Origin of the sequence: Variovorax sp. V116, from assembly GCF_041154435.1 — a bacterium.
In the GTDB taxonomy this organism is placed as follows: Bacteria; Pseudomonadota; Gammaproteobacteria; order Burkholderiales; family Burkholderiaceae_C; genus Variovorax; species Variovorax paradoxus.
The window spans coordinates 5294789-5350369 of sequence record NZ_AP028661.1; the positions used below are offsets into that span (position 1 = coordinate 5294789).

Genomic DNA, 55581 nt, shown 5'->3' on the forward strand with positions numbered 1-55581 from the left:
TTGGCGCCCTGGCCTTCACAGCCGAACTCGATGTAGCGCTGCTTGCAGATCAGCCTGGCGGCTTCGCGCGCGGGCTTGAGCCATTCGCGGGCGTCGAACTTCTCGGGGTTCTCGGCCAGGAACTTGCGCACCGCACCGGTCATGGCCAGGCGGATGTCGGTGTCGATGTTGATCTTGCGCACGCCGTGCTTGATGGCTTCCTGGATTTCCTTCACGGGCACGCCGTAGGTTTCCTTCATGTTGCCGCCGTACTGGCGAATGATGGCCAGCAGCTCCTGCGGCACGCTCGACGAGCCGTGCATCACCAGGTGGGTGTTGGGAATGCGGCGGTGGATTTCCTTGATGCGGTCGATCGCCAGGATGTCGCCGGTGGGCTCGCGCGTGAACTTGTAGGCGCCGTGGCTGGTGCCGATGGCAATGGCCAGCGCGTCGATCTGGGTGCGCTTGACGAAGTCGGCGGCCTGCTCGGGATCGGTGAGCAGCTGCTCGCGCGTCATGGTGTCGTCGGTGCCGTGGCCGTCTTCCTTGTCGCCCTTCATGGTTTCGAGCGAGCCGAGGCAGCCGAGCTCGCCTTCGACGGTCACGCCCAGGCGGTGGGCCATGTCCGACACCTTCTTGGTGACGTCCACGTTGTAGTCGTAGCTGGCGATGGTCTTGCCGTCGGCCTCGAGCGAGCCGTCCATCATCACCGAGCTGAAGCCCAGGTCGATGGCGCCCTTGCAGACGTCCGGGTTCTGGCCGTGGTCCTGGTGCATGACCAGCGGGATGTTCGGGTACTGCTCGATCGCGGCCTGGATCAGGTGCTTGATGAAGGCTTCGCCGGCGTATTTGCGGGCACCGGCGCTGGCCTGCAGGATGACGGGCGCGCCGGTTTCCTTGGCGGCCTCCATCACGGCCTGGACCTGTTCGAGGTTGTTGACGTTGAAGGCCGGAATGCCGTAGCCGTTGGCGGCTGCGTGGTCCAGCAGTTCGCGCATCGAGACGAGTGCCATGGGAAATACCTCGCGGAAATAGGGGAAAAAGAAGGCGGAAAGTCGAGAGAAAACTGCCCCAATTCTATCGAGCCCCCTTGTGGGACGGCACTGACACGCGGCGCGGGCGCTCCTAGATGGGCAGCTGCGTGGTCGACAGCACCTGCTTGAGCACCACGAAGGTCCGGATCTGCCGCACGCCCGGCAGGTACAGCAGCTGCTCGGCATGCAGGCGGTTGAAGCTGTCGTTGTCGCGCGTTCGCACGAGCATGAAGTAGTCGAACTCGCCCGTCACCACGTGGCATTCGAGGCAGCCCGAGACCTTTTGCGCGGCCTTCTCGAAATCGGCGAAGGAATCGGGCGTGGAGCGGTCGAGCACCACGCCGATCATCACCAGCATGCCGAGCTCCAGCGCCTGGGCGTCGAGCAGCGCCACGATGCCCTTGACGAGCCCCGCGGCCTTGAGCCGCTCCACGCGGCGCAGGCAGGCCGGCGCGCTCAGGTTGACCTTGGCGGCCAGCGCCACGTTGGACACCGAGGCATCGCGCTGCAGGGCGCGCAGGATCGCGCGATCGGTGCGGTCGAGCTCCGCCGCCGCTTCGGCCGCCTGCGCCGGCGTGGTACGCAACTTTGTTGTGCTCATTGGGGTATTGGCAAATCAAAAATCTCTGATTTCCCGATCTTGTCTTTTTTTGCGCCGCAATTCCACCAAAGTTTGCAAGCACGTTTCGGCGGCTTCTTCCTACGATCGATGGCATCCCTTTCCTGGAGCAGCACCGATGAACCTGAAGAAATTCCCGCGCCACGCGCTCACCTTCGGCCCCACGCCGATCCATCCGCTCAAGCGCCTGAGCGCCCACCTGGGCGGCGAGGTCGAGCTCTACGCCAAGCGCGAGGACTGCAACAGCGGCCTGGCCTTCGGCGGCAACAAGACGCGCAAGCTCGAATACCTGATTCCCGAGGCGCTCGAGGGCGGCTACGACACGCTGGTGTCGATCGGCGGCATCCAGTCGAACCAGACGCGCCAAGTGGCGGCGGTGGCCGCGCACCTGGGCCTGAAGTGCGTGCTGGTGCAGGAGAACTGGGTCAACTATTCCGATGCGGTGTACGACCGCGTCGGCAACATCGAGATGTCCCGCATCATGGGCGCCGACGTGCGGCTGGACAGCGCGGGCTTCGACATCGGCATCCGCAAGAGCTGGGAAGAAGCCATGGCCGACGTGCGCAAGGCCGGCGGCAAGCCCTTTCCGATTCCGGCCGGCTGCTCGGAGCATCCGCGCGGCGGCCTGGGCTTCGTCGGCTTTGCCGAGGAAGTGCGGCAGCAGGAGGCCGAGCTGGGCTTCAAGTTCGACTACATCGTGACCTGCTCGGTCACGGGCAGCACGCAGGCCGGCATGGTGGTGGGTTTCGCGGCCGACGGCCGGGCCGACCGCGTGATCGGCATCGACGCCTCGGCCAAGCCCGAGCAGACCTTCGCGCAGATCGTGCGCATTGCCAAGGGCACGGCCGAGCTGGTCGAGCTGGGCCGCGACATCACCGACAAGGACGTGGTGCTCGACCGCCGCTTCGGCGGCCCCGAATACGGCCTGCCCAACGAAGGCACGCTGGAATCGATCCGCCTCTGCGCGCGCCTGGAAGGCATGCTGACCGACCCCGTGTACGAGGGCAAGTCGATGCACGGGATGATCGAGAAGGTGCGCCTGGGCGAATTCCCGGCCGGCTCGAAGGTGCTCTATGCGCACCTGGGCGGCGTGCCCGCGCTGAACGCCTACAGCTTTCTGTTCCGCAACGGCTGAGCGAACTCAGCTGGCGCGGCAGATCTTGAGCATGTTGGTGCCGCCGGGGGCGCCCATCGGCTCGCCGCAGGTGATGGCGTAGACGTCGCCGGTCTGCACGATGCCGCGCTTCTTCAGGTGGGCCTCGGCCTGCTCGAGCGCGGTGTCGCGGTCGCTCTCCGAATCCATCAACAGCGGGCGCACGTTGCGGTAGAGCGCCATGCGGCGCTGCGTGGCCAGGCGCGAGGTCAGTGCGTACATCGGGATGTGCGCGCGGTGGCGGCTCATCCACAGCGGCGTGGAGCCCGACTCGGTGAGCGCGACGATGGCCTTGGCGCCCAGGTGGTGGGCCGTGAACAGCGCGCCCATGGCAATCGACTGGTCGATGCGGCTGTAGGTCTTGCCGCTGAAGTCGGCGTCCAGCGTCTTGTCCTCGGCCGCCTCGGCAGCTTCGCAGATGCGGCTCATCTCCTGCACGGTCTCGAGCGGATAGCGGCCCGAGGCGGTTTCGGCCGAGAGCATCACGGCGTCGGTGCCGTCGAGCACGGCGTTGGCCACGTCGCTCACCTCGGCGCGCGTCGGCACCGGGTTGGTGATCATCGACTCCATCATCTGGGTCGCGGTGATCACCACCTTGTCCATGTCGCGCGCCATGCGGATCATTTTTTTCTGCAGCGCCGGCACGGCGGCATTGCCCACCTCCACGGCGAGGTCGCCGCGCGCCACCATGATGCCGTCGCTCGCGCGCAGGATCTCTTCCAGCTTGGGAATGGCCTCGGCGCGCTCGATCTTGGCGATGAGGCCCGGCTTGTGGCCGTACTCGGCCGCGGCCACGTTGCACAGCTGGCGCGCCATTTCCATGTCGGTGGCGTTCTTGGGAAAGCTCACGGCCACGTAGTCGGCCTGGAAGCTCATCGCGGTCTTGATGTCTTCCATGTCCTTGGCCGTCAACGCGGGGGCGGTGAGGCCGCCGCCCTGCTTGTTGATGCCCTTGTTGTTGGAGAGCTCGCCGCCGAGCTTGACGGTGGTGTGCACCGCCTCGCCGCGAACCGCGTCGACCGTGAGCACGATGAGGCCGTCGTTCAGCAGCAGCCGGTCGCCGGGGCGCACGTCGCGCGGCAGGTCCTTGTAGTCGAGGCCCACAGCCTCGGCGTCGCCGGGCTCGGTGCGCGAGGCGTCGAGCACGAACTTGGCGCCCGGCTCGAGCCAGACCTTGCCCTGCGCGAACTTGCCGACGCGGATCTTGGGGCCCTGCAGGTCGGCCATGATCGCCACCTCGCGGCCCGTCTTGCGTGCGGCCTCGCGCACCATGGCGGCGCGGTCGATGTGGTCCTGCGCGGTGCCATGGCTGAAATTGAGCCGCACCACGCTGACCTTGTTCAGGATCATCTGCTCCAGCAGCTCGGGCGTGTTGGACGCCGGGCCGAGCGTGGCGACGATCTTGGTGGCGTGGCGGGGAAGGCGATCCGTGATCATTGAGCTTGTCTCCATTTTGTATCCGCTACTGTATACACTTTGTGCGACAACAGGAAGCGGGCACCGCGGCGCGGGCGCGAAAAATCAGCCCGCGGCACGCTTGGCAAGGATTTCGAAAGCGGGAAGCGTCTTGCCCTCGAGCACTTCGAGGAAGGCGCCGCCGCCGGTCGAGATGTAGCCGACCTGCTTCTCGATGCCGTACTTGGCAATGGCCGCGAGCGTGTCGCCGCCGCCGGCAATCGAGAAGGCGCTGCTCTCGGCAATGGCCTGGGCGATGGCCTTGGTGCCGCCCGCGAAGGCGTCGAACTCGAACACGCCCACCGGGCCGTTCCAGACGATGGTGCCGGCCTTGCGCAATTGCGCGGCCAGGATCGCGGCGGTCTTGGGGCCGATGTCCAGGATCAGGTCGTCGTCGGCCACGGAGTCCGCGTCCTTGACGGTGGCGGGCGCATCGGCCGCGAAGGTCTTGGCCGTGACCACGTCCACCGGGATCGGCACGTCGGCGCCGCGCGCGCGCATGGCTTCGATCACCGCCTTGGCCTGGTTGACCAGGTCGGGCTCGGCCAGCGACTTGCCGATCGAAAGGCCGGCCGCGAGCATGAAGGTGTTGGCGATGCCGCCGCCGACGATCAGCTGGTCGACGTTGGCCGACAGGCTCTTCAAGATGGTGAGCTTGGTGCTGACCTTGGAGCCCGCCACGATGGCCACCAGCGGCCGCTTGGGCTGGGCCAGCGCCTTGGTGATGGCGTCGATCTCGGCCGCGAGCAGCGGACCGGCCGCCGCCACCTTGGCGAACTGCGCAATGCCGTAGGTGGTGGCTTCGGCGCGGTGGGCGGTGCCGAAGGCGTCGTTCACGTAGATGTCGGTGAGCGCGGCAAGCTTGCGGGCCAGGCCTTCGTCGTTCTTCTTCTCGCCCTTGTTGACGCGGCAGTTCTCGAGCAGCACGACCTGGCCGGGCTTCACGTCGACGCCGTCGACCCAGTTGGCGACCAGCGGCACTTCGCGGCCGAGCAGCTCGCCCAGGCGCTTGGCGACGGGGGCGAGCGAGTCCTCGGGCTTGAATTCGCCTTCGGTCGGGCGGCCCAGGTGCGAGGTCACCATCACGGCGGCGCCGGCGTCGAGCGCCAGCTGGATGCAGGGCACCGAGGCGCGGATGCGCGTGTCTTCGGTGATGTTGCCGGCATCGTCCTGCGGCACGTTGAGGTCGGCACGAATGAAGACGCGCTGGCCGGCGGCCTTGCCCTGCGCGCAGAGGTCGGTGAATCGAATGACGTTCATGGATCTGGAGAAGGTGGTGGAAGACAGGTCGCCTTCCATTGTAGGTTTGGCCCCGGCGCCGCTCTATGCGCCTCGTGCGGCCCGCCGATGCTTTTCATCCGGCCCTGGGCTGCGTCCGGGCATGGCGCTCGAGGATCTCGACAAAGCTCGCGGCAGCCGGCGAGAGGGTGCGCCGCGCCGCGCTGTAGATGCACACCTCGCGGTGGAAGTCGGGCGATTCGAGCCGCACCATCTGCAGGCCGTGGGCGCGCACCAGCGGCGCCGAATAGGTCGGGCACACCGTGAGCCCGAGCCCCGAGGCCACCATGCCGAGCGCGGTGGTCATGTACGACACCTCCTGGGTGCCCGGGCGCAGCATGAGCTCGCGCTCGGCCGGCGCCAGCTCGGGCAGCACGCGCTGGCGGAAGTCGCGCGTGGGCGCGATGAAGGTGTAGGGGCCGAGTTCATGCCAGCGCACCTTGCGGCGCTTCGCAAAGGCGTGGCCGGGCGGGCAGATCAGCCAGTGCCGGTCGCGAAAGAGGGTGCGGCGCTCGACGGCGCCGTCGACCGCCACGTCCTGCCCCACCGCAAGCTCCACGTCACCGGCCGTCACGCCGGCCAGCAGGTGCTCGGGCAGCGTGTCGGCCAGGCGCACATCGACGTCGGGGAACGCCTCGCGGTAGAGCGCGATCACGCGCGGCATCAGCGTGCAGGCCATGAGCTGCGGCGCTGCAAGCCGCAACAGCCCTTTCTTCTTGTCACGCAAATCCGTGACGCCGGCCACCGCGCCCGCAAGGTCGCCCAGCAGCCGGTGCACCGAGGGCAGGAACTCGCGCCCGGCCTCGGACAACTGCACGCGCCGCGTGTGGCGGTCGAGCAGCTGCACGCCCATCTCGCGCTCGAGCTCGCGCACCAGCACGCTGAGCGCCGACTGCGTGAGGTGCAGCTGCTGCGCGGCCGCGGTGAAGCTGCCGGTCTCGGCCACGGCCGCGAAGGCGCGCAATTGGCGCAGGGTCAGATTCATATGTTTATTTCATCAATCGATGAATTAATTTCGATTGCATCATAAGACGCGGCATTGCCCAATCGCGGCTCACCGGAGACCACAAAGCCATGCCGACGACCGCCCCCGCGGCCCCGCCAGTTCGCGGGCTGCACCATTTCGCCTGGCGCTGCCGCGACAGCGAGGAAACCCGCCGCTTCTACGAAGACCTGCTGGGCCTGCCGCTTGCGCACGTCATCAAGAGCGACCACGTACCGAGCACGGGCGAGTACTGCCCTTACGTGCACATCTTCTTTCGCATGCGCGACGGTTCGTACATCGCCTTCTTCGACCTGGGCGACGACATCGCCGCGCTGCCCTCGCCCAACACGCCGGCGTGGGTCAACCACATCGCGCTGCGGGTCGATTCCGTGGCCGACCTGCTCGCCGCCAAGGCACGGCTCGAGGGCGCCGGCGTCGAGGTGCTGGGCGTGACCGACCACCACATCATCGAATCGATCTACTTCTTCGATCCCAACGGCCTTCGCGTCGAGCTCACCACGCCGACGGTGCCGCAGGCCGAGATGGAGGCGCATGCACTGCGCGCCCGCGCAGACCTCGATGCGTGGACCGCGCGCAAGGCCGGGCTGCGCGCAGCGAAGGACGCGTCGCATGCCTGAGCTGCAACTCGCCGTCATCGACGTGAAGCCCGGCGCGGCCATGGAGAGCCAGTCGGGCCTGCAGATGCTGCGCCCACGCATCTACGGCGCCTTCCGCGCGCCGCCGGGCCCGAAAAGAATCGCGGCCATCGTGATGCATCCGACCAGCAACTTCATGGGCCACTACCTGATCGGCCCGCTGGCCGAGCGCGGCATCTGCTGCATGGGGCTGAACTCGCGCTACGTGGGCAACGACACGGTGCTGCTGATGGAGCGTGCGATCCAGGACCTGGGCGCCGGCGTGCAGTACCTGCGCGCGGCCGGCTACGAGAAGGTGTTCCTGGTCGGCAACTCCGGCGGCGCGGCGCTCTCGGCCTTCTACCAGGCGCAGGCCGAGAAGCTCACCGCCACCCACCTGCCCGACGGCGACCCCACGCACCTGCACCCGGCCGACCTGCCGCCCGTGGACGGCATTGCGCTGTGCGCCGCGCACCTGGGCCGCACGCGGCTGATGCGCGACTGGATCGACCCCTCGGTCACCGACGAGCACGACCCGCTCTCGGTGGACCCCGAGCTCGACATGTACGACCCGCGCCACCGCATGCCCTACGACCGCGGCTTTCTCGCGCGCTTCAGCGCGGCGCAGCAGGCGCGGCTCGATCGCATCGAGCAGTGGTGCGTCGACCGCCTCGCGCTGCTGCGCGGCACCCCGGGCGCACCGCGCGACCAGACCTTCATCGTCTACCGCACGCATGCCGATCCGCGCTGCGTGGATCTGTCGCTCGATGCCAACGACCGCCTGCCGGGCAGCGTGTGGGGCGATGCGCGCCAGGTCAACTACTCGGCCAATGCGATGGGCCGCACCACTTCGCTCACGGCCTTCCTCTCGCAATGGTCTTCGCGCTCGCAGGCCGACGGGCCAACGAATCTCGCGCGCACCGCGGTGCCGAAGCTGCTGCTGACCTACACCGGCGACCAGTCGACCTTCCCGAGCACGCGCGATGCGTGGATGGCCGCGGGCGGCGCGCGCATCCGCAATGTCGACATCGTGGGCGGCAACCACTACCTCGCGGGCCAGCCCGAGCTGATTCCCAAGGCGGCCGATGCCATCGCCGAATTCGCCCACGCGCTGTAGAGGAGCCATGGAAAGCTTTGCATTTGCACCGGCCTACGAGCTGCCGGTCTGGCCGTTCACGCCACCGCCCGAACTGGGCCGTACGGAGATCGTCCGCCACCCGATCGTGATCGTCGGCGCCGGCCCCTCGGGCCTCACGCTGGCCTGCGACCTCGCGCAGCGCGGCGTGCGCGCGGTGCTGCTCGACGAGGACGACACCGTCGGCGTGCGCGGCGCGTCCTCGCGCGGCATCTGCTATGCGCAGAAGAGCCTCGAGATCTTCGAGCGCCTGGGCATCTGCGAGCGCATCGCGGCCAAGGGCATCACCTGGTCGCTCGGGCGCACCTTCTCGGGCGAGCAGGAGGTCTACAGCTTCAACCTGCAGGCGGAGAGCGTCTCGAGGCAGCCACCCTTCATCAACCTGCAGCAGTTCTACATCGAGTGGTTCCTGGTCGAGCGCATCCTCGAACTCGGCCTCACCGACGTGCGCTGGAAGAGCCGCGTGACGCGCATCGAGCCCCTGAGCGATGGCGTGCGCATCGACATTGAAACGCCCGCCGGCCGCTACACGATCGAAGCCGACCGCCTGATCGATGCGACCGGCGCCAACAGCCCGATCCGCACGCAGCTCGGCATCGACGCGCATGCCTCGCGCAGCACCGACCGCTGGTGCATCAGCGACGTGCGCTTCAAGAAGCCGCTGCCCACCGAGCGCTGGACCTGGGTCGACGCGCCCTTCAACGAGGGCCGCGGCGTCTGGCAGCACCTGATGGCCGACGGCGTCTGGCGTATCGACTACCAGATGCCCGAGGACTGCGACACCGCCCACATCAGCCGGCCCGAAGTGGCGGGCGCGCGGCTGCGCGAGCAGCTCGGGCCGGGCGTGGAGTTCGAGTTCGTCTGGATCGGCCCGTACGGCTACCGCGACCACCTGCTCGACAGTTTCCGCCACGGCCGCGTGTTCTTCATCGGCGATGCCGCGCACGTGGTGAGCCCCTTCGGCGCGCGCGGCGGCAACAGCGGCATCCAGGATGCGGCCAACCTCGGCTGGAAGCTGGCGCTGGTCGTGCAAGGCCAAGCGAACGATGCGCTGCTCGACAGCTACGACGCCGAACGGCGGCCGGCCGCGAAGGAGAACCTGAAGGTCACGAGCCGCTCGGCGCGCTTTCTTGCGCCGCGCTCGCCGGCCGAGCACACGCTGCGCCGCGCGGTGGTGGCGCTGGCCGCGCGCCATCCGTTCGCGCGTGCGCTGGTCAACACCGGCCGCATGTCGGTCGCCAACGACTATCCGCCCGCGCCGCAGCTGCCGGAAGGCGCACGCACGGTGCAGAACCTGCCGCTGCGCTGGGCCGATGGCCGCGAGACCACGCTGATGCAGCTGCTGGCCGAGGGCACGCAGTGCCTGGGCCTGTGGCTGGCACCCACACGCGCCGCGGCCGCCGCGGCGATGGATGCCACGGCGGCGCTGCCGCTGCGCCTGCTCGCGATCGGCGGCGACAGCGGGCTGCCGGCGCTGCAGGCCGACGAGACGCTCGTGCGCCACCTCGGCCTGCGCGACGCGGGCAGCTTCGTGCTCGTGCGGCCCGATGCCTACCGCGCCGCGACGCTGCCGCGCGCCACGCCCGATGCCATCGCCGCCGCGCTGCGCACCGCGCTCGCCCTCGACCACCACGCCCCATGATGATCACCGAGCCCCGCATCCCCGACCCTGACGGCTTCTACGCCGCGCTGCTCGCCGCGCACGAGGGCCTCGGCGAAGCGCAGAGCGCCGACCTCAACGCCCGCCTCGTGCTGCTGCTGGCCAACCAGTGCGGCGACCAAGCCGTGCTGCTCGCCTGCATCCACGCCGCGGCCGAAGACCCCACGACAACTCCGGAAACCCCATGACCGCCAACGTCTCCTTTGCCTCGGCGTCCGACACGCGCGAGCAGAAGCCGCAGCTGCGCGAACTCGCACCCAACGTGTACGGCTACATCAGCGACTTCGATCCCAACTGCGGCTTCGTCGTCGGTGACGAGCAGGTGGTGCTGATCGACACGCGCCCCACACCGCGCATGGCGCGCGACTTTCTCGCAGCCATCCGCACGGTGACCGACAAACCGATCAAGACCATCGTGCTCACGCACTACCACGCGGTGCGCGTGATGGGCGCGAGCGCTTTCGGCGAGGTCGAGGCCATCATCGCGAGCAACGGCACGCTGGACTGGATCCGCACGCGCGGCCAGGCCGATTTCGATTCCGAGGTCGGCCGCTTCCCGCGCCTCTTCGCGGGCGTGGAAGAGATCCCGGGCCTGACCTTCCCGACGCAGAGCTTCGAGCGCGAGATGAGCCTGTGGCTCGGCCCTGGCCGCAGCCAAGGCCGCGAGCTTCGCCTGATGGCGCTGGGCCGCGGCCATTCGAGCGGCGACACGGTCGCGTGGCTGCCCGACTGCGGCGTGCTGTTCTCGGGCGACGTGGTCGAGAACCACTGCGGCGTCTACGCCGGCGACGCCTACATCGGCGACTGGTCCGGCACGCTCGATGCGGTGCGCGCGCTGAAGCCGCGCGTGCTGGTGCCGGGCCGCGGCGCCGTGCTGCAGGGCGAGGCCGAATGCGCCGAGGCCATCGGACTCACCCAGGCCTTTCTCCAGGCCTTGCTCGACAGCGTGAAGGCCGGCATGGCCGCGGGCGAAACGCTCAAGGGCTGCTTCGCACGCGCCGAAGCGGCCATGGCGCCGCGCTTCGGCAGCTGGCCCGTGTTCCAGCACGTGCTGCCCTTCGACGTCTCGCGCGCCTACGACGAACTGCGCGGCATCGAACACCCCGTGGTGTGGACCGCGGAGCGCGACCGCGAACTGTGGCAGACGCTGCGCGGCGAATGAGCTGAACAGATTCCAAGACAAGCAATGGAGACAAGAAACGATGAAGCGACTGATTCCCCTCATGGCCGCGGCCCTCGCGCTGGCGAGCCCTTTCGCATCGGCGCAGCAGCCTGCCGCCTACCCGAGCCAGCCCGTCAAATGGATCGTGCCCTACGTGGCCGGCGGCGGCACCGACAACCTCGCGCGCTCGCTGGCCGAGGCGATGCAGCCGTCGCTCGGGCAGCCGCTCATCATCGACAACCGGCCCGGCGCCTCGACCAACATCGGCGTCTCGGTGCTGATGCAGGCCAGGCCCGACGGCTACACCATCATGCAGGCCGAGAACGCGGCGCTGCTCTTCAACGAGCACATGTTCGCCAAGCTGCCCTACAAGCCCGCGAGCGACTTCACCTACATCGGCGCCATCGGCCGCTTTCCGGTAGCGCTGGTGGTGCACCCGGACTTTCCCGCGAAGAACGTGGCCGAGTTCGTGCGCTACGTGAAGGCCAACCCGGAGAAGGCGAGCTATGCCTCGCCCGGCAATGGCTCGCCGCACCACATGGCGATGGAGCTCTTCAAGCAGAAGGCCGGCCTGACGATCACGCACGTGCCCTACAAGGGCGCCGCGCCCGCCATGACCGACCTGATGGGCGGCCAGGTGCCCACGATGATGCTCGACCTGGCCTCGGGCCTGCCGATCATCAAGGCTGGCAAGGTGCGGGTGCTGGCCATCGCGCTGCCGCAGCGCGCGAGCGCACTGCCCGAGGTGCCCACCTTCGTCGAGGCCGGCTTCAGCGACGTCAACGCCTATGCCTTCCACGGCCTGATCGGCCCGGCCGGCATGCCGCCCGAGGCGGTGGCGCGCATCAACGGCGAACTGCACAAGGCGATGAAGGCGCCCAAGGTGGCGAAGCTGTTCTCGGAGTTCGGCTTCGAGGCGCTGCCGGGCACGCCGCAGGATTTCTACAAGCTCTCGCGTGCCGAGAGCGAGCGCTGGGGCAGGATCATCCAGGCCGCCGGCGTGAAGCTGGACTGAAAAGAAGCACGGCCTACCAGCCCAGGCCCAGGTGCAGCGGCAAGTACACCGCCATGCCCGCGAGCATCGTGCCGAGCACGCCGCGCCGCCAGTAGTAGTAAGCGGCGCCGACCACGGCCGCATACAGGCGGGCGTCGTGCAGCGTGGTGATCAGGTGGCCCTGGGTCATCACGATCTCGGGCGCGATCACGCCGGCCAGCGCGGCGGCCGGTGCGTAATGCAGCGCACGGTGCGCCCACTCGGGCAGGCCCCAGGGCCGGTCGAGGATGAAGAAGAAGCAGCGCGTGAGCACCGTGACCGCGGCCAGCCCGACGATCACGCCCATCGTCCACAGGTCGGTGCCCTTCACTTGTCGTCCTCCGCGTCGGGGTCGAGCCCGAACCGCTTCTCGAGCCAGAAGCACAGCAGCACCGCGGCGCCGATGGCCACCACGATGTTGAGCTTGAGCGGCAGGGCATAGGCGGCCACCGCGGTGGCGCTCGCGACCAGCGCGGCCAGCACGCGCAGCCGGGTGGTGGCCATCGAGCAGACGATTGCCACCAGGCTCAGCACGCCGGCAAAGCCCAGGCCCCAGCTCTGCGGAATGAAGTTGGCCAGCGCAATGCCCAGAAGGCTCATGCCCATCCAGGAGCACCAGGTCACGAAGTAGTTGCCCGTGAGGTAGGCCTCCTGCGACTGCTGCTCGGCAGCGGTGGCCGGCGGCGCGGCGTACTGCCGAGTGAAGAGCGCATAGCTCAGGTCGGCCGTGAGGTAGCCGTGCGTCATGCGGCGCCAGCGCGGCATGTGCATGAGGTAGGGCCGCAGGTGCAGGCTGAAGACCACGAAGCGCAGGTTGACGCAAAAGCCCGTGGCCAGGATCACCCAGGCCGGCGCGCCCGCGAACAGCAGCGGAATGGCCGCGAGCTGGGAGCTGCCGGCGTAGACCAGCAGCGTCATGGCCACCGACTCCAGCACGCTCATGTCCGACTTGACCATGGCCACGCCGGTCATGAGGCCCCAGGCGCCGATGCCCAGCGCGGCCGAGGACATGTCGCGGATGCCGGCGCGGAATTCGGGGCGGCGGCGAATGGCTGCGGAAAGGAACATCAGCCGAACCGCTGCCCGGGCTTCAGGTCGAAGCCGCGCAGGAAGTCGGCCACGGCCAGGCGCTTGCCGCCGGGCCGCTGCAGTTCGGTGGCCATCACCACCGAGCCGGCCGCCGCCACCGCCACGCCGGCGTCGCTCACGGCCAGCAGGGTGCCCGGCGCGGCCGAAACCTCGGCCGGCGGCGCCGCATGCGCGGCCCAGAGCTTGATGGTCTCGCCATCGAGCACGCTGTTGGCGCCCGGGAACGGGTCGAAGGCCCGGATGCGCCGCACGATCGCGTCGGCCGGCTGGTTCCAGTCGATCTGGGCTTCGTGCTTCTCGACCTTGCTGGCGTAGGTGACGCCTTCGGCCGGCTGCGGCGTGCGCGCGAGGCGGCCGATGTCGGCCAGCGCCTGGACGATCAGGCGGCCGCCCAGCTCGGCCAGCCGGTCGTGCAGCCGCGCGGTGGTGTCGCTGCCGATGTCGACGGCTTCGCGCAGCAGCATGTCGCCGGTGTCCAGGCCGGCGTCCATCTGCATGATGGTGATGCCGGTCTGCGCGTCGCCGGCCTCGATGGCGCGATGGATCGGCGCCGCGCCGCGCCAGCGCGGCAGCAGGCTGGCGTGGATGTTGAGGCATCCGTGCACCGGCAGGTCGAGCACCCATTGCGGCAGGATGAGGCCGTAGGCCGCCACCACCATCACGTCGGGCCGGGCCGCCAGCAGGGCCTCGCGCGCGGCCACGGCGTCTTGCGGGTACTTGCCGTCCAGCCGCAGGCTGCGCGGCTGCGCCACCGGCCAGCCGTGGGCAACGGCGCATTGCTTGACGGGCGAGGCCTGCAGCTTCATGCCGCGGCCCGCGGGCCGGTCGGGCTGGCTCAGCACCAGCGCGATCTCATGGCCGGCGGCGGCAATGGCTTCGAGCGCGGCGCGCGCGAACTCGGGCGTGCCCGCAAAAACGACTTTCAGCGGGGTCAATCGCGGATCCGATCGAGTTCGAGGTCGTCCCCCGTGTGATAGCGGCGGACCACGCCGGTGGGGTCGATGTAGATATAGAGCATGCGGCGCTCGTTCACGGCCTTGTAGCGCCAGCTCCAGACCACGCCGTCGAAGGAGCTGACGCGGCTGGTTTCATAGGGCCGGCCGTAGAAGGCGAGCACATCGTTCTGGCGCCACTGGCCGACCTTGATGTCGTGGCCGAAGCGCGCCTCGCTGAGCACCTGGGTCACGGAGACGACCTTGCCGGAGGCGTCGACGTCGATGTCGACCACCTCGAAGCCCGCCGGCATGCGCGAATACTGCAGGCGCTCGCCGCCGCCATTGAGCGGATAGCGGCCCGTGGGCGCACCCAGGCGCTGCAGGGTTTCGGCGGCGGTGGTGCCGGGGGCAATGCGCGTGGGTTCGCTGGCGCAGCCCGCGAGCATGAGCCCTGCTGCGGCAAGGCCGAGCGCCCAGGGCCGCAGGGAAGCTGTCACGCCCGGCCCTCTTTGGCCTCTTCGCGCTGCTGCTTGAGCAGCTTGCTCTTGATGCGGTTGCGCTTGAGCGGCGACAGGTATTCGACGAACACCTTGCCCAGCAGGTGGTCGAGCTCGTGCTGGATGCACACGGCCAGGAGGCCTTCGGCCTCGATGGTGCGCAGCTCGCCGTTCTCGTCCAGCGCCTGGACCTTGACCGAGGTGGAACGCATGACGCCGTCGTAGATGCCCGGCACCGAAAGGCAGCCCTCTTCGTTCAACACCTTTTCGTCGCTTGCCCAGATAATTTCGGGATTGATGAGCACCAGCGGCTCGTTGCGCTCCTCGGACACGTCGATGACGACCAGCCGCTCGTGCACGTCGACCTGGGTCGCGGCCAGGCCGATGCCGCTGGCGTCGTACATGGTCTCGAGCATGTCGGCCACCAGGGCCTTGATGCGCGCGTCGACGCCCTGCACGGGCTTGGCAACCGTGTGCAGGCGCTTGTCCGGGTAACTCAGAATGATTCGTTTGGCCATGAAACAGGGAGAAAGTTGTGGCTATTTTCGCCAATTCCGCGACGCGGCGACTCCGGATCGCCTGAAAACGTTGCCCTCCCAAGGGCTTCGGGCGCAGAATTCGTAGCAAATTGTGAGATTCGTATGTGCGCCGATACGCGGCGCGCTCACCCATCCAGACATGAAAAAGCTCCGAATCACTGTCCGCCAGCGCCCGCATCTTCTCGCCACGTTGGCTGCCCTTGCGGTGATCACCGGCGGCACGACGGCGGCCTGGGCACAGAACTACCCCATCACGCCACAGCAGCGCGCCACCGCCCAGCAAACCGCCCAGACCGGCGTTCCGCTGAGCGAACTGGCGCCCAATGCGCCCGACGAATACACGGTCAAGCCCGGCGACACGCTCTGGGCGATCTCGCGCCTGTACCTGCTGCGTCCCTGGCGCTGGCCGGAACTGTGGGGCATGAACATCAGCGAGATCGCGAACCCGCACCGCATCTACCCCGGCCAGGTCCTCTACCTGGACAAGACCGGCGGCCGCGCACGCCTGACCATGCGCCGCGGCGCGGGCGGCAGCGCCGATGGCGGCACCATCAAGCTGTCGCCGCGCACGCGCTTCGACTCGCTGGCCGGCATGGCCCTGCCCACGCTCAACCCGAGCATCATCGAGCCCTTCCTGAGCGAGCCGATCGTGGTCGATGCCGACACGCTGCAGGCCGCGCCGCGCATCGTTGCCGGCAACGACAGCCGCGTCCTGCTGTCGCGCGGCGACCGCGCCTATGCGCGCGGCAATGCCGAGACGCCGCTGCTCGAAACGCCGGGCCCGCTGAAGAATTTCCGCGTGTTCCGCAGCGCCACGCCTCTCAAGGACCCGGGAACCGGTGAAATCCTCGGCTACGAGGCGCAGTACCTGGGCAAGGCGCAGCTCCAGCGCGGCGAATCGACCACGGTCGAAACCACCGACGACAAGGACGTCATCACCGTGGTGCCGGCCAGCGTCGACATCATCGCGGCGCGCGAGGAAATCCGCGCCGGCGACCGCCTGCTGCCCGAGCCACCGCGCCAGCTGCTGAGCTATGTGCCGCGCGCGCCCTCCTCGCAGGTCGAGGGCCGCATCATCTCGGTCTATGGCAACGCGGTGCAGTTCGCGGCCCAGAACCAGGTGGTGGCCATCAACAAGGGCACCCGCGACGGCATCGACAGCGGCCACGTGCTGGCCATCCTGAAGAACGGCGAGACCATTCTCGACCGCACCGGCGCGCGCAAGGAAACCATCAAGCTGCCGAACGAACGCATCGGCCTCTTGATGGTGTTCCGGCCCTTCGAAAAGGTTTCGTACGCACTGGTGCTCGAGATCACCGACACTCCGAAGGCGGGCGACTTCCTCGTCAATCCCTGACACTTTTTCCGCTTTCTTCTTTCTCCGCTTCATTTGGACCGAGCAGAACTCGCAGGCTGGCTGCGGCTTTCACTGACGCCGGGCATCGGCGATGGCGCCGCGCGCCGGCTGCTGGCGGCTTTCGGCCTGCCCGAGAAAGTCTTTGCGCAGACCGGCGAGGCGCTGCGCCAGGTGGTGTCGGCGGCGCAGGCCGACGCGCTGCACCAACCGCCGCCGGGCTTGCAGGCCCAAGTCGACCAGACCTGGCAGTGGCTGCAGCCCGGCCACGATGACGGTGCCGCGCGCCGCCTGGTCACGCTGGGCGATGCCGCCTACCCCGCCTCGCTGCTCGAGATGGCCGACCCGCCGCTGATGCTCTACGTGCTCGGCGCCGCGGACTTCGACCTGACCCAACTCGGCCACAGCATTGCGGTGGTCGGCAGCCGCAATCCCACGCCGCAGGGCGCCGCCAACGCCCGCGCCTTTGCGCGCGCGCTGGGCGACGCGGGCCTGCCGGTGGTGTCGGGCCTCGCGCTCGGCGTCGATGGCGCCGCGCACCAGGGCGCACTCGATGCGGCCGGCGACATGCCGCGGCTGGCCACGGTGGCCGTGGTGGGCACCGGCCTGGACCGCGTCTATCCGGCGCGGCACCGCGACCTCGCGCACCGCATCACGCTGCAGGGCCTGATCGTGAGCGAGCTGCCGCTCGGCACGCCGCCGCTCACGCAGAACTTTCCCAAGCGCAACCGCCTCATCGCCGGCCTGGCGCGCGGCACGCTGGTGGTCGAGGCCGCGCTCGCCTCGGGCTCGCTGATCACCGCGCGGCTCACCTCGGAGCAGGGCAAGGAAGTGTTCGCCATTCCGGGCTCGATCCATTCGCCGCAGTCGCGCGGCTGCCATGCGCTGATCCGCCAGGGCGCGAAGCTGGTCGAATCGGTCAACGACATCCTCGAGGAGCTGCCGTCTTTTCTGCACGCGGGCAGCGCGGCGGCACCGGCGGCCGTGAACGGCGATGCCGGCGCCGTGTCCGCCGCGCGCGAAGAACCCTTGCTGGACGCGCTCGGTTTCGATCCCGTGAGCCTGGACGCGCTGGGCGCGCGCACCGGCTGGAGCGCCGCCGCGCTGCAGGCCAGGCTGCTCGAACTCGAGCTCGACGGCCACGTCGCGCGGCTGCCCGGCGGCCTGTTCCAGAGAGCGGCCATCGGCTGACGCCCGGGCCCGCGCCCGCTTTTTCGTGAAACACCGCGAAGTGACACGAGGTGCATGAAGCCCTGGGGGCGAGCCATCGTTTCCTCGGCTATATTGGGCCCATGTTCGAAGTGCTCGTGTTTGTCTACGAAAACTATTGGCGCGGCGATGCCTGCCCCGAACCCCAGCAATTGGGCCGCAAGCTCAGCGCCCACGGCTTCGAGCCCGAAGAAATCCGCGATGCGCTGCACTGGCTCGACGGCCTGAGCCTTGCCACCCAGGGCCTGCAGTTCGAACGAAGTCCCGGCGACGACACCGTGGCCACGGTCACGCTGCGCGGCGCGCCCGAAGCGGCCCTGCCCCAGTCGGACAACGCCATGCGGGTCTACTCGCAGGCCGAGCAGGAGCATCTGGGCGCCGACTGCCTGGGCTTCATCCGCTTTCTCGAATCGTCGAACGTGCTGTCCTGCGGCCTGCGCGAGATCGTCATCGAGCGCGCCATGGCGGCGCCGGGCGATCCGGTCGCGCTCGACGAGCTCAAGATCATCGTGCTGATGGTGCACTGGAGCACCGGGATCGAGCCCGATGCGCTGGTGCTCGACGAACTCTGCGAAAGCCGCGAAGGCCGCGTCGCGCACTAGCCGGCTAGTTCAGCAGGCGCTCCGGATTCGCATCGAGCTTGGCCAGCGCCTCGCGCGTGGCGCGCACCGTGAGCGTTTCTTCCTCGGCGGGCACCAGCAGGCCGGCCTGCAGGTAGTTGGCCAGCCGGCCGACCTGGATCAGGAAGCTGCGGCCGTCGGCCGAGGCGAACAGGTGCAGTTGCTTGCGGTCGCTGCGCCAGACGAACTGCACCTGGCTCACGCGGTCGTTGTGGTCGAGCATGAACCAGTTGCCCACCTCCAGCTCGTGGGCCCAGGCCAGCATGTCTTCGGCCGGTACGCCGCCCACGGTGTCGGCCACGACCTCGATCGAGGCTGCATCCACGCCCAGCAGCAGTTCGATGCTGGTCGCATCGAGCGGCAGGCTGGAGGCGCCGCCGTCGTCGGTGACGAAATCTTCCAGGTGCGCGAGGCGCTCGGCCATCGCCTCGATCTTGGCCGCGGGAATGGCCTCGGTCTTCGACAGGAAGGCATCGGACAAGGTGGCGCCGATGGCCTTGATGTGGGCTTCCTGCGGCTCGTCGATGATGCCCAGCAGGTTCATGCCCAGGCGCAGGCGCTGCAGCAGCTGCGGCAGGTCCTGGATCACGCGGGCGCGGTCGGCGCGGTTGGGCTTGGCGCTCGCCGCCCACACCAGCTCGGAGGCCACGCGCTTGAGCATCACCGTCTGCTCGCCCTGGGCGCCGTAGCGCAGCGCGGCAATCGCCAGCACCTCGGCCCAGACCTTGAAGAGGAACTCGCGGATCTCCTCGCGCACCGGCATGTCGTTGAGCATCTTGCGCAGCTCGATGGTGTACTGGATCGCCATCGTTTCCTTCTGCTCGACTTGCTGCGCCACGCTCATGACGCGCTGGGTGGCGTCGCTTTGCGTGAGATAGCGGTTCAGGAAGGCCACGAACTCGTCGAACACCAGCTTGAAGACGCGCTGGCCGGTTTCGGGATACTGCTCGATCACCTGCACCACGCGGCGGATCTCGCCCTCGAGCGCACTGCCCGAGATGGCCGCGGCATCGAAGCCCATCACGCAGGAGCCCATGCGGTCGATCAGCATGCGCGCCGGGTGCTGCAGCGTGCCGAAGAACTCGGGCTCGGCAATGGCCACGCGCAGCACCGGCATCTGCAGGCGCGCAAACCACACGCGCGCCGAGAAGGGAATGCGCTCCTCGGCAAGGATGGCCTGGAACATGAGCGCGACGATCTCGACCGTGGCCTTGTCGGCGGTGGTGGGCGCCTTTTTCTTGAGTTCCGCGCTGCGCCGCCGAAGGTCGACCGAGGCCTGCTGGATGAGGGTGGCCTGCTCCGCGGCGCCCGGCGCCGAGCCCTGCATGTACTGCGTGGCGGCGGCCCGGTAGGCGGCTTCGGCCTCGGCGATCATGCCGGCGAAGGTCTGGGAGACGGCACGCGGGGCAGCCGCACCGGTCGCGCCGGACCCCGCGACGGCCGCATGGCCGTCCATTCCCGTGGTCGTCATCGAAGCCGAAGGCGAGGCCGGCGTTTCCGCGCCGATGCGCGCGGCGACAAAGCGCTTGAGGCTCAGCAGCGCCGTCTGCGCACGCTGGCGCGCGGCCAGCAGCGGCGAGCCGCCCGTGGTGAAGGCCGGCGCGGACGGCGCGAACGCCCCCCGTGCCTGCGGGGATGTATCGGCACCGCCCTGGCGCTGCACGGCCCCTGCTGGCCGCATGGCGCCGCCGGCATGGGGCGAGGCCGGCATCGTGGCCGGCCCGGTGGCGCCGCCGCCGGTGGTGCTGCTGCCGGTGCGGCGCACGAAACTCTTGAGATCGATTTCGGGCATCACGCCCTGCGAAACCAGGAAGGCGTTGGCGTCTTCGTAGGCCTTGACGACCACGCCGACCAGCTGCTGCTGCACGGTGTCCTGCACGCGGGCCCAGAGCGCGCGGCTCAGGCCGGCCGCCAGCCACTGGTCCACCAGCAGCCGGGCCAGGGTTTCGGGCCTGAGCACGTCGTGGGCGTCGAGTTCTGCGGTGCCTTCCAGGAACTGGATGCGCAGCCGCAGGTCGCTGAGTTCGAAGCTGGCCTTGTCGTGGATCAGCTGCGCCAGGCGCGACGACAGGATGCTGCTCTCCATGGCATCGTCGCCGATGAGTTCGAGCCGCAGCTTCGCGGCCGGCGCGGCGGGCACCGCACCTGCTGGCGCGTCTACCGACTTGCGCCAGCCCGCCTGCGCGAGCGACACCCATTGCGAGGCCTGGCCCTGGAACGCCACGAAGTCGTCGCGGCTCTCCTGCATGGCGCGCGCACTGCCGATTTCCGAGGCCTGCTGCGTCAGGCGATCCCGTATCGCCTGCGCCAGCGGGACGATGACGCCCTCGGTGGCGCGAACGAAGCGCTCGCGCGTCTCGCGTGCGAGCTGCAGGGAGGAAGCGGACCGCGCGGTGCTCATTGAAGGATCAGGAAGGCCAACGGGACTCTATTTTTCGGCGAAAGCCGAGAGCTTGCATCGGCAAGCGCCACCGCACAAGTGTGCATCACCTGCGGCATGGCGGCGGGCTTTGCGCGGCGCGTCCCGTTGATCCGGCGCAATCAGACCACGGCGCCGGCGTTCGGGTCGTCCTCGGAGCCGCCGTCGCGCTTGGCCGGGCCGCCCTTGATCAGGTCTTCGCGCTTGATGCCCAGCCACATGGCAATGGCCGCCGCCACGAAGCAGGACGAGTAGATGCCAAAGCAGATGCCAATGGTCAGCGCCAGCGCAAAGTAATGCAGCGTCGGGCCGCCGAAGAAGAACATCGAGAGCACCACCAGCTGCGTCGAGCCGTGCGTGATGATGGTGCGGCTGATGGTCGAGGTGATCGCGTTGTCGATGATCTCGACGGTGTTCATCTTGCGGTAGCGCCGGAAGTTCTCGCGCACCCGGTCGAAGATCACGACCGATTCGTTGACCGAGTAGCCCAGCACCGCCAGCACCGCCGCCAGCACCGCGAGCGAGAACTCCCACTGGAAGAAGGCGAAGAAGCCCAGGATGATGACCACGTCGTGCAGGTTGGCGAGCACGGTGGCAAGCGCAAACTTCCATTCGAAGCGGATCGCCAGGTAGATCATGATGCCCACCACCACCATGCCGAGTGCCTTGAGCCCGTTGGTGGTGAGCTCCTCGCCGACCTGCGGGCCGACCACCTCGATGCCGCGCTGCGTGGCCGAGGGATCGACCGACTTGAGCGCCTGCATGACCTGCGCGCTCTGCTGGTCGGAGCTCATGCCCTTTTGCGCCGGCAGGCGGATCTGCACGTCGCGCGAGGTGCCGTAGCTCTGCACCTGCACGTCGGGGTAGCCGAGCTTGCCGATGGCCTCGCGCACCTTGCCGATGTCGGCGGACTGCTGGTAGGCCACCTCCATCACGGTGCCGCCCGTGAACTCCACCGACAGGTGCAGCCCGCGGTGCAGCAGGAAGAACACCGCCAGCGCGAAGGTGACGAAGGAGACGATGTTCAGCACCAGCGCGTGGCGCATGAACGGGATGGTCTTGTGGATGCGGAAGAATTCCATGGCGCTTGTCCTTGACCTTTACTTGCCTTCAGCCACGGCGGTGCCGTCGGTCTTGGGGCGCCAGACCGTGCCGATCGACACCGTCTTGAGCTTCTTCTTCTGGCCGTACCAGAAGTTCACGAGGCCGCGCGAGAAGAACACGGCGGAGAACATCGAGGTGACGATGCCGATGCAGTGCACCACCGCGAAGCCGCGCACCGGGCCCGAGCCGAAGGCCAGCAGCGCGATGCCCGCGATCAGCGTGGTCACGTTGGAGTCGAGGATCGTGCCCCAGGCGCGGTCGTAGCCGGCGTGGATGGCCGCCTGCGGCGAGGCGCCGTTGCGCAGCTCCTCGCGCACGCGCTCGTTGATCAGCACGTTGGAGTCGATGGCCACGCCGATGGCCAGCGCCATGGCCGCGATGCCGGGCAGCGTGAGCGTGGCCTGCAGCATCGAGAGAATGGCCACCAGCAGCATCAGGTTGACGGCCAGCGCGATCGACGAGAACAGGCCGAACAGCGCGTAGTAGGCGCACATGAACACCATGATGGCCAGGAAGCCATACATCACGCTCTTGAAGCCCTTCTCGATGTTGTCGGCGCCCAGGCTCGGGCCGATGGTGCGTTCCTGGATGATCTCCATCGGCGCGGCCAGCGAGCCGGCGCGCAGCAGCAGCGCGAGGTCGGCGGCCTCGGCCACGGTCATCGAGCCGGAAATCTGGAAGCGGTTGCCGAGCTCGCCGTTGATCGACGGGGCCGTGAGCACTTCGCCCTTGCCCTTCTCGAAGATCAGCATGGCCATGCGCTTCTTGTAGTTCTCGCGGCTCACGTCGCGCATGATGCGGCCGCCCTTGGCGTCCATGGTCAGGTCGACCTTGGGCTGGTTGCTCTGCTGGTCGAAGCCGGGCTGCGCGTCGGTGAGGTTCTCGCCGGTGACCAGCACCTGCTTCTTCACGATCACGGGGCGGCCGTTGCGCTCGAGGAATTTCTCGGAGCCGAAGGGCACCGGCCCGCCGCTCAGTTCGGCCGCGCGGCCTTCGGCGCTTTCGTCGACCAGGCGCATCTCGAGCGTCGCGGTGCGTCCCAGGATGTCCTTGGCCTTGGCCGTGTCCTGCACGCCGGGCAGCTGCACCACGATGCGGTCCAGGCCCTGCTGCTGGATCACCGGCTCGGCCACGCCGAGTTCGTTGATCCGGTTGTGCAGCGTGGTGATGTTCTGCTTGAGCGCCGCGTCCTGGAGCCGGCGCGCGGCTTCGGGCTTGATGGTGGCCACCAGGCGCCAGTTGCTGCCGTCCTGGCTGTCGGTGGTGGCGAGGTCCTGGAACTGGTCCTGGATCAGGCGCTTGGCCGCTTCCAGCGCGGCCGCGTCGCGGAACGAGACCTCGATGGCCTGGCCGTTGCGGTTCACCGAGGTGCCGCGGATGCCCTTGTCGCGGAAGGTGGTGCGCAGGTCGCTCGCGAAGGATTCGGCCTTCTTGTCGATGGCGCCCTTCATGTCGACCTGCAGCAGGAAGTCGACGCCGCCGCGCAGGTCCAGGCCCAGGTACATCGGGAATGCATGCAGCGCCGTGAGCCAGGCCGGCGAGCGCGAGACCAGGTTCAGCGCCACCACGTAGGGCGGATCGGCCGGATCGGGCACCAGCGTGCGCTGCAGCGTGTCGCGCGCCTTGAGCTGCTCGTCGGGCGTGGCGAAGCGCGCGCGCAGCGAGCCGCCCTCGAGCGTGAGCAGGTCGGGCGCGAGCCCGGCCGCCTTGAGCGCCTCCTCGACCCGGCTCTGGGTGGCCGCGTCGACCTTGACGGTGGACTTGGCCGCGGACACCTGCACGGCAGGCGCCTCGCCGAAGAAGTTCGGCAGGGAATAGATCAACCCCACAAGCAGCACGATCACGATGATCGCGTACTTCCAGACCGGATAACGGTTCATGAGCGGGCGCTTTTCACAAACTTATTAAAGATGGGACACAGGCGTGACTTGAGGCCATGCGCCGCAAAGCGCAAGGCCGAGCCGCGCGTTGATTGCTGGGCTTACTGCTTGACGGCGCCCTTGGGCAGGACCTGGACCACAGCGCTGCGCTGGATCTTGATCTCCACGCCATTGGCGATTTCGAGGCCGAGGTACTGGTCGCCGAGCGAGGTGATCTTGCCGAGCACGCCGCCGGCCGTGGCCACTTCGTCGCCCTTGGCCAGCGCCTCGATCATGGCGCGCGCTTCCTTCTGGCGCTTCATTTGCGGGCGGATCATCACGAAATACAGCACCACGAACATCAGCACCAGGGGCAGCATGCTGCCCAGCGAGGACAGCATGTCGCCGCCGCCGGAAGCTGCGGGTGCGGTTTGGGCGAAAGCAGAGGAAATGAACAAGAGAGTCTCCAGCAGAGAGAAGAGAGGAATGTCAGAAGCGCGGATCGGGCCCGCGGTTCCGCGGCCCCGTGGAAAAGGCCGCGAGTCAGAGCTTGAGGCGGCGTCGGCCGCGCGCAGCAGCGGGCATTGTATTCGTGGCAATGCCCCGCTCCGCGCGCTTATCCGGCGCGCGGGGCAGGGCTTTCCATGGGCTGCGGCTGCGTGTCTCTTGCTAGCTTTTCAGGAGCAAGCGCGCGATGCGGCCGGCGGTGCCAGGCCGGCCTCCGGAAAAATCACGCGGCGGCGCGCTGCGCCTCTTGCGGGTTGCGCCACTTGGCGAGCAGCTCGCTCCAGCGGGTGCGGGCCGCGGCGAGGTTGCGCTCCTTCACATGGCCGTAGCCGCGGATCTGCTCGGGCAGGCTTGCGATCTCCAGCGCCAGCGCATGGTTCTCGGCGCGAAGGCCAGCAATCACTTCCTCGATGCTCGCGCGGTACTCGCCGATCAGCGCGCGCTCGGTCCTGCGCTCCTCGGTGCGGCCGAAGACGTCCAGCGCCGTGCCGCGCAGGCCCTTGAGCCGGGCCAGCAGCCGGAAGCCGGAGAGCATCCAGGGGCCGAACTTCTGCTTCTGCAGCTGGCCCTTGGCGTTCTTCCTGGCGATGATGGGCGGCGCGAGGTGGTAGTTGAGCTTGAAGTCCTTGCCCACCTCGCCCTCGAACATGCCCTCGACCCGCGCGAGGAAGCTGCGGTCGGTGTGCAGCCGCGCCACCTCGTACTCGTCCTTGTAGGCCATGAGCTTGAACAGGTAGCGCGCCACCGTTTCGGCCAGCGCGCTCTTGCCGAGCGCCGATTCGGCCTGCCGGACCTTGTCCACGAACTGCCGGTATTCCTCGGCATAGGCCGCGTTCTGGTAGCCCGCGAGGAATTCGACGCGGCGCGCCACCAGGCTTTCGACGGTTTCGCGCTTCTTGAACTCGATCACCTGGCCCGGGCGCAGGCGCTTTTGCAGCTCGTCCGGGCGGACGGCCGCCTGGCGGCCCCAGGCGAAGGCGGCCTTGTTGTTCTCGACCGCCACCGCGTTGAGTTCGATGGCGCGCAGCAGCGACTCGAGCGCCAGCGGGATCCAGCCCTTTTGCCAGGCAAAGCCCAGCAGCATCGGGTTGGCATAGAGGCTGTCGCCCATCAGCGTGGTGGCCGCGGCATCGGCGTCGAAGGTGCCGAGCGCATCGGCGCCGATGGCGCGCGCGATCTGGCTGGCGCAGTCGTCCTGCGGGTTCACCCAGTTGGCGTTGCGCACGAAGGCGGCGGTGGGCGTGCTGTGCGTGTTGAGCGCCACGTGCGTGCGCCCCTCGCGCATACGCGCCAGGGTTTCGGCGTTGACGGCCACCAGCGGATCGGCCGCCAGAATGAGGTCGGCCGCGGCGGTGCCCACGCGCGTGGTGCGGATCGCGTCCTGCGACTGGCCGATCAGCGCATGGCTCCAGGTGGCGCCACCCTTTTGCGCGAGGCCGGCCGCGTCCTGCGTGACGATGCCCTTGCCCTCGATGTGCGCCGCCATGCCCAGCAGCTGGCCGATGGTGATGACGCCCGTGCCGCCGACGCCGGCCACCACGATGCCCCACACTTGGTCCTGCGCCAGCACCGGCACGGCCGGATCGGGCAGCGGACCGAGCGCGAGCGGCGAATCGGCCTTGTCCCTGGCCTTCTTCTTGAGCTGGCCGCCCTCGACCGTGACGAAGCTCGGGCAGAAGCCCTTCAGGCAGCTCATGTCCTTGTTGCAGCTGCTCTGGTTGATGGCGCGCTTGCGGCCGAACTCGGTTTCCAGCGGCTCGACCGACAGGCAGTTGCTCTGCACGCTGCAGTCGCCGCAGCCCTCGCAGACCAGCTCGTTGATGACCACGCGCTTGGCCGGATCGACGGCCGTGCCCCGCTTGCGGCGGCGGCGCTTCTCGGTGGCGCAGGTCTGGTCGTAGATGATGGCCGTGGTGCCGGCGATCTCGCGGAACTCGCGCTGGACCTCGTCGAGCAGGTCGCGGTGCTTGACCGCCACGTGGTCGCCCGGGATGTTCACGCCCTCGTATTTCTCGGGCTCGTCGGTCACGATGACGACCTTCTTGGCGCCCTCGGCATGCAGGCTCTCGGCAATCTGCAGCACCGAGTGGCCCTCGGGCCGCTCGCCGACCTGCTGGCCGCCGGTCATGGCGACGGCGTCGTTGTAGAGGATCTTGTAGGTGATGTTCACGCCGGCGGCGATGCTCTGGCGGATGGCGAGCAGGCCGCTGTGGAAGTAGGTGCCGTCGCCCAGGTTCGCGAAGATGTGCTGGTCGGTGGTGAAGGGCTGCTGGCCGACCCACGGCACGCCCTCGCCGCCCATCTGCGTGAAGCCGATGGTGGAGCGGTCCATCCAGGTGGCCATGAAGTGGCAGCCGATGCCGCCCATCGCGCGCGAGCCCTCGGGCACCACGGTGCTGGTGTTGTGCGGGCAGCCCGAGCAGAACCAGGGCTGGCGGTCGGCGCCCTGCACGCCGCCCACCTTGAGCACTTCCATCGAGCGCTCCTTGGCCTCGAGGATGGCCATCTGGGCGTCGATGCGCGCGCGCATGTCGGCGCCGGCCTGCTCCAGGATGCCGAGCTTGCGCAGGCGCTGCGCAATCGCCTTGGCGATCAGTGCCGGGTTCAGGTCGGCATTGGCGCGCAGCAGCGTGTTGGCCGTGGGGTTGGGCATGGCCCATTCGCCGCCGGAGAAGTCGCCGTCGAGCTCGTTGAACTTGCCGAGCACGGTGGGGCGCACGTCGGCGCGCCAGTTGTAGAGCTCTTCCTTCAGCTGGTATTCGATGACCTGGCGCTTTTCTTCGACCACCAGGATCTCCTGCAGCCCGGTGGCGAAGTCGCGCGTGAGCTGCGCCTCCAGCGGCCACACCACGCCCACCTTGTGCAGCCGGATGCCCAGCTGGCGGCAGGTGGCGTCGTCCAGGCCCAGGTCGATCAGGGCCTGGCGGGTGTCGTTGTAGGCCTTGCCGCTGGCCATGATGCCGAAGCGGTCGTTCGGGCCCTCGATCACGTTGTGGTTCAGGCGGTTGGCGCGGATGTAGGCGAGCGCGGCATACCACTTGTAGTGCATGAGCCGCGCTTCCTGCTCGAGCGCGTGGTCGGGCCAACGGATGTGCAGGCCGCCGGGCGGCATCTGGAAATCGGTGGGAATGACGATCTCGACGCGGTCCGGGTCGATCATCGCCGTGGCGCTCGACTCGACGATTTCCTGGATCGTCTTCATGCCCGACCAGATGCCCGAGAAGCGGCTCATCGCAAAGGCGTGGATGCCCAGGTCCAGGATTTCCTGCACGTTGGCCGGAAAGAACACCGGCGTGCCGCAGGCCTTGAAGATGTGGTCGCTCTGGTGCGCGGCCGTGCTGCTCTTGGAGATGTGGTCGTCGCCCGCGACCGCGATCACGCCGCCCCATTCGGTGGTGCCTGCCATGTTGGCGTGCTTGAAGACGTCGGAGCAGCGGTCCACGCCCGGGCCCTTGCCATACCAGATGCCGAAGACGCCGTCGAACCGGTTGGTGCCCGCGGGCGAGAAGCCCAGCTGCTGGGTGCCCCAGAGCGCGGTGGCGGCGAGCTCTTCGTTCACGCCGGGCTGGAAGACGATGTTCTGTTCCTTCAGGAACTTGCTGGCCTTCCATAGCGCCTGGTCGTAGCCGCCGAGCGGGGAGCCGCGATAGCCGCTGATGAAGCCCGCGGTGTTCTTGCCGGCCTGCTTGTCGCGCAGGCGCTGCAGCATCGGCAGCTTGACCAGCGCCTGGACGCCACTCATGAAGGCACGGCCGTAGTCGAGGCTGTATTTGTCGTCGAGCGTGACGGTTTCCAGCGCGCGGCGAATGTGCTCGGGCAGCGGTGCGTTCATGTTTGTCTGTCTCCGTGTGGCAGGGCCTTTTGGGCCTGGCTGATGGGTGTGGGTCTGTGCCCGGGTAGGGCGCGAGCCCATGGTCACGCAAAGTGTATGCCGGGGTGCGCGACAGGTGTTTGCGTTCTGTGCCCCAAAAAACCAGCTTCCAGGAAGAATCTTGCTTAATATCGCCCTCCATGGAAAGCATTGACAAGTTCGACCTCGCAATCCTGCAAGAACTGCAGGCCGACGGCCGCCTCACCAACGCCGAGCTTGCGCAGCGCGTGGGGCTCTCGGCCGCGCCCTGCTGGCGCCGCGTGCGCGCGCTGGAGGAGGTCGGCTTCATCAAGGGCTACCACGCCGAGATCGACCGCCACAAGATAGGGCTGGGCGTGCTCGCTTTCGTGCGCGTGGACACCGAGCGCGTCACCAACGATGCAACGCTGAAACTGGAGGATGCGATCCGCAAGCTGCCCGAGGTGGTGGCCTGCCACTACATCAGCGGCACCGGCACCTTCGAGCTGCAGGTGGTGGCGCAGGACCTGGACAGCTTCTCGGCCTTCGCGCGCCAGCACCTCATGAACCTGCCGAACGTGAAGGACCTGCACACCAGCTTCTCGCTGGGCGAGGTGAAGGCCAGCAGCGCCTGGCCGCTCGGGCACCTGGCACCCTAGAATTCCCGCCCACTCCACAGACACATCCCGCCGTCCGGCGGAACAAAGAGGAAGAGGTCCCCGCATGAACTCCATCCGCCGCGCCCTGGCGCTCGGCCTTGCCGCCGCCACGCTCGCCTTTGGCGCCCAGGCCCAGAACCGCGAACTCACCGTGGCCTCCAGCGCCACCTACGCGCCCTTCGCCTTCGAGAACAAGGACAAGCAGATCGTCGGCTTCGACATCGACATCATCAACGCCATTGCCAGGCAGCAGGGCCTGAAGATCAAGGTGGTGAACACGCCGTTCACCGGCATCTTCGGCGCGCTCAACAACGGCGACGTCGACCTCGTGATCTCGGGCGTGACCATCAACGAGAAGCGCAAGCAGAGCTACGACTTCACGCCGCCCTACTTCGCGGCGCGCCAGCTGATCGCGCTGCCCAAGGGCAGCACGGTGGCCTCGCTGAAGGACCTGGCCGGCAAGAAGATTGCCGTGGTGAGCGCCTCCACGGCCGACGACATCGCCTCGCGCGAGTTCGGCAAGACCAGCCCCAACATCCGCCGCTTCGAGAGCACGCCGCTCATCATTTCCGAGCTGGCCGGCGGCGGCGTCGATGCCGCCATGGGCGACAACGGCGTGATCGCCTACCGCGTGGCGCAGAACCCCGAGCTCAAGACGCTCGACGACAAGTCCTTCCCCGAGGAAGGCTTCGGCATCGTCGTGAAGAAGGGCGACAAGGCGCTGCTCGACAAGCTCACGGCCGGCCTGGCCGCGATCCGCGCGGACGGCAGCTACGCCGCCATCTACAAGAAGTGGTTCAACAAGGACCCGAACGCCCGATGAGCGCGCACTGCACGACCGCGCGAAAGCCCTAGATGGAGCAGCCGATCCTCTTGTTCGGATGGTTCCGCTGGGACATCCTGGTCGAATACAGGGACCTGTTCTGGCAGGGCGCCTGGATGACGCTGCGCATGACGGTGGTCTGCGTGCTGCTGGGTTCGAGCTGGGGCCTGTGCCTGGCGCTCGCGCGGCTCGCCCGGCCGCGCCATGCGCCCTGGAGCTGGATGGCGCGCTTCTTCCTGCGCTGGCCGGCCACGGTGTACGTGAGCTTCTTCCGCGGCACGCCTTTGTTCGTGCAGATCCTGCTGATCCACTTTGCGGTGATGCCGGTGTTCATCCATCCGGCGACCGGCCTCCTGATCAGCGGCGACCTGGCGCGCGAGCTCAAGCAGGAGCACGGCGCGCTGATCTCCGGCGTGGTGGCGCTCACGCTCAATTCGGCGGCCTACATCTCGGAGGTGTTCCGCGCCGGCATCCAGTCGATCTCGCGCGGGCAGTTCGATGCCGGCCGCTCGATCGGCTTCACGCCGCTGCAGGTGATGCGCTACGTGGTGCTGCCGCAGGCCTTCAGGCGCATGCTGCCGCCTCTCGGCAACAACGCGATCGCGCTGCTGAAAGACACCTCGCTGGTCTCGGCCATCGGCCTGGCCGAGCTGGCCTATGCGGCGCGCACGGTGGCCGGTGCCTATGCGCGCTACTGGGAGCCGTACCTCGCGATCTCGGTGGTGTACTGGGTGATGACGCTCGTGCTCACGACGATGCTGCGGCGGCTCGAACACCGCCTGGCACGCAGCGACAGGGGATAGGCACAATCGGGCGACATGCCGCCGATTTCGCCCGAAGAAACACCCATTCCCCCCGCCCGGCCGCAGCCGCCGAAGTTCGCGGCGCTCGAGCCGCTCAAGCTGCCCGTGTTCCGCATGCTGTGGAGCACCTGGCTCATCGCCAACATCTGCATGTGGATGAACGACGTGGCGGCGGCATGGATGATGACCTCGCTGACCACCTCGCCGATCTGGGTGGCGCTGGTGCAGTCGGCCTCCACCTTGCCGGTGTTCCTGCTGGGCCTGCCCAGCGGCGCGCTGGCCGACATCCTGGACCGCCGGCGCTGGCTGGTGGCCACGCAGTTCTGGCTCGCGGGCACGGCCATCGTGCTGTGCGCGGCCATCGCCATGGACCTGATGACCGCGCCGCTCTTGCTGGCGCTCACCTTTGCCAACGGCATCGGGCTGGCGCTGCGCTGGCCGGTGTTCTCGGCCATCGTGCCCGAGCTGGTGCCGCGGCCGCAATTGCCGGCGGCGCTGGGCCTGAACGGCATTGCGATGAACGCCTCGCGCATCATCGGCCCGCTCACGGCCGGCATGCTGATCGCCAGCGCGGGCAGCGTCTGGGTGTTTGCGCTCAACGCGGTGCTGTCGGTGGCCTCGGGCTTCGTGGTGCTGCGCTGGCGGCGCGAGCACACGCCCAATCCGCTGGGCCGCGAGAAGCTCATCAGCGCGATGCGCGTGGGCGTGCAGTTCGTCTGGCAGTCGCAGCGCATGCGCGCGGTGCTCTCGCGCATCACGATCTTCTTCTTCCACTCCACCGCGCTGCTCGCGCTGCTGCCGCTCTTGGCACGCAACCTCAAGGGCGGCGGCGCGGCCACCTTCACGCTGCTGCTGGCCGCCATGGGCGCGGGCGCGATCATCGCGGTGCTGTTCCTGCCGCGGCTGCGCCAGGCGCTCGGGCGCGACCAGCTGGTGCTGCGCGGCACGGTGCTGCAGTCGCTCGCCACCGCGGTGATGGCCTTCGCACCCAACGCCTGGGTGGCGGTGCCCGCGATGTTCTTCGGCGGCATGGCCTGGATCACGGTGGCCAACTCGCTCTCGGTGTCGGCGCAGCTCGCGCTGCCCGACTGGGTGCGCGCGCGCGGCATGTCGACCTACCAGATGGCGATCATGGGCGCGAGCGCGATCGGCGCGGCGCTCTGGGGCCAGGTGGCCACCGTCACCGACCTGCGCTCCAGCCTCGAGGTCGCCGCCGTGAGCGGCACCCTGCTGATGCTGGCGGCGCTGCGCTGGGTCACCGACGTCTCGGGCGAGGAAGCCGACATGAGCCCGGCGCGGGCCGGCTGGGCCGCGGGCCCGCCGGCGGAAACGCCGGAAGAAAACGGCCGCGTGGTCATCACCATCGAATACATGATCGACCCCGCGCGCGCGGCCGCCTTCCACCTGGTGATGCACCAGACCCGGCGCGCGCGCCTGGGCCAGGGCGCCATCGGCTGGGAACTGCTGCACGACATCGCGGAGCCGGGCCGCTACCTGGAAGAGATCGTGGACGAAAGCTGGACCGACCACCTGCGCCGCTTCAACCGCGCCACGGCCGCCGACATGGCGCTGCGCGAGCGGCGGCTGGCCTTCCACATCGGCGAATCGCCGCCGGTGGTGACGCGCTACGTGGTGAAGCGCTGAGCGGGCCTGCAACGGCTTCAGTGGAAGAACAACAGCCGCGTCAGGTAGGTGTGGCCGGCCTCCGCCGCCATCAGGCCGACCAGCACCAGCAGGCACAGCGGCGGCACCAGGATGGCATAGACCAGCGACAGCCGCTCCCAGGCCATGTGCATGAAGACCGCGACGATCAGCCCCGCCTTCAGCAGCATGAAGGTGACGATCAGCGTCCAGCGCAGGTAGCCCTGGAAATGGAAATAGTCGACCAGGTAGGACATCGTGCTGAGCACGAACAGCAGCCCCCAGATCTTGAGATAGAGGCTGATCGGATGCTGCTGGCCGGTGGCGGGGTTCATGGTCTTCTTCCTCCTCCTCACCAGAGATAGAACAGCGCAAAGATGAACACCCACACCAGGTCCACGAAGTGCCAGTACAGGCCGGCAATCTCGACGATCTGGTAGTTGCCGGACTTGTCGTAGTCGCCGCGCATCAGCTTGAAGGCCACGGTGAACAGGAAGACCACGCCGGCCGACACGTGCAGCCCATGGAAGCCCGTGATCATGAAGAAGGCCGAGCCGAACTGCGCCGCGCCCATCGGGTTGCCCCAGGGCCGCACGCCCTCCTCGAGGATCAGCTTGGACCACTCGAAGGCCTGCATGCCGACGAAGATTTCGCCGCAGGTCGCGGTCACGAGCATCAGCGTGGCGGCGTTCACGCGGTCGCGGCGGTAGGCGAAATTGACGGCCATCGCCATCGTGCCGCTGCTGCTGATGAGCACGAAGGTCATGATCGCGATCAGCAGCAGCGGAATGTCGGCGCCCCCCACATGGAGCGCGAACACCTCGCTCGGGTTGGGCCACGGCACGGTGGTCGAGGCGCGCACCGTCATGTAGCCGGTCAGGAAGCAGCTGAAGACGAAGGTGTCGCTGAGCAGGAAGATCCACATCATCGCCTTGCCCCACGAGACGTGGAACGCCTGGCGGTCGGAGGACCAGTCGGCGACCAGCCCGCGCCAGCCGGTGGCGGCGATGGCCTGCGGGTTCAGCGGCGCAGCGGCGGCGGTTGCGGTGTGGTTCATGGGACGCCTCCTCAGGATGTGCCGCAGATGAAGCGCGCCACCTCCGGCGTCACCCAGCCCAGCAGCGCGAACAGCACCAGCCACACCGCCAGCATGAAGTGCCAGTAGCGCGCGCACAGCGCGATGCGCCAGGCGGACCGGGCTGGATCGGGCCAGGCGGCGTGCGCCGTCCAGGCCCAGCCGACCAGCCCACCCATCAGGTGGAGCCCGTGCATGGCCGTCAGCAGGTAGAAGAAGCTGCCCGCCGGATTGCCGGCCGGCATCACCTGCGCGCCCAGCATCGCCTGCCAGGCCCACAGCTGCACGGCCAGGAAGCCGAATGCGAAGAGACCCCCCGCCAGCAGCAGGCGACGCGCCCGCATCGGGCCGGGACCGCGCGGTGCGCCGCTGGCCCGTTGCAGCGCCACGCTGCCCGCCACCAGCAATGCCGTGCTGAGCCAGAGCTGCCACGGCAGCGCGATGGTCATCGCATCGCCGCCGCTCATGCGCATCACATAGGCCACGATGAAGAGGGAGAACAACGCAGTCACCACGCCCATGAAGACCCACAGGCCGATGCCGGCCGCGCTCGCATGCGGATCGTGGGCGCGGCCATGGCCGCGGCCGGCACCGCGGATGCCCAAGGCGGCTCCTGAAATCATGCCGGTGCTCCCCGGACCTCGCCCTGGCCCTCCGGCTCGGGCTCCCCGGGCCCGGCTTCCGGCGGTGCGTTCTGCGCGATGAAATCCTCCGCCGCACCCGGCTCCCCATAGGCATAGGCCCACCGGTAGACCACCGGCAGCCGCGGTCCCCAGTTGCCGTGGCCCGGCGGCGTGGCGGGCGTCTGCCATTCGAGCGAGGCGGCGCGCCATGGATTGGCGTCGGCCGGCCGGCCGCGCCACGCGCTCCAGGCGAGATTGGCAATGAACAGCAACTGCGCCACGCCGACGATCAGCGCAACCACGGTGATGAAGGTGTTCAGGCTGAATGCCGAGGGCGGAATGAACGCATAGCCGTCGAAGTTGTAGTAGCGCCGCGGCATGCCCAGCACACCCAGGTAGTGCATCGGAAAATAGATCAGGTAGGTGCCGAGGAAGGTGATCCAGAAATGCAGGCGCCCGAGCCGGTCGTCGAGCATGCGGCCGGTGACCTTGGGGAACCAGTGGTAGATGCCGCCGAACACCACCAGGAGCGGCGCCACGCCCATCACCATGTGGAAGTGCGCCACCACGAAATACGTGCCCGACAGCGGGATGTCCACGCTCACGTTGCCGAGGAACAGGCCCGTGAGCCCGCCGATGAGGAAAGTGCACAGGAAGGCCAGCGCGAACAGCATCGGCACCGTCAGGTGGATGTCGCCGCGCCACAGCGTCAGGATCCAGTTGTAGACCTTGATCGCGGTGGGCACCGCGATGATCAGCGTGGTGGTCGCGAAGAAGAAGCCGAAGTACGGATTCATGCCGCTCACGAACATGTGGTGCGCCCACACCACCACGCTGAGCGCGCCGATGGCCACGATGGCCCACACCATCATGCGGTAGCCGAAGATGCACTTGCGCGCATGCACGCTGATCAGGTCCGAGACGATGCCGAAGGCCGGCAGCGCGACGATGTAGACCTCGGGATGGCCGAAGAACCAGAACAGGTGCTGGAACAGCAGCGGGCTGCCGCCCTTGTAGCCGGTCACCTGGCCCATCGACACCAGCGCCGGCATGAAGAAGCTGGTGCCCAGCGTCCGGTCGAGCAGCAGCATCACGCCGCTGACGAACAGCGCCGGAAAACCGAGCAGCGCGAGGATGGTGGCCACGAAGATGCCCCACACCGTGAGCGGCATGCGCAGCAGCGTCATGCCTTCGCAGCGCGCCTGCAGCACGGTGGTCACGTAGTTGAGGCCGCCCATCGTCGTTGCCACGATGAAGATGAGCAGCGACACCAGCATCAGCACGATGCCGCCCGCATGGCCCGGCGTGCCGGGCAGGATCGACTGCGGCGGATACAGCGTCCAGCCCGCGCCGGTGGGACCGCCCGCGACGAAGAAGCTCGCCACCAGGACCACCACCGACAGCAGGTAGACCCAGAAGCTCAGCATGTTGAGATAGGGAAAGACCATGTCCCGCGCGCCCACCATCAGCGGGATCAGGTAGTTGCCGAAGCCGCCGAGGAACAGCGCCGTGAGCAGGTAGATCACCATGATCATCCCGTGCATGGTCACGAACTGGTAATAGCGCTCGGCGTTGATGAACTCGAACTGGCCCGGAAAGCCGAGCTGCAGCCGCATCAGGTTGGACAGCACCACGCCCACCACGCCCACTGCGATGGCGGTGCAGGCGTACTGCACGGCGATCACCTTGTGGTCCTGGCTCCAGACGTAGCGGGTCAGGAAGCTCTGCGGCGCGGGGTGGTCGCCGCCGTCGGCGTGGGACGAGTTCATCGCGCAGCCTTCTGTTCGGCGGCAGCCTGCGCCGGCGGGCTGCCCAGACTCTGGATATAGGCCACCAGCGCGGCCAGTTCTTCATCGCTCAACTCGATCTTCGGCATGACCGGCGGGAAGCCCTTCACCTGGCGGGCCTGCGGATCGCGGATGAAGCTGCGCAGATAGGCTTCGTCGACCAGCGCGGTGCTGCCGTCCGCCATGGTTTCGGTCTTGCCGTGCAGGCCCTTCCAGGTCGGCCCGACGCGCGCGCTGCCGTCGACCGTGTGGCAGGCCACGCAGCCCTTGCTGTCCGCCAGCGCGCGCCCCTGCTGGACGCGTGCATCGCCGCCGGCCGCCGCGGCGCCGGCCGGGGCCTCGGGCGCCTTGGCCTGGGACTTGGCGAAGGTCGGCAGCGCCGCGTGCCAGGCCTTGTAGTTCTCCGGGTCTTCCACCACCACGTAGCCGCGCATGTTGGGATGGCCCACGCCGCACAGCTGCGCGCACAGCGCTTCGTAGCGGCCCGCGACGGTCGGCGTGAACCAGAAGCGGCTGACCTGTCCCGGCACCATGTTCATCCGGGCGCGGAAGTTCGGCACGAAGAAGTCGTGCAGCACGTCGTTCGAGCGCATCAGCACCAGCACCGGCTTGCCGAGCGGCAGGTGCACCTCGTTGCCGGCGATCAGGAGGTCGTCCTGGCCGGCCCGATCGGCGGGGTCGATGCCGAACGGATTGGTGGCGCTGACAAAGCGCGCATCGGTCGCGCCCAGCTTGCCGTCCTCGCCCGGGAAGCGGAAGCGCCATTGCCATTGCTGGCCCAGCACCTCGAGCACGAGGGCGTCGCGGGGCTCCCTGACATAGTTCGCGTACACCACGAGGCCGGGCGCCAGCAGCGCCATGATGCCGACGGTGGTGCCGCCGATCAGCCAGCGCTCGAGCTTCCTGTTCTCGGGCTCATGCGCCGCGCGGCGTCCCTCGCGGTGGCGAAAGCGCACCAGCATGTAGGCGACGAACACGTTGATGGCAATGAAGAAGATCCCCGTGATCAGCAGCGTGATGGACAGGGTGTCGTCCATCGGCTGCCAGTTCGACGCAAGGGGCGTCGTCCACCACGGATTGAAGACGTGGAACAGCACCGAGCCGAGCACGATGAGCAGCAGGGCGACGGCCATGGTCATGTGCGCTCCTGCGGCTCGGCATGGTTTCCGGGCTCATGCGCGCGCTTCAGGGAAAGGCCGGGACTTGCGGCTCTTCGCCCTCGAACCGGGCTTCGGGATGCGCGGAGCGCAGCAGCGCCTCGATGTCCCGCACGCGCGAACGCGGCAAGTCCACCATCAGCAGGATCTGCCCCTGCGCGATGGCGCCCTCGAAACGTTGCAGCCTGGGGCTCGGGATCGAAATGCCGATCATGCTGGCCGACCAGGCGCCCACCACGCCGCCCAGGAGAGCCACCAGCACCGCCACTTCCCATTCGGGGCCGTCGCCGGTGATCGGGAACAGCAGCGCGGCCACGAGGCCGACGACGATGCCGCAGGCACTGCCGACCACCCACCCGGTCTTGGCTGCGTGGACGAGGTCCGAGGTCTGCCACACGTTGGCCGCATGGAGCCCGGCCATGTCCATGCCTTCCGGTCCGGCGAAATGAATGTGCGCGGCGTCGACGCGTGCCCACACCAGATCGTCCATTGCCCGCCTGGCGCTCGCCAGGTCCGGCATCAGCCAGTAGATGCGCCTCTTCATAGCGCCCCCTTTCGTCTTGCGACGAGTCAAGGAACCATGGATGACTTATATGCCCATGGAAGGCCGCCATCAAGTGGCCGCCGCATTTCACGCGGCAGCGGCATGGGGGTTATTGCCGAGCCATCTTTTTTTGACCGATTGGATAATTTAGCTCATCATCCCGCCCCTGTTGCCCGCCATCACGAGGTACGCCACGATGAACCCGCACCCCCTGCGCAGCCGCTTCTGGTCCGACCTGACCAGCGAAGAGTTCTCCCGCCTGGACCGCGAACGGCTGATCGCCGTGCTGCCGGTGGGCGCGACCGAGCAGCACGGCCCCCACCTGCCGATGTCGACCGACACCGCCACCATCGACGGCATGGTGCAGGCCGCGCTCCCGCACCTGCCGGGCGACCTGCCGGTGCTCTTCCTGCCCACCGTGGCCTACGGCAAGAGCAACGAGCATTCGCGCTACCCGGGCACGCTCACCGTCTCGGCCACCACGCTGATCGCGCTGTGGAAGGACATCGGCGCCTGCGTGGCGAAGGCCGGCGTGCGCAAGCTGGTGCTCTACAACAGCCACGGCGGGCAGATGAGCGTGATGGACATCGTGGCACGCGACCTGCGCGAGGAGCGCGGCATGATGGTCGTGGCCGCCAACTGGTACACGCTGGGCCTGCCCGAAGGGCTCTTCACCGCGCACGAGGGCAAGCACGGCATCCATGCCGGCGATCTCGAAAGCTCGGTCATGCTGCACCTTGCGCCGAACGACGTGCGTCCCGACCAGTTCCGCAACTTCCGCTCGATGACCGAAGACCTCGCCGCCGAGAACCAATTCCTCTCGATCACGCCCAGCGGCAAGCTCGGCTGGCAGATGCACGACATCAACCCCGCGGGCGCGGCCGGCGACGCCACGCGCGCCACCGCCGAGAAGGGCGCCGCGGTGCTCGACCACGTGGGGCGGCGCTTCGTGGAGCTGCTGCAGGAGGTGGACCGCTTCCCGCTGTCGCGCCTCGCCAACGAACCTGCCTGGCGCTAGGCTCGCAGCCACCATGGAAAGCTTCGCGACCTCTTCTTCGCCGCTGGTCAGCCTGCGTCATGTCAGCAAGCGCTTTGCCAACGGCACGCTCGCGCTGCAGGGCATGACGCTGGACATCGGCGAGCACGACTTCATCAGCTTTCTCGGCCCCTCGGGCTGCGGCAAGAGCACCGCGCTCAGGCTGATCGCCGGCCTGACCCGGCTCAGCTCGGGCGAGATGCAATGGTCCGGCGCCAACACCAGCAAGACACAGAGCGACCGCGACCTGGGCTTCGTGTTCCAGGAGCCCACGCTCATGCCCTGGGCCAAGGTGTTCGACAACGTCTGGCTGCCGCTCAAGCTCGCGGGCCAGAGCCGCGATGCGGCCGCGCCGGTGGTGCAGCAGGCCCTCGAGATGGTCGGCCTCTCGCGCTTCGCGGGCGTGTACCCGCGCGAGCTTTCGGGCGGCATGAAGATGCGCGTGTCGATCGCGCGCGCGCTGGTCACGCATCCGCGCCTCTTGCTGATGGACGAGCCCTTTGCCGCGCTCGACGAGATGACGCGCATCAAGCTCAACAACGACCTGCTCGCGATCTGGCGCGAGCACCGCTTCTCGGTGGTGTTCGTCACGCACAGCGTCTACGAGTCGGTGTACCTCTCGGACCGCATCGTGGTGATGGCCGCGCGCCCGGGCCGCGTGATCGAGGAGATCGGCATCGACGAGCCCTATCCGCGCGGCGAGGAATTCCGCACCTCGAGCCGCTACAACGTGCACTGCACCGCCGTGTCGCAATCCCTGCATGGAGCCCTGCATGGCGTCGACATCGATCACTGATGAGCCCGCCGCGCTCGCGGACGCGGACACGGCGCCCTCCGAGGCCGCGCTGCGCGCACACGAAGACGGCTTGCGCCGGCGCGAATCGATGCTGCGCATCGCGGTGCCTGCGGGCATCGTCATTGCGCTGCTGCTGGCCTGGGAATGGATGGTGCGCGCCAACAACATCCCGCACTACATCCTGCCCGCGCCTTCGCTCATTCTTCGCACGCTGTTCGACAACTGGGGCTCGCTCTCCAGCGCGCTGTGGTTCACGGTGAAGCTCACGCTGCTCGCGCTCGGCGCGGCCATCGTGGGCGGCGTGCTGCTGGCGATTGCCTTCGCGCTCTTCAAGTGGGTCGAGATCGGCCTGTTCCCGATCGCCGTGATCCTGCAGGTGACGCCGATCATCGCGATCGCGCCGCTCATATTGATCTACGTGTCGAGCACCACCGCGGCGCTTCTGCTGTGCGCCTGGATCGTGGCCTTCTTCCCGATCCTGTCGAACACCGTCATCGGCCTGAAAAGCGCCGACAGCAACCTGCGCGATCTGTTCCAGCTCTACAAGGCCTCGCCGTGGCAGACCTTCCGCTACCTGCTCGCGCCCAGCGCGCTGCCCTACTTCATGGCGGGACTGAAGATCGCGGGCGGGCTGAGCCTGATCGGCGCGGTGGTGGCGGAGTTCACGGCCGGCACCGCGGGCAAGGAAACGGGCCTGGCCTCGCGCATCCTCGAATCGAGCTTCCGCACCGAGATCCCGATGATGTTCGCGGCGCTGCTGCTGGTGTCCCTGCTCGGCATCGTGATCTTCATCGTGTTCGCGGCACTGTCGCGTCTCGTGCTCGGCCACTGGCATGAAAGCGAGATGCGCCGTGAACGCTAGGGCCATGCACGCCGCCACCGACTGGGAGGCCGTGCGCGCCGATCTGCGCGGGCTCAACCTGATCACCGCGCCGGCCCAGCGCAAGCAGCTGTCCAAGGACTTCTACTGGTACAGCCCCATCCTCAGCGCGCAGCTCGCGGGCTGCGTGGCCGACCTCGTCGTCAAGGTCAGCACCGAGGACGACGTGCGCCAGGCGGCCGCCGTGGCCGCCAAGTGGAAGCTGCCGCTCACCGTGCGCGCCGGGGGCACCGGCAACTACGGCCAGTGCGTGCCGCTCGAAGGCGGCATCGTGCTCGACGTGACGCAGATGTGCCGCGTGCTCGACATCCAGGATGGCCGCATGCGCGTGGAGGCCGGCGCGAGCATGCACGACATCGACCTTGCGGCGCGCGAAACCGGCCAGGCGCTGCGCATGTGGCCTTCGACCTGGCACGTGGCCACCATCGGCGGCTTCATCGCGGGCGGCTTCGGCGGCATCGGCTCGTTCCGCCACGGCATCCTGCGCGACCCCGGCAACCTGCTGCGCGCGCGCGTGATGACGGTGGAGCGCGAGCCGCGCATCATCGAACTGCACGGCGACGAGATCCAGCAGGTGCACCACGCCTACGGCACCAATGGCGTGATCCTCGACGTGGAAGTGGCGCTGAGTCCGGCGGTCGAGTGGGTGCACTGCACGGTGCTGTTCGAGACGTACCGCGGCGCGCTCGATTTCGGCATTGCGGCGCAGGCGCCGGCGCTCGACATCTTTTTGCTCTCCACGGTCGAGGCCCGCTTCTCACCCTACTACACGGCGATGCGCGACCGCTTTCCGCGCGACCGGCATGCCGCGTTCGCGATGGTCTCGCCCGATTCGATGGCCGGGTTCCGCGCGCTGGCCGCCGCGCATGGCGGCACCCTCTCCGTCGCCGGTACCGAGCCCGAACTGCTTGCCGAGGGCCTTCCGCCCGCGTACGAATGCGCGTTCAACCACACGACGCTGCAGGCGCTCAAGGCCGACCGCGGCTGGACCTACCTGCAGGTGGCCTACGCCCAGCCCTTCGACCCGGCGGTGGTCGAGCGCCATCTGCAAATCTTCGGCGACGAGGTGCTGCAGCACCAGGACTTCGCACGCGCCGGCGGCGAATGCGGCACCTTCGGCATCCTGCTGGTGCGCTGGAAGGGCGAAGCCCACCAGTACGAGGTGATCCGCGAGATCGAGTCGCAGGGCGGCTGCAAGATCTTCAATCCGCATGTCGTGACCATCGAGGACGGCGGCATGAAGACCATCGACACGCAGCAGATCGAGTTCAAGAAGCGCAGCGATCCGATGGGGCTCATGAACCCCGGCAAGACGCGTGGCTGGACTTCCGAGATGGCTGTCGAGCGTTGAAATGAAGCGTCGCCCTGTCTTTCGTCGCGTTGATTTCGAGGGCTGCTATTCAGGGCGCGCTCCCGCCGACGGGGTACCTTGCTCCGCGAATGTCCTCCGGCCTTCGGCCTCCCCCTTGATTTCGCTGCGCAAGGCACCCCATCGACGGGAGCGTTGTACAGAGCGGTCGTTGATCGGCCAGCACCAGAGCCGCGCCCATCGTGCACAGGGCATCGGGTGCTCCCCGCAGCGAAATCAAGGAGGAGGCCGCAGGCCGGGGGACATTCGCGGAGGGGAGTACCCGGTGGCCTGTGCACGCACCACGAACAACAGCGCTTGCCATCGAACAATGGCCAAGCCGACATGAAAATACCCCGTCGAATTCACACCAGGAGTCCACTGCCATGCACGTTCCCGCTCTGACCATCCGTCCGCTCGCCCTAGCCCTGGCCCTCGCGGCCGCCGCCTTCGCCGCACAGGCGCAGGAAAAAGTGGTGTTCGCCACCAATTGGAAGGCGCAGGCCGGCCACGGCGGCTTCTACCAGGCGCTGGTGGACGGCACCTACAAGAAGTATGGCCTCGACGTCGACATCCAGCAGGGCGGACCCATGGTCAACAACCGGCCCATGCTGCCGGCCGGCAAGATCGACTTCCTCATGACCGGCAACCTGCTTCAGTCCTTCGACAACGTGAAGAACGGCGTGCCCACCGTCGTGGTCGCGGCCTTCTTCCAGAAAGACCCACAGGCCATGTTCGCCCATCCGGGACAGGGCTTCGACACCTTCAAGGACATGGCCAAGGCGCCCGTGGCCTTCATCGGCAAGGATGGCCAGTTCAGCTTCTGGCAGTGGATGAAATCGGAGCACGGCTTCAAGGATTCGCAGCTCAAGCCCTACACCTTCAACGTCGGCCCGTTCCTGGCCGACAAGAAGTCCATCCAGCAGGGCTACGCCATCTCCGAGCCGCTCTCGATCAAGGCGCAGGCCGGCTTCGACCCTGTGGTGCAGCTGCTGGCCGACAACGGCTTCTCGACCTACTCGACCACCATCGAGACGCGCGCCGACCTCGTCAAGACCAAGCCCGAGACCGTGCGCAAGTTCGTCGAGGCCTCGATCATCGGCTGGAACAACTACCTCTACGGCGACAACAAGGCCGCCAACGAGATGATCGCCAAGATCAACCCCGACTCGCCCGTCGCCGCGTCCCAAGGCTCCATCGAACTCATGAAGAAGATGGGCATCGTCGACAGCGGCGAATCGCTCACCAAGGGCATCGGCGCAATGGACGAGGCCCGCGTGAAGGACTTCTACGACAAGATGGTGAAGGCCGGCCTCTACAAGCCGGGCGAGGTCGACCTCTCGAAGGTCGTCACCACGCAGTTCGTCAACAAGGGCGTCGGCCTCGACATCCGCAAGAAGCTCGCCGGCAAGTAAGCACACCGTCTTTTCCCGTGGGCCGCGCGGGGCTTGCGCCGGGGTCAGATGCCGGCGCCTGGGTTGCCATAAGGCACTGCGCGGCTCTTCATTCCCTGGGCTCTGACCCCGTCTCGCCGAACCGGCGAACCGGCCCTCCTCATGAAAACGCTCGTCGTCCACTGCCATCCGAACCCTGACAGCTTCAACCACGCGCTCTACCGCACCGCCCTCGAGGCCCTCGAGCCGCGGCACCCCGTCAAGGCCATCGATCTCTACGCCGAAGGCTTCGAGCCCACGCTCACGCGCGAAGAGCGCATCGCCTACCTCGACAACCCCGAACTGATCCGCGAACGCGTGAAGCCGCATGTCGAAGCGCTGCTGTGGGCCGAGCACCTGGTGTTCGTCTATCCCACCTGGTTCCATGGACCGCCGTCGATGCTCAAGGGCTGGCTCGAGCGCGTGTGGCTGCCGGGCGTGGCCTTCCTGCCGGCAGAGCGCAAGGGACAGCTCGCGAGGTCGGGCATGCGGCACATTCGGCGGCTGACGGTGGTGACCACGGGCGGCTCGCCGCGCTGGTTCGTGATGCTCATCGGCGACCCGGGCCGGCGGCTCTTCACGCGCGCGCTGCGGGCGCTGTTCGCATGGCGCTGCAAGGTCACGTGGCTGCAGCTGCACGACATGAACGCGGTCACCGCGCGCGACCGCACCCATTTCATCGAACGCGTTGCGCGCAAGCTGCAGAGCATCTAGCAGGACAGAGGAGACAGACCCCACCATGAGCCTCGAACGCACGCTCACCGTCCGCGTCGAACGCATCTCGCGCGAGACGCCGGAAATCCTGGCCTTCGAGCTGGCCCATCCGTGGGGCCGCACGCTGCCGGGCTACGAGGCCGGCGCGCACATCGACGTGCACATGCCCGGCGGCTTCTCGCGCCAGTACTCGCTGGCGCGATGGTCTCTTTCGAACGCGCCGTCGCACGCCGCGGCGTCCTACGTGATCGGCGTCAAGCGCGAGGCCCAAAGCCGCGGCGGCTCGGCCTCGATGCACGAGCGCGTGCGCGAAGGCGACCTGCTCGCGATCAGCGTGCCGCGCAACACCTTTGCGCTGCGCGAAGAGGCCGGGCACCATCTGCTGATGGCCGGCGGCATCGGCATGACGCCGCTGCTGGCCATGGCGCAGGCGCTCGCGGCGCGCGGTGCCTCGTTCACGCTCTGCGTGTTCGCGCGCAGCGAGGAGCACCTGGCCTTTGCCGATGCGCTGCATTCGTCCGCGCTGGCGCCGCACCTGCGACTGCACCTCGACCAGGGCGGCGCCAGCCGGCGCATCGACCTGCGCGCGCTGCTGGCCGAGCGCGCACCCAACACGCACCTGTATGTCTGCGGCCCCGGCGGCTTCATGCGGGCGGTGCGCGAGGCTGCGGCGCACTGGCCCGAAGACACGCTGCACACCGAATACTTCGCCGCCCCCACCGATGCGAACGCGAGCACCGGCCTGCCCTTCACGCTGAAGCTCGCGCAGCGCGGCATCAGCGTGCCGGTGGCGGCCGACCAGACCGCCGTCGATGCGCTGCACGAAGTGGGCATCGACATTCCGGTGTCGTGCCAGCAGGGCCTGTGCGGCACCTGCGTGGTCGAGGGCGATGGCGAAGGCGCGGAGCACCGCGACTTCTGCCTCACGGGCAGCGAGCGGCGCCACAAGGTGGCCCTGTGCTGCTCGCGCGCCAAGGGCCGGGAACTGGTGCTGCAGCTGTGAGCATCGGAGAAGAGGAAAGAGAAAGCGACAGCGAGGCGCCCGCCACGCGCGGCCGCTCGCGCAAGTACACGCAGGTGCTCGGCCTCATCAACCAGGCCGCCATCGAGGTGTTCGCAAGCGAGGGCCTGGCCGGCGCCTCGACCCAGGCCATTGCCGACAAGGCCGGGCTCTCGAAGGCGCAGCTGCACTACTACATCGAAAGCAAGGAAGCGCTCTACCGGCAGATCCTGCAGGACATCCTCAACGACTGGATCGTGGTGTTCGGCTTTGCCGACGAGGCCTTCGGCCCGCGCAAGGTGCTGGGCGACCTGATCCGCCGCAAGATGGTGTTCTCGTTCGAGCACCCACTGCGCTCGCGCATCTTCACGGCCGAGATGATGCGCGGCGCGCCGGTGCTCAACGCCATGATGGACACGAGCAAGCAGCGCACCGACCAGGCCGCCGCCGTGATCCAGAACTGGATGAACCAGGGCCTGATGGACAAGGCCGACCCGATGCTGGTGCTGTTCCACATCTGGGCGGTGACGCAGTTCTATGCCGACCACGCCACGCAGGCGGCCTACTTCCGCAATGTGGCGCAGCAAGGCGACGACAAGGACCGGCGCTACCTGATCGAGCAGGTGACCGAATTCCTGCTGAAAGGCGCGGGCGTCAAGTAGGGCGATGCTGCGGCAGGTACATGGTGGCTTCCACTTCCACCAGCACCTCGTCGCCCGGCAGGAAGCGCGACACCTCGACCACCGTGCTGACCGGCGGCTCGCCCGGATAGAACAGGCCGCGCACGCGGTTGTAGAAGGCGTAGTGCGGCAGCTGGCGGAAGTACTGCACCAGCTTCACCACGTCTTCCATGGTGCCGCCATGCTCGGCCGCGATCTGGCGGATGCGCTCGAGCACGAACCAGCTCTGCGCCACGATGGGCGCCTCGAAGATGTCGACCGACATCTGGCCCGTGGCATAGCCCAGGCCCTGCAGGGCCGTGCGGCCTTCCTCGGGCAGGGCCTCGTAGCCGGCCACGGCGCGGCGCGTGGCCGGGTCGACCGCAACCACGCCGCTCATGAAGACGAAATCGCCCACGCGCTTGGCGGCGGCGTAGTTGGCCATTGGCTTGCCCATGCTCATCGTGTCTGCTCCAGAATTTCTTGACCGCCACGGATCACGGTGCGCCGGCGCCCGCGCGAGCCGACCAGCTCATGCTCGCCGGTGGCCGCGAGCAGCACCAGGTCCGCGGGGCAGCCCGGCGCAATGCGGCCGTCCCATGCCAGGCCGAGCGCCTTCGCCGGGCTGACGGTGATCGCGTCGAGCCATTCTTCCGCGGGCGCGAGGTGCGCCATCTGCACACCGAGGCCGAAGGTTTCGAGAAGGTCGTAGCTGCCATAGGGATAGAAGGCGTCCTGCACGTTGTCCGTGGCCAGGCTCGCACGCAAGCCCCGTGCCGCCGCCTCGCGGATGCGCGTGATGCCGCGCGGCACGGGCGTGCGGTCCCAGGCGCCCTGCAGGTAGAGGTTGGTGGTCGGCAGCGCGACGATGTGGATGCCGGCGCCCGCGCACAGCGCCAGCGTTTCGTTGGCAACGGCATCGTCCTGCATCGCCAGCGAGCAGCAGTGGCCGCAGACCACGCCGCGCCGGAAGTCGCGCGCACGCATCAGCTGCGCAATGCTGCGCAGGCCGCTCGCGTCGGCGTCGAGACCCTCGTCGACATGGAAGTCGAGGCCCAGGCCGTGGTCCTGCGCGAGGTCGAACACGCGGCCCAGCTTGTGCACCAGGCCTTCGTTGCGATACACGAAGGCGCCCAGCACGCCGCCCGCGCGCTTCACCTCGCGCGCAATGCGCTCGCCGGCCGCGAGGTCCGCGAACAGGTCGAGCGGCGTGAGAGAGACGAACTGCAGCTCGATGCGGCCGCGCCACTCTTCGCGCAGCGCCTCGAACACCGCCAGCGCGGCGGGCGGCTCGCCCTCCACCCAGTCGATGTGGGTACGCAGCGCCCGCGTGCCCGACTGCCAGGCCTCGTGCAGCGCGCGCTCCATGCGCGGGCGCAGCGCCTGGCCGCTCCAGCCCGCGCGGTGCTTCGCCATGCGGTCGATGGCCGCGAACAGGTTGCCCTCGGCCGCGCCGACTTCCTGCACGGTGTAGTTCTTGTCGATGTGCGCATGCGCCTCGACGAGCGCGCTCAGCAAGGTGCCGCGCGCCTGCGACTGCGATGCGCTCGGCACGACGGCCTGCACCCTGTCGCCGGCCAGCGTGACGTCGAAGACCTGCGCATCGCCCGCGGCAAAGCCGCGCAGCCGCGATGGAATGCGCAGCGACTCGAGTTTCATGCGCGCTGTTGCAGCGCCCGCAGCCAGCCGAGCCCCGCCGAGGTGCCGCCGGGTTCCGAGCCGCGCCGGGGCCGGTACTCGCAGCCGACCCAGCCCTGCCAGCCGGACTGCGCCGACACCTCGTCGATCAGGTCGAACAGGTAGGGGTAGTTCTGCTCGCCGATGTCGGGCTCGTGGCGCTCGGGCACGCCGGCAATCTGGATGTGGCCCACGCGCCCGGTGGGCAGGTACTTGCGGATCTTCATGGCCACGTCGCCCTCGACGATCTGGCAGTGGTACAGGTCCATCTGCACCTTGAGGTTGGGTGCGCCCACCATGTCGACGATCTCGTGCGCATGGTCCTGCCGGTTGAGGAAGAAGCGCGGGATGTCGCGCGTGTTGATGGGCTCGATCAGCACGTCGCGCCCGGCCTTGGCCGCCTCGGCCGCGGCCCAGCGCAGGTTGTCGACGTACACGGGCTGCACGGCCTCGCGCTCCAGGCCTTCGGGCACCAGGCCCGCCATGACGTGGATGCGCGGGCAGCCGAGCGCCACGGCGTAGTCGATGGCGCTGGCCATGCCTTCGCGGAATTCGGCGTCGCGGCCCGGCAGGCAGGCCAGGCCGCGTTCGCCGCGGTCCCAGTCGCCCGGAGGGGCGTTGAAGAGCACCTGCTGCAGGCCGTTGTGCTGGAGCCGCGCGGCGAGCTCTTCCTTTGCGAAGGCATAGGGAAAAAGATATTCGACGGCCTTGAAGCCGTCTTTCGCGGCGGCTTCGAAGCGGTCGAGGAAGTCGAGCTCCGGATAGAGCATCGAGAGGTTGGCGGCGAATTGGGGCATGGCGTGTTTTTACTACTACTGGCGGCTACCAGCGCGCACCGAAGATGCGGCGCAGTTCATCGATCTGTTCATTGCCGAGCGGCTCGGGCCTGGCAGGGCCGGCGAGGAGCTGGAGCTTGGCGGTGTCCTCGAGTTCCTCGAGCACGGCCATGGCGGCCGCCGGGTTCCCGTGCCACACGTTGGGGCCGAGGCGTTCGAGCATCACGGCCCGAATCGGCGTGCCGGCCGCGCCGTGGCGCTCGATGGCCTGCGCCACGAGTTCGGCCGCTTCGGGCGCGCCGGGGCGGTGGTACGGAATGAGCGGTACGTGGCCGACCTTCATGACGAAGTACGGCGTGAGCGCGGGCAGCAGCTCGTCGCCCGGCGTGTTCGCCAGCGTGAGCGCGACGCAGTGCGTGCTGTGCGTGTGGATCACGCAGGCCGTGCCTGCATCGAACTTGCGGGCGGCGGCGTAGATGCGCGTGTGCAGCGCGATGGTCTTGCTGGCGCGGTCGCCGCCGGTCTGCTGGCCTTGCGCGTCGAGTTTGGCAAGACGCGCGGGGTCGAGAAAACCCAGGCAGGCATCGGTCGGCGTGATCAGAAAACCGTCGTCCAGCCGCACGCTGATGTTGCCCGCGGTGGCATGCACGTAGCCGCGTTCGAACAGGCTGCGGCCGACTCGGCAGATTTCTTCTCGGGCTTGGGTTTCTTTCATGTCTTTTTTAACTGCGCGAGTTTGGCTGTGTTCGGGCGGTCTTGTTCAGGGTGCTGTTGTCCAGGGTGTGTGCACAGATCACCGGGTACTCCCCTCCGCGAATGTCCCCCGGCCTGCGGCCTCCTCCTTGTACCGGGACTTCTCGCGCAGTCAAGCACGGGTTTGGGTTGGTTTTTCTACCAAGCTGTATCGCTTGCGAGGCATTGAGGATCGAGGCGCAACGAAACGAGGAACAGACTGCACATCTACCGACGGTCTTGTTGCACTGGCACGTGGCCGTGCGGACCCAGATACGAACCGCTCAGCGGGGCTCCATTCATTTCTCGTGATGCCCACTACAACCGGCATCACCAAGGAGGAGTCGAGCTTGCCCGCTGCCGGTCTGACCTGTTCATTGCATCTTCGAACTCACGTCTGGCAAGCAAATAAACAACAACAAAGGGTATCCGAACGGCTGGCGCTACGTCGCGATCACCGCGACGATGACGCCTGGTGGTTTGGTACTGACGTGGTGCGCATCGAAGGGCCGGCCCCGTGCGAACACGGCCCACAGAATGCGTGCGTTCTTGTTGGCCAACGCCACCACGGCCTTCTGCCAGCCGCAGCGCTCGCGCAAGGCCTGCACCCAGCGCGAGATCGGGTCGTCGCGCCTGTGCGCCGTCAGCACTATCGACTTGGCCCCCTGGATCAGCAGCGTGCGCAGGTACGCGTCGCCGCGCTTGGTGATGCGCCCCAGGTTGTTCTTGCCCCCGCTGGAGTTCTGTCGGGGCGTCAGGCCCAGCCAGGCGCCGAACTGTGCACCGTTCTTGAATTGCTTGAAGTCGCCCACGGTTGCCACCACCGCGGAGGCCGTGACCGGTCCCACGCCCAGCAACTGCTCGGCCTGGCGCACCTGCTCGCTGGCCTTGCCGTGCGCGGCAATGCGCTCGTCGCACCAGCGCAGGTGCGCATCGAGTTCCTGCCACTGTGCATACGCTCTGTGCAGCGCCAGCCGGGCAAGGCCGCCGAGTTCATTGCCAGCGTCTTCCATCACATCGGGAAGAACCTGGCGCAGCGCCTCGGGGCTTTGGGCGAACACCAGCCCGAACTCCGCCAGCAGGCCCCGAATGCGGTTGATGCAGGCGGTGCGGTCTGCCTTGACGCCCTCGCGCAGGCGGTGAATGCACAGCATGCTTTGCTGCTCCACGCTCTTGATCGGCACGAAGTGCATGTGCGGGCGCGAGGCGGCCTCGCAGATGGCGGCAGCATCGTTGGCGTCGTTCTTGCCGCTCTTGCCCTGCAGGCGATAGGCCACGACGTGCGCGGCGGCGATGATGCGGGCATCCAGCCCCAGGGCGAGCAGCTTGCGCGCCCAGTAATGCGCACTGGAGCTGGCCTCCATGGCGACCAGGCAGCCCGCGGGCAATTGCGCGCACCAAGCCAGGAATTTAGCGCGCGGCAATGCACGCCCCGTAACGCGCACGCCGGCCGCGTTGACCGCAAAAACCTCAATGACGTGCTTTGCCAGATCGATGCCGACTCGGGTAATCTCGTTCATGGGGCTTCTCCTTCCAAAGGTTTCAGATTGACTTCGCAAATCAATCTTGGCACTCGATGCCGTGACCAGGAAGCGAGAAGTCCCTTCGCATTCATTTCGCTGCGGGGAGCACCCGATGCTCTGTGCACCTGGGCACGCTCATGGTGTACCGCTGATCAACCACCGCTCTTTGCAACGCTCCCGCTGATGGGGTGCCTTGCGCAGCGAAATCAAGGAGGAGCCCGAAGGGCGGGGGACATTCGCGGAGCAAGGTACCCCATCGGCGGGAGCGCGCCCTGAAAAGACACCGAGCATGAACATCATTCAAGCACTGTAAAGGCCTTGGTGAAGAAGTCATCCCCCCCGAAGTTCCCGGACTTCAGCGCAATGTGCACCGGCAAACCTTCGACATCCGTGCGCGCATGGCACCACGGCACCCCCGGATCGATCTGCGGGCCGATCTGCATCTGCGCGATGCCCAGTGCCTGAACGCAGGCACCGGAGGTTTCGCCGCCCGCCACCACCAGCTGGCGCACACCCCGCTCGACCAGGCCGCGCGCAATCGCGGCAATGGTGCGCTCGACCATTGCGCCGGCCTCCTCGACACCGAGCTTGCCCTGCACCGATTTCACGGCGCCGGCCTCGGCCGTGGAATAGACCAGCACCGGCTGCTTCTCGACCAGCGGCGCGGCCCAGGCCAATGCCTCGGCCGCGACATCCACGCCCGCGGCAATGCGCAGCGGATCCACGGCCAGCGCCGCGCCGCCGCGCTGGATGAAGTCGAGCACCTGCCGGTTGGTGGCCAGCGAGCAGCTGCCCGACACCACGGCGCGCAGTCCGCCGGCCGTCGGCAGCGCACTGGCCTGCGACGACGGCGCAAGGCCGAAGTTGGCCGGCAGCCCGATGGCCACGCCCGAGCCGGCCGTAACCAGCGGCATCTTCGCGAGCGCCGGGCCCAGGCGCAGCAGGTCGTCGTTCGACACCGCGTCGACGATGGCGACCGACACGCCCTCGCCTTGGAGCTGCTCGATGCGCTCCGTGACGGCCGCCGCGCCGCGCGCCACCACCGCGTGGTCGATCAGCCCGACCTTGCGCGTGCACTGGGCCTGCAGCACGCGAACCAGGTTCGGGTCGGTCATCGGCGTGAGCGGATGGTTCTGCATGCCGCTCTCATTGAGCAGCACCTCGCCCGCGAACAGGTAGCCCTTGAACACGGTGCGCTTGTTGTCGGGGAAGGCGGGCGTGGCAATGGTGAAGCCGCACTTCAGCGCCTCCATCAGCGCCTCGGTCACCGGGCCGATGTTGCCTTGCGGCGTGCTGTCGAAGGTGGAGCAGTACTTGAAGTAGATCTGCTGCGCGCTCTGCGCCTGCAGCCAGCGCAGCGCATCGAGCGACTGCGCGATGGCCTCGGCCGGCGCAATGGTGCGCGACTTGAGCGCGACCACCACCGCATCGACTTCCGCATCGAGCGGCATGGCGGGCACGCCGATCGCCTGCACCACGCGCATGCCGGCGCGCACGAGGTTGTTGGCGAGGTCGGTCGCGCCGGTGAAGTCGTCGGCGATGCAGCCGAGCAGCAACTTGGCCATGGCTCAGTCCTTGGTGGCGAAGACAGGCAGCTTCACCGCCTGCGGGTTCTCGCGCACGTAGTCGCGCAGGATGGCGTCGAAGCTCGCGTCGGCCGCGAGGCCCAGCGCCTCGGCGCGCGCGGCGTGGATGCGGCTGGGCCAGCTGGTCACGATCTTGGCGATGGCCGCATCGGGTTCCCAGTCGATCAGCCCGGTGGCGTCCTTGCCGGCGATGCGTTCGAGCGCATCGGCCATCTCGCGCACGGTGGTGGTCAGCGCCGGCAGGTTGACGGCGGTGCGTGCGCCCCATTCGGCGGCGCTGGCCGTGGCCGCGCGCACGATGCCCGCGACGGTGTTGCCGGGCGATGCGAGCGCGACTGCCGTTTCTGGCGCCACGGGGCAGCGCGCGCGTTCGCCCGCCAGCGGCTCGCGCAGCATGCCGCTCAGGAAGCTGGAGGCCGCGCCGTTGGGCCGGCCCGGCCGCACCGAGACCGTCATGAGCCGCACGTTGCGGCCCTGCACGAAACCCTTGCGCGTGAAGTCGGCCACCAGCTGCTCGCCGATGAACTTCTGGATGCCGTAGCTGTTCTGCGGCGTCGGCAAGGTGGTGTCCTCGATCACCGCGGGCAGCCGCTGCTCGGGCGAATCGCCGAACACCGCGACCGAGCTGGAGAACACGAACACCGGCGCATGGCCCGCGCGGCGGCAGGCGTCGAGCAGCGCGCGCGTGGTGTCGAGGTTGCTGCGCATGCCCAGGTCGAAGTCGGCCTCGCATTCGCCGCTCACGGCCGCGGCCAGGTGGAACACGGCGTGCGTGTCGGCCAGCGGCAGCGCGCCGCCGGTGGCCTGCTCGTACAGGTCGCCCTGCACGAACTGCACGCGCGCATCGGCCGCGAGGTCGGCGGGCGGCGCCACGCGGTCGGCCAGCGTGATGCGCGAGATGGACTGGGCCGCGCCGCCCGCCAGTGCCAGCGGGCCGCCCGCGAGCAGCGTGCGCGCGAGCCGCGTGCCGACGAAACCGCAGCCTCCGGTGATGAGAATGTTCATGGTGCTTGTCTTCCTTTGACTTCAGGCTTTCTTGTCGGCAGCCGGCAGTTCGATGCCGGGAAAAATCTTGATGACCGCGCTGTCGTCCTCGCGCGCGAAGCCCGCGGTGGAGGCCTGCATGAACATCTGGTGCGCGGTGGACGACAGCGGCAGCGGAAACTTGCTGGCACGCGCCACGTCGAGCACCAGGCCCAGGTCCTTCACGAAGATGTCGACGGCCGACAGCGGCGTGTAGTCGCCCGCCAGCACGTGCGCCATGCGGTTCTCGAACATCCAGCTGTTGCCCGCGCTGTGCGTGATGACCTCGTACAGCGCGGCCGGGTCCACGCCTTCGCGCAGGCCCAGCGCCATGGCCTCGGCCGCCGCGGCAATGTGCACCCCGGCCAGCAGCTGGTTGATGACCTTGACCTTGCTGCCCGCCCCTGCGCGGTCGCCCAGACGATAAACCTTGGCCGCCATCGCGTCGAGCACGGCGCCGGCCTTTTCGTAAGCCGCGGGCGTGCCCGCGGTCATCATCGTCATCTGGCCGCTCGCGGCCTTGGCGGCGCCGCCGGAGATCGGCGCGTCGAGGTACAGGATGCCCTTTGCGGCCAGGCGCGCCTCGAGCGCGACCGACCAGTTCGGGTCCACGGTGGAACACATCACGAACAGGCTGCCAGGCTTCATCGACGCCGCGCAGCCGGGCGTGGTGCCGTCGCCGAACAACACCGATTCGGTCTGCGCCGCATTGACCACCACGGAAACCACGATGTCGCATTGCGCGCCGAGCGCGGCCAGCGTGTCGCAGGCCACGCCGCCGTCGCGCGCAAAGGCGTGGGCCATGTCCAGGCGCACGTCGAACACGTGCGGCTCGTAGCCCGCGCGGCGCAGCGACTGCGCCATGCCGCCGCCCATGGCGCCGAGGCCCACGACGCCGACGACGGGTGTTGGGGAGTTGGAAGTCATGCGAGGGTTCTTTCGATCAACGGTTGACGAGTTGCTTGGGCGTGAGCCACACGCCGATGGCCCCGAGCACCAGCGCAGCGGCCAGCACGTACATGCCGATCTGCGTGCTGCCCGTGAGGTCCTTCAGGTAGCCGATGAGGTAGGGGCTCGCGAACCCCGCAAGATTACCCACCGAATTGATGGCCGCAATACCCGCCGCGGCCGCCGTGCCCGAGAGAAAGGCGGTGGGCAGCGACCAGAAGAGCGGCGCGCAGGTCAGCACGCCGGCCGCCGCGAGCGAGAGGAAGGCGAGCGACACGACCGTGTTCTGCGTGTACGACGCGGCCACCGTGAAGCCCACCGCGCCCATCAGCGCCGGCACGATCAGGTGCCAGCGGCGCTCCTGCCGGCGGTCGGCGCTGCGGCCGAAGAGGTTCATCGCGACGATCGCGCAGATGAACGGAATGGCACTCAAGAGGCCGATGTGCAGGTTGCCCTTCACGCCCGTGGCCTTGACCAGCGTGGGCAGCCAGAAGGTCAGCGCGTACTGGCCCATCACGAAGGCGAAGTAGATGAGCGCCATCCACCACACGCGCATGTCGCGGAACATGGCGGCCACCGAGTGCGGGCCTTTGGCGCCATGCGCCTGGTCGCGCTCGACCTCGCGCTGCAGCAGGCTCTTTTCCTCGGGCGAGAGCCAGCGTGCATGCTGGATGCTGTTGTCCAGGTAGAGCAGCACCATCACGCCGACGAGCACGGCCGGAACGGCCTCGATGATGAACATCCACTGCCAGCCGTGCATCGACGACACGCCGTGGAAGGCGTCCATGATCCAGCCCGACAGCGGATTGCCGAAGATGCCCGCCACCGGAATGGCCGACATGAACACCGCGATGATCCGCGCGCGCCGGTGCGCCGGATACCAGTGCGTGAGGTAAAGGATCACGCCGGGATAGAAGCCCGCCTCCGCCACGCCGAGCAGAAAGCGCAGGATGTAGAAGCTGCTCGGCGTTTCCACGAACACGAAGCAGGCCGACAGCACGCCCCAGGTGATCATGATCCGCGCGATCCAGATGCGCGCGCCCACCCGGTTGAGCAGCAGGTTGCTCGGCACCTCGAACAGGAAGTAGCCGAGGAAGAAGATGCCCGCGCCCAGGCCGAACACCGTTTCGCTGAAGCCCAGGTCCTGCCCCATCTGCAGCTTGGCAAAGCCCACGTTCACGCGGTCGAGGTAGGCGACCACGTAGCACAGCATCAAAAAGGGAACCAGGCGCCAGAACACCTTGGCATAGGTGCGCTTCTCGAGCGCGGCGTCGGCGGGCACGGGCAGTGCGCCAACCGGTAGGGTGGAGGAAGTCATGAGAAGGTTTGTCCCGCTTTGGATGAGAAAGAGGCCTTGCCGCCGCTGGCTCGCGCGGCCGTCGCCTTATTTGTCAGGTCATCATACAAATTTGACCTCGGAGCTTTGCCTCGGGTAAACCCGCAGGCGCCCTCGTCCGCAGCGCCTTTTTGGTGAGCGTGTGTGTCGCGGCCGCTCAGCTGCCGAGCGGCCAGCCTTCGACCAGCGGCCGCGCGAGCTGCGCGCCCTCCTGCTGCCAGAAGGCGGGGTCGGCCTGCTCGATGCGGCGGATCGCGTTGTCCATGTGGGACTTGGCCGCCTCGCGCGCCCGCAGCGCATCGCCGGCCTCGATGGCCTCGACGATGCGCGCATGCTCCTGCGCCACCTCGCGCGCGAAGTCGGCACGGCGCGCCTCGTTGGCGCGTGTGACGCGCGTAGCGCCGTGCAGGAACTGCCGCAGGTACTGCAGCGTGCCGACCAGGAACGGGTTGCGCGCGGCCTCGGCAATGGCGCGGTGAAAGCGCACGTCTTCCTCGGCGCCGTTGCCGCCCGCGGCCACGGCCGCATGCAGCGCGTCGATGGCGTCGCGGATGTGCTGCACGTCCTCAGGGGTGCGGCGCTCGGCCGCGAGCGCGGCCACCTCGGCTTCGAGCGCACGGCGCAGCTCGACCATCTGGATCACCGCTTCGCGCGAGGCCACGTGCGGCATCTCGAAGCGCAGCGGCTCCACGCCCGCGGCGCGCACGTACACGCCGCTGCCCTGGCGCGAATCGAGCAGCCCCAGCGACTTGAGCCGCGACACCGCCTCGCGCACCACCGTGCGGCTCACGCCGAACTGCTCGGCCAGCGCGCTCTCGGTCGGCAGGCGGTCGCCCTCGGACAGGCGACCGCTGCGCACTTCGGCGGCCAAGGCGTCGGCCACCTGGTCGGCGAGGCGGGCACCGGGAGCGAT

53 protein-coding genes (2 of these 53 only partly in view) are annotated in these 55581 nt (G+C 68.2%); 22 read left to right on the forward strand and 31 right to left on the reverse strand.

The genetic code is table 11. The annotated features are described in order from the left end of the window. Together fba and ACAM58_RS25390 are read right to left on the reverse strand one after the other, a co-directional pair. On the reverse strand, window positions 1–992 hold the 5' portion of the coding sequence (gene fba / locus ACAM58_RS25385) for a class II fructose-bisphosphate aldolase (protein ID WP_018905207.1). Its footprint begins 73 nt before the window's first position; the window shows 992 of its 1065 coding nt (coding positions 1–992); its start codon is at window positions 990–992; its stop codon lies beyond the left edge, outside the window. A 112-nt stretch (window positions 993–1104) separates the two neighbouring features. Next, window positions 1105–1614 (reverse strand): Lrp/AsnC family transcriptional regulator, encoded by a 510-nt coding sequence (locus ACAM58_RS25390; protein ID WP_015867837.1) that lies wholly within the window; start codon window positions 1612–1614, stop codon window positions 1105–1107. Window positions 1615–1750: 136 nt separating this feature from the next. Between ACAM58_RS25390 and ACAM58_RS25395 the strand changes: the two genes are divergently transcribed. Next, complete coding sequence (locus ACAM58_RS25395) at window positions 1751–2767, forward strand: 1-aminocyclopropane-1-carboxylate deaminase (protein ID WP_015867838.1); 1017 nt, start codon at window positions 1751–1753, stop codon at window positions 2765–2767. A 6-nt stretch (window positions 2768–2773) separates the two neighbouring features. On the opposite strand, the gene pyk is transcribed toward ACAM58_RS25395, so the two are convergent. From pyk to ACAM58_RS25410, 3 genes are all read right to left on the reverse strand, one after another. Beyond that, entirely contained in the window at window positions 2774–4222 is a 1449-nt protein-coding gene (gene pyk, locus ACAM58_RS25400; protein ID WP_062364063.1) for a pyruvate kinase, read from the reverse strand. A gap of 84 nt (window positions 4223–4306) precedes the next feature. Continuing rightward, window positions 4307–5500: a phosphoglycerate kinase gene (locus ACAM58_RS25405; RefSeq protein WP_026284084.1), complete on the reverse strand. Its 1194-nt coding sequence runs from the start codon at window positions 5498–5500 to the stop codon at window positions 4307–4309. Between the two features lie 94 nt (window positions 5501–5594). Then, complete coding sequence (locus ACAM58_RS25410) at window positions 5595–6503, reverse strand: LysR family transcriptional regulator (RefSeq protein WP_018905209.1); 909 nt, start codon at window positions 6501–6503, stop codon at window positions 5595–5597. An 89-nt stretch (window positions 6504–6592) separates the two neighbouring features. Here ACAM58_RS25410 and ACAM58_RS25415 point away from each other — a divergent pair, with 89 nt between their 5' ends. From ACAM58_RS25415 to ACAM58_RS25440, 6 genes are read left to right on the forward strand one after another with little or no spacing between them, the layout of a single operon-like run. Further along, window positions 6593–7141, forward strand: coding sequence for a VOC family protein (locus ACAM58_RS25415; protein ID WP_018905210.1), 549 nt, complete (start codon window positions 6593–6595; stop codon window positions 7139–7141). Beyond that, window positions 7134–8255, forward strand: coding sequence for an alpha/beta hydrolase family protein (locus tag ACAM58_RS25420; protein ID WP_369663769.1), 1122 nt, complete (start codon window positions 7134–7136; stop codon window positions 8253–8255). Before ACAM58_RS25415 ends, ACAM58_RS25420 begins: the two co-directional genes overlap by 8 nt. A 7-nt stretch (window positions 8256–8262) precedes the next feature. Next, a complete protein-coding gene (locus ACAM58_RS25425) occupies window positions 8263–9915 on the forward strand; it encodes an FAD-dependent oxidoreductase (protein ID WP_369663770.1) in 1653 nt (550 codons plus the stop codon). Next, the gene (locus ACAM58_RS25430) at window positions 9915–10121 is read left to right on the forward strand and encodes a DUF2783 domain-containing protein (protein WP_307593460.1); all 207 of its coding nucleotides are present in this window, start codon (window positions 9915–9917) and stop codon (window positions 10119–10121) included. The genes ACAM58_RS25425 and ACAM58_RS25430 overlap by 1 nt, the downstream gene beginning before the upstream one ends. Then, entirely contained in the window at window positions 10118–11095 is a 978-nt protein-coding gene (locus ACAM58_RS25435; protein ID WP_369663771.1) for an MBL fold metallo-hydrolase, read from the forward strand. Before ACAM58_RS25430 ends, ACAM58_RS25435 begins: the two co-directional genes overlap by 4 nt. 40 nt (window positions 11096–11135) lie before the next feature. Beyond that, on the forward strand, window positions 11136–12110 hold the full coding sequence (locus ACAM58_RS25440; protein WP_369663772.1) for a Bug family tripartite tricarboxylate transporter substrate binding protein: 975 nt from the start codon (window positions 11136–11138) through the stop codon (window positions 12108–12110). 13 nt (window positions 12111–12123) lie between these two features. Here the strand turns inward: ACAM58_RS25440 and ACAM58_RS25445 are convergent, their stop codons facing one another. Genes ACAM58_RS25445 through def form a run of 5 tightly spaced genes read right to left on the reverse strand, consistent with a single transcriptional unit; the run spans window position 12124 to window position 15167 of the window. Beyond that, entirely contained in the window at window positions 12124–12459 is a 336-nt protein-coding gene (locus ACAM58_RS25445) for an AzlD domain-containing protein (protein ID WP_018905216.1), read from the reverse strand. Further along, entirely contained in the window at window positions 12456–13196 is a 741-nt protein-coding gene (locus ACAM58_RS25450; protein ID WP_369663773.1) for an AzlC family ABC transporter permease, read from the reverse strand. Before ACAM58_RS25450 ends, ACAM58_RS25445 begins: the two co-directional genes overlap by 4 nt. Next, window positions 13196–14152 (reverse strand): methionyl-tRNA formyltransferase, encoded by a 957-nt coding sequence (gene fmt, locus ACAM58_RS25455; RefSeq protein ID WP_018905218.1) that lies wholly within the window; start codon window positions 14150–14152, stop codon window positions 13196–13198. The genes ACAM58_RS25450 and fmt overlap by 1 nt, the downstream gene beginning before the upstream one ends. After that, on the reverse strand, window positions 14149–14649 hold the full coding sequence (locus ACAM58_RS25460; RefSeq protein ID WP_018905219.1) for a hypothetical protein: 501 nt from the start codon (window positions 14647–14649) through the stop codon (window positions 14149–14151). The genes fmt and ACAM58_RS25460 overlap by 4 nt, the downstream gene beginning before the upstream one ends. Continuing rightward, entirely contained in the window at window positions 14646–15167 is a 522-nt protein-coding gene (gene def, locus ACAM58_RS25465) for a peptide deformylase (protein WP_015867852.1), read from the reverse strand. The genes ACAM58_RS25460 and def overlap by 4 nt, the downstream gene beginning before the upstream one ends. Window positions 15168–15327: 160 nt before the next feature. Here def and ACAM58_RS25470 point away from each other — a divergent pair, with 160 nt between their 5' ends. The 3 genes from ACAM58_RS25470 to ACAM58_RS25480 all read left to right on the forward strand — a co-directional run bounded on the left by ACAM58_RS25470 (window position 15328) and on the right by ACAM58_RS25480 (window position 18353). Next, entirely contained in the window at window positions 15328–16545 is a 1218-nt protein-coding gene (locus tag ACAM58_RS25470; protein WP_369663774.1) for a LysM peptidoglycan-binding domain-containing protein, read from the forward strand. 33 nt (window positions 16546–16578) lie between these two features. Continuing rightward, entirely contained in the window at window positions 16579–17733 is a 1155-nt protein-coding gene (dprA, locus tag ACAM58_RS25475; RefSeq protein ID WP_062364040.1) for a DNA-processing protein DprA, read from the forward strand. 101 nt (window positions 17734–17834) lie between these two features. Then, window positions 17835–18353 (forward strand): DUF494 family protein, encoded by a 519-nt coding sequence (locus tag ACAM58_RS25480; protein WP_369663775.1) that lies wholly within the window; start codon window positions 17835–17837, stop codon window positions 18351–18353. Between the two features lie 4 nt (window positions 18354–18357). On the opposite strand, the gene ACAM58_RS25485 is transcribed toward ACAM58_RS25480, so the two are convergent. The 5 genes from ACAM58_RS25485 to ACAM58_RS25505 all read right to left on the reverse strand — a co-directional run bounded on the left by ACAM58_RS25485 (window position 18358) and on the right by ACAM58_RS25505 (window position 28092). After that, on the reverse strand, window positions 18358–20772 hold the full coding sequence (locus tag ACAM58_RS25485) for a DUF1631 family protein (RefSeq protein ID WP_369663776.1): 2415 nt from the start codon (window positions 20770–20772) through the stop codon (window positions 18358–18360). A 140-nt stretch (window positions 20773–20912) separates the two neighbouring features. Next, the gene (gene secF, locus ACAM58_RS25490) at window positions 20913–21872 is read right to left on the reverse strand and encodes a protein translocase subunit SecF (RefSeq protein ID WP_015867857.1); all 960 of its coding nucleotides are present in this window, start codon (window positions 21870–21872) and stop codon (window positions 20913–20915) included. Window positions 21873–21890: 18 nt separating this feature from the next. Further along, on the reverse strand, window positions 21891–23774 hold the full coding sequence (gene secD / locus ACAM58_RS25495) for a protein translocase subunit SecD (protein WP_015867858.1): 1884 nt from the start codon (window positions 23772–23774) through the stop codon (window positions 21891–21893). 101 nt (window positions 23775–23875) lie between these two features. Then, window positions 23876–24211 (reverse strand): preprotein translocase subunit YajC, encoded by a 336-nt coding sequence (gene yajC / locus ACAM58_RS25500; RefSeq protein ID WP_018905224.1) that lies wholly within the window; start codon window positions 24209–24211, stop codon window positions 23876–23878. Between the two features lie 272 nt (window positions 24212–24483). After that, window positions 24484–28092: an indolepyruvate ferredoxin oxidoreductase family protein gene (locus ACAM58_RS25505; RefSeq protein WP_369663777.1), complete on the reverse strand. Its 3609-nt coding sequence runs from the start codon at window positions 28090–28092 to the stop codon at window positions 24484–24486. A 179-nt stretch (window positions 28093–28271) separates the two neighbouring features. Between ACAM58_RS25505 and ACAM58_RS25510 the strand changes: the two genes are divergently transcribed. The 4 genes from ACAM58_RS25510 to ACAM58_RS25525 all read left to right on the forward strand — a co-directional run bounded on the left by ACAM58_RS25510 (window position 28272) and on the right by ACAM58_RS25525 (window position 32018). After that, on the forward strand, window positions 28272–28748 hold the full coding sequence (locus ACAM58_RS25510) for an Lrp/AsnC family transcriptional regulator (RefSeq protein WP_369663778.1): 477 nt from the start codon (window positions 28272–28274) through the stop codon (window positions 28746–28748). 64 nt (window positions 28749–28812) lie between these two features. Further along, entirely contained in the window at window positions 28813–29571 is a 759-nt protein-coding gene (locus tag ACAM58_RS25515; RefSeq protein WP_369663779.1) for a basic amino acid ABC transporter substrate-binding protein, read from the forward strand. Window positions 29572–29603: 32 nt separating this feature from the next. After that, the gene (locus tag ACAM58_RS25520) at window positions 29604–30374 is read left to right on the forward strand and encodes an amino acid ABC transporter permease (RefSeq protein ID WP_062364030.1); all 771 of its coding nucleotides are present in this window, start codon (window positions 29604–29606) and stop codon (window positions 30372–30374) included. 15 nt (window positions 30375–30389) lie between these two features. Next, a complete protein-coding gene (locus ACAM58_RS25525) occupies window positions 30390–32018 on the forward strand; it encodes an MFS transporter (RefSeq protein WP_369663780.1) in 1629 nt (542 codons plus the stop codon). A gap of 17 nt (window positions 32019–32035) precedes the next feature. On the opposite strand, the gene ACAM58_RS25530 is transcribed toward ACAM58_RS25525, so the two are convergent. Genes ACAM58_RS25530 through ACAM58_RS25555 form a run of 6 tightly spaced genes read right to left on the reverse strand, consistent with a single transcriptional unit; the run spans window position 32036 to window position 37201 of the window. Next, entirely contained in the window at window positions 32036–32350 is a 315-nt protein-coding gene (locus tag ACAM58_RS25530; protein WP_015867865.1) for a cytochrome C oxidase subunit IV family protein, read from the reverse strand. Window positions 32351–32367: 17 nt separating this feature from the next. After that, window positions 32368–33072 (reverse strand): heme-copper oxidase subunit III family protein, encoded by a 705-nt coding sequence (locus ACAM58_RS25535; protein WP_015867866.1) that lies wholly within the window; start codon window positions 33070–33072, stop codon window positions 32368–32370. An 11-nt stretch (window positions 33073–33083) separates the two neighbouring features. Further along, window positions 33084–33713 (reverse strand): bb3-type cytochrome oxidase subunit III, encoded by a 630-nt coding sequence (locus ACAM58_RS25540; RefSeq protein WP_369663781.1) that lies wholly within the window; start codon window positions 33711–33713, stop codon window positions 33084–33086. Continuing rightward, a complete protein-coding gene (gene ctaD, locus ACAM58_RS25545; RefSeq protein WP_369663782.1) occupies window positions 33710–35482 on the reverse strand; it encodes a cytochrome c oxidase subunit I in 1773 nt (590 codons plus the stop codon). Before ctaD ends, ACAM58_RS25540 begins: the two co-directional genes overlap by 4 nt. Further along, window positions 35479–36639 carry a c-type cytochrome gene (locus ACAM58_RS25550; protein ID WP_369663783.1) on the reverse strand — a complete coding sequence of 387 codons (1161 nt, stop codon included), beginning with the start codon at window positions 36637–36639 and terminating at the stop codon, window positions 35479–35481. The genes ctaD and ACAM58_RS25550 overlap by 4 nt, the downstream gene beginning before the upstream one ends. A gap of 46 nt (window positions 36640–36685) precedes the next feature. Then, complete coding sequence (locus tag ACAM58_RS25555) at window positions 36686–37201, reverse strand: DUF1269 domain-containing protein (protein WP_369663784.1); 516 nt, start codon at window positions 37199–37201, stop codon at window positions 36686–36688. Between the two features lie 196 nt (window positions 37202–37397). Between ACAM58_RS25555 and ACAM58_RS25560 the strand changes: the two genes are divergently transcribed. The 8 genes from ACAM58_RS25560 to ACAM58_RS25595 all read left to right on the forward strand — a co-directional run bounded on the left by ACAM58_RS25560 (window position 37398) and on the right by ACAM58_RS25595 (window position 45070). Further along, window positions 37398–38219: a creatininase family protein gene (locus ACAM58_RS25560; RefSeq protein WP_369663785.1), complete on the forward strand. Its 822-nt coding sequence runs from the start codon at window positions 37398–37400 to the stop codon at window positions 38217–38219. 13 nt (window positions 38220–38232) lie between these two features. Next, window positions 38233–39033, forward strand: a complete 801-nt coding sequence (locus ACAM58_RS25565; RefSeq protein WP_369663786.1) for an ABC transporter ATP-binding protein — start codon at window positions 38233–38235, stop codon at window positions 39031–39033. Next, the gene (locus tag ACAM58_RS25570) at window positions 39011–39895 is read left to right on the forward strand and encodes an ABC transporter permease (RefSeq protein WP_015867873.1); all 885 of its coding nucleotides are present in this window, start codon (window positions 39011–39013) and stop codon (window positions 39893–39895) included. Before ACAM58_RS25565 ends, ACAM58_RS25570 begins: the two co-directional genes overlap by 23 nt. Window positions 39896–39899: 4 nt before the next feature. Then, complete coding sequence (locus ACAM58_RS25575; RefSeq protein WP_369663787.1) at window positions 39900–41264, forward strand: FAD-binding oxidoreductase; 1365 nt, start codon at window positions 39900–39902, stop codon at window positions 41262–41264. Between the two features lie 383 nt (window positions 41265–41647). Next, on the forward strand, window positions 41648–42676 hold the full coding sequence (locus ACAM58_RS25580; protein WP_369663788.1) for an ABC transporter substrate-binding protein: 1029 nt from the start codon (window positions 41648–41650) through the stop codon (window positions 42674–42676). Between the two features lie 141 nt (window positions 42677–42817). Next, window positions 42818–43408 carry an NAD(P)H-dependent oxidoreductase gene (locus ACAM58_RS25585; protein WP_369663789.1) on the forward strand — a complete coding sequence of 197 codons (591 nt, stop codon included), beginning with the start codon at window positions 42818–42820 and terminating at the stop codon, window positions 43406–43408. Between the two features lie 25 nt (window positions 43409–43433). Continuing rightward, window positions 43434–44411, forward strand: coding sequence for a 2Fe-2S iron-sulfur cluster-binding protein (locus tag ACAM58_RS25590; RefSeq protein ID WP_369663790.1), 978 nt, complete (start codon window positions 43434–43436; stop codon window positions 44409–44411). Continuing rightward, window positions 44408–45070, forward strand: coding sequence for a TetR family transcriptional regulator C-terminal domain-containing protein (locus ACAM58_RS25595; protein WP_369663791.1), 663 nt, complete (start codon window positions 44408–44410; stop codon window positions 45068–45070). Before ACAM58_RS25590 ends, ACAM58_RS25595 begins: the two co-directional genes overlap by 4 nt. On the opposite strand, the gene ACAM58_RS25600 is transcribed toward ACAM58_RS25595, so the two are convergent. The 10 genes from ACAM58_RS25600 to ACAM58_RS25645 all read right to left on the reverse strand — a co-directional run. Next, complete coding sequence (locus ACAM58_RS25600; protein WP_015867879.1) at window positions 45063–45530, reverse strand: RidA family protein; 468 nt, start codon at window positions 45528–45530, stop codon at window positions 45063–45065. The genes ACAM58_RS25595 and ACAM58_RS25600 overlap by 8 nt on opposite strands. Beyond that, a complete protein-coding gene (locus ACAM58_RS25605; protein ID WP_369663792.1) occupies window positions 45527–46726 on the reverse strand; it encodes an amidohydrolase family protein in 1200 nt (399 codons plus the stop codon). Before ACAM58_RS25605 ends, ACAM58_RS25600 begins: the two co-directional genes overlap by 4 nt. Then, window positions 46723–47541, reverse strand: a complete 819-nt coding sequence (otnI, locus tag ACAM58_RS25610) for a 2-oxo-tetronate isomerase (RefSeq protein WP_369663793.1) — start codon at window positions 47539–47541, stop codon at window positions 46723–46725. The genes ACAM58_RS25605 and otnI overlap by 4 nt, the downstream gene beginning before the upstream one ends. Window positions 47542–47566: 25 nt before the next feature. Next, window positions 47567–48235, reverse strand: coding sequence for an aldolase (locus ACAM58_RS25615; protein WP_369663794.1), 669 nt, complete (start codon window positions 48233–48235; stop codon window positions 47567–47569). Window positions 48236–48695: 460 nt separating this feature from the next. Beyond that, window positions 48696–49772 (reverse strand): IS110 family transposase, encoded by a 1077-nt coding sequence (locus ACAM58_RS25620; protein ID WP_027730205.1) that lies wholly within the window; start codon window positions 49770–49772, stop codon window positions 48696–48698. A gap of 299 nt (window positions 49773–50071) precedes the next feature. Then, window positions 50072–51340 (reverse strand): 3-oxo-tetronate kinase, encoded by a 1269-nt coding sequence (gene otnK, locus ACAM58_RS25625; protein WP_369663795.1) that lies wholly within the window; start codon window positions 51338–51340, stop codon window positions 50072–50074. Window positions 51341–51343: 3 nt separating this feature from the next. Further along, a complete protein-coding gene (gene denD, locus ACAM58_RS25630; protein ID WP_369663796.1) occupies window positions 51344–52366 on the reverse strand; it encodes a D-erythronate dehydrogenase in 1023 nt (340 codons plus the stop codon). A 21-nt stretch (window positions 52367–52387) separates the two neighbouring features. Further along, entirely contained in the window at window positions 52388–53311 is a 924-nt protein-coding gene (ltnD, locus tag ACAM58_RS25635) for an L-threonate dehydrogenase (protein ID WP_369663797.1), read from the reverse strand. Between the two features lie 16 nt (window positions 53312–53327). Further along, window positions 53328–54650, reverse strand: coding sequence for an MFS transporter (locus tag ACAM58_RS25640; protein WP_369663798.1), 1323 nt, complete (start codon window positions 54648–54650; stop codon window positions 53328–53330). A gap of 175 nt (window positions 54651–54825) precedes the next feature. Then, window positions 54826–55581, reverse strand: partial view of a FadR/GntR family transcriptional regulator gene (locus ACAM58_RS25645; protein ID WP_015867887.1) — the 3' portion only. 21 nt of this gene lie beyond the right edge of the window; only the last 756 of its 777 coding nucleotides appear in the window; its start codon lies off the right edge, out of view; the stop codon is at window positions 54826–54828.

Excerpts from the sequence above, each read along its gene's own strand:
- ACAM58_RS25560 (WP_369663785.1), top strand. The coding sequence starts at position 37,398 with ATGAACCCGCACCCCCTGCGCAGCCGCTTCTGGTCCGACCTGACCAGC.
- ACAM58_RS25575 (WP_369663787.1), top strand. The coding sequence starts at position 39,900 with ATGCACGCCGCCACCGACTGGGAGGCCGTGCGCGCCGATCTGCGCGGG.
- ACAM58_RS25430 (WP_307593460.1), top strand. The coding sequence starts at position 9,915 with ATGATCACCGAGCCCCGCATCCCCGACCCTGACGGCTTCTACGCCGCG.
- ACAM58_RS25600 (WP_015867879.1), bottom strand. The coding sequence starts at position 45,530 with ATGAGCATGGGCAAGCCAATGGCCAACTACGCCGCCGCCAAGCGCGTG.
- ACAM58_RS25525 (WP_369663780.1), top strand. The coding sequence starts at position 30,390 with ATGCCGCCGATTTCGCCCGAAGAAACACCCATTCCCCCCGCCCGGCCG.
- ACAM58_RS25615 (WP_369663794.1), bottom strand. The coding sequence starts at position 48,235 with ATGAAAGAAACCCAAGCCCGAGAAGAAATCTGCCGAGTCGGCCGCAGC.
- ACAM58_RS25390 (WP_015867837.1), bottom strand. The coding sequence starts at position 1,614 with ATGAGCACAACAAAGTTGCGTACCACGCCGGCGCAGGCGGCCGAAGCG.
- ACAM58_RS25515 (WP_369663779.1), top strand. The coding sequence starts at position 28,813 with ATGAACTCCATCCGCCGCGCCCTGGCGCTCGGCCTTGCCGCCGCCACG.
- ACAM58_RS25485 (WP_369663776.1), bottom strand. The coding sequence starts at position 20,772 with ATGAGCACCGCGCGGTCCGCTTCCTCCCTGCAGCTCGCACGCGAGACG.
- pyk (WP_062364063.1), bottom strand. The coding sequence starts at position 4,222 with ATGATCACGGATCGCCTTCCCCGCCACGCCACCAAGATCGTCGCCACG.
- ACAM58_RS25405 (WP_026284084.1), bottom strand. The coding sequence starts at position 5,500 with ATGAACGTCATTCGATTCACCGACCTCTGCGCGCAGGGCAAGGCCGCC.
- ACAM58_RS25520 (WP_062364030.1), top strand. The coding sequence starts at position 29,604 with ATGGAGCAGCCGATCCTCTTGTTCGGATGGTTCCGCTGGGACATCCTG.
- ACAM58_RS25535 (WP_015867866.1), bottom strand. The coding sequence starts at position 33,072 with ATGAACCACACCGCAACCGCCGCCGCTGCGCCGCTGAACCCGCAGGCC.
- ACAM58_RS25585 (WP_369663789.1), top strand. The coding sequence starts at position 42,818 with ATGAAAACGCTCGTCGTCCACTGCCATCCGAACCCTGACAGCTTCAAC.
- ltnD (WP_369663797.1), bottom strand. The coding sequence starts at position 53,311 with ATGACTTCCAACTCCCCAACACCCGTCGTCGGCGTCGTGGGCCTCGGC.
- ACAM58_RS25410 (WP_018905209.1), bottom strand. The coding sequence starts at position 6,503 with ATGAATCTGACCCTGCGCCAATTGCGCGCCTTCGCGGCCGTGGCCGAG.
- def (WP_015867852.1), bottom strand. The coding sequence starts at position 15,167 with ATGGCCAAACGAATCATTCTGAGTTACCCGGACAAGCGCCTGCACACG.
- ACAM58_RS25570 (WP_015867873.1), top strand. The coding sequence starts at position 39,011 with ATGGCGTCGACATCGATCACTGATGAGCCCGCCGCGCTCGCGGACGCG.
- ACAM58_RS25530 (WP_015867865.1), bottom strand. The coding sequence starts at position 32,350 with ATGAACCCCGCCACCGGCCAGCAGCATCCGATCAGCCTCTATCTCAAG.
- ACAM58_RS25505 (WP_369663777.1), bottom strand. The coding sequence starts at position 28,092 with ATGAACGCACCGCTGCCCGAGCACATTCGCCGCGCGCTGGAAACCGTC.
- ACAM58_RS25510 (WP_369663778.1), top strand. The coding sequence starts at position 28,272 with ATGGAAAGCATTGACAAGTTCGACCTCGCAATCCTGCAAGAACTGCAG.
- ACAM58_RS25425 (WP_369663770.1), top strand. The coding sequence starts at position 8,263 with ATGGAAAGCTTTGCATTTGCACCGGCCTACGAGCTGCCGGTCTGGCCG.
- ACAM58_RS25590 (WP_369663790.1), top strand. The coding sequence starts at position 43,434 with ATGAGCCTCGAACGCACGCTCACCGTCCGCGTCGAACGCATCTCGCGC.
- ACAM58_RS25415 (WP_018905210.1), top strand. The coding sequence starts at position 6,593 with ATGCCGACGACCGCCCCCGCGGCCCCGCCAGTTCGCGGGCTGCACCAT.
- ACAM58_RS25605 (WP_369663792.1), bottom strand. The coding sequence starts at position 46,726 with ATGAAACTCGAGTCGCTGCGCATTCCATCGCGGCTGCGCGGCTTTGCC.
- ACAM58_RS25450 (WP_369663773.1), bottom strand. The coding sequence starts at position 13,196 with ATGTTCCTTTCCGCAGCCATTCGCCGCCGCCCCGAATTCCGCGCCGGC.
- ACAM58_RS25640 (WP_369663798.1), bottom strand. The coding sequence starts at position 54,650 with ATGACTTCCTCCACCCTACCGGTTGGCGCACTGCCCGTGCCCGCCGAC.
- ACAM58_RS25480 (WP_369663775.1), top strand. The coding sequence starts at position 17,835 with ATGTTCGAAGTGCTCGTGTTTGTCTACGAAAACTATTGGCGCGGCGAT.
- ACAM58_RS25420 (WP_369663769.1), top strand. The coding sequence starts at position 7,134 with ATGCCTGAGCTGCAACTCGCCGTCATCGACGTGAAGCCCGGCGCGGCC.
- ACAM58_RS25540 (WP_369663781.1), bottom strand. The coding sequence starts at position 33,713 with ATGATTTCAGGAGCCGCCTTGGGCATCCGCGGTGCCGGCCGCGGCCAT.
- ctaD (WP_369663782.1), bottom strand. The coding sequence starts at position 35,482 with ATGAACTCGTCCCACGCCGACGGCGGCGACCACCCCGCGCCGCAGAGC.
- ACAM58_RS25550 (WP_369663783.1), bottom strand. The coding sequence starts at position 36,639 with ATGACCATGGCCGTCGCCCTGCTGCTCATCGTGCTCGGCTCGGTGCTG.
- ACAM58_RS25395 (WP_015867838.1), top strand. The coding sequence starts at position 1,751 with ATGAACCTGAAGAAATTCCCGCGCCACGCGCTCACCTTCGGCCCCACG.
- ACAM58_RS25435 (WP_369663771.1), top strand. The coding sequence starts at position 10,118 with ATGACCGCCAACGTCTCCTTTGCCTCGGCGTCCGACACGCGCGAGCAG.
- denD (WP_369663796.1), bottom strand. The coding sequence starts at position 52,366 with ATGAACATTCTCATCACCGGAGGCTGCGGTTTCGTCGGCACGCGGCTC.
- secD (WP_015867858.1), bottom strand. The coding sequence starts at position 23,774 with ATGAACCGTTATCCGGTCTGGAAGTACGCGATCATCGTGATCGTGCTG.
- otnI (WP_369663793.1), bottom strand. The coding sequence starts at position 47,541 with ATGCCCCAATTCGCCGCCAACCTCTCGATGCTCTATCCGGAGCTCGAC.
- ACAM58_RS25470 (WP_369663774.1), top strand. The coding sequence starts at position 15,328 with ATGAAAAAGCTCCGAATCACTGTCCGCCAGCGCCCGCATCTTCTCGCC.
- ACAM58_RS25565 (WP_369663786.1), top strand. The coding sequence starts at position 38,233 with ATGGAAAGCTTCGCGACCTCTTCTTCGCCGCTGGTCAGCCTGCGTCAT.
- secF (WP_015867857.1), bottom strand. The coding sequence starts at position 21,872 with ATGGAATTCTTCCGCATCCACAAGACCATCCCGTTCATGCGCCACGCG.
- otnK (WP_369663795.1), bottom strand. The coding sequence starts at position 51,340 with ATGGCCAAGTTGCTGCTCGGCTGCATCGCCGACGACTTCACCGGCGCG.
- ACAM58_RS25440 (WP_369663772.1), top strand. The coding sequence starts at position 11,136 with ATGAAGCGACTGATTCCCCTCATGGCCGCGGCCCTCGCGCTGGCGAGC.
- ACAM58_RS25580 (WP_369663788.1), top strand. The coding sequence starts at position 41,648 with ATGCACGTTCCCGCTCTGACCATCCGTCCGCTCGCCCTAGCCCTGGCC.
- ACAM58_RS25620 (WP_027730205.1), bottom strand. The coding sequence starts at position 49,772 with ATGAACGAGATTACCCGAGTCGGCATCGATCTGGCAAAGCACGTCATT.
- ACAM58_RS25555 (WP_369663784.1), bottom strand. The coding sequence starts at position 37,201 with ATGAAGAGGCGCATCTACTGGCTGATGCCGGACCTGGCGAGCGCCAGG.